The following is a 54,542-nucleotide window of genomic DNA, read 5'->3' as shown; positions in this document are numbered from 1 at the left end:
CGCCCGTGTCGGGGTTGGGGATGCCGACGGCGGTCACCGCGGCGGCCGGGTGCCGCAGGGCGGTGACCGGGACGGCGCCGGGCTCAGTGCTGGGCGCCCAGACCATGCGCCAGGTGTCGTCCCACTCGCAGCCACAGGCGTGGTCCGGGTGGGGGTGCCGTAAGAACACGCCCCACGTCAGGACGGCGCGCGGGATGCGGGGGATGAGAACCGAAGGGTCGTCGCCCGGGTACAGGTGGAGGTTCCGCCAGCCGTGGACCCGCGCCATGTACGCGGCGCCGGCCTCGATGACGTCGGCCCACTTCTGGTGTCCGAGCACGAGGAACGCGACCGGATACAGGTGGTCGTCGGAGGGGTCGTCGAGTCCGGTGACGTGCATCTCGCCGTGGGCGAGGAAGCCGTTCTCCACCGCGTCCTCGCCCGGAGTCCAGAGCTGTTCGGCGGGGTGCATGGTGCCGTCGTCGCCCTCGCTGGTCTCGATCTCGTACAGGGCCGGGGCGGTCATGCGCTCACCCCCGCGACGGCGGCGTCCAGGAGCGCGACGGCGTCGGCCTCGTACGGGTCAGCGAACAGCGGGTGGTCGCTGACGTCGAACGGCCCGACCCGTACGGAGACGCGATGGCCGGGCACGAGGGTGGTCCCCCGTCCCTCCAGCGCGGCGGTGAGCCGGTCGTAGTCCTGCTGGGCGTGCCGGGTCTGGGTGTACGAGCCGAGGCGCAGCAGGGTGTAGCCGTCGAGGCTGTCGTCGCGCCGGCGGGCCTCGATGTAGAGGGCGTAGTGCGCGGGCTTCATGCCAACGTCGTCGGGCAGGGGCAGGCCTGCGGCGGCGTGGGTGAGCATCGCGTAGCCGGGCTGCCAGAAGCCGAGGATCGCGGTCGTCTTGCAGCACAGCCAGCCGCGGTCGGTGTAGCCGAGCTGGCGGCCGTGGAGGTAGGCGCCGGCGTGCGGGGTGCGGGGGTGGACCAGGGCGACGGCGATCAGGTCGGGGCCGTGGTCGTCGCCGGGCCGGGTGTGCGCCCGCTCTACGAACGGCCCGACCCGTACGGCGATGTCCTGGGCACCGCCGGGCGTCCAGGGGTGCGGGTTGCGCAGGGCGGTGAGCATCGCGTGGAACTGGTCGACGACGGCCTGGTCCTCGGGGGAGAGGGCGCCGGGGACGGGGCCACAACGGCGGAAGCGACGGATCATCGGGCAGCCTCCCGCTCGAGGTTGGCGGTGCTGGGGCCGGCGGGCGTCTTGAGGACGCGCGGCAGATGGACGTGCAAGTGCTCGACTACGACCTCGCGGCCGCGGTCCCGGAGTTCTCGGGCCAGGAGTTCGGTAAGACCGCTGGCCCGGTGCCTGCCGCCCGCACAGCCGATGGCGATGCGGCTGGGGCCGGCGGGCAGGTCGGCGTAGTCGGCGAGGTTGGCGAGCAGCTCCCGGGCACCTGGGGTGTGCAGGACGACGTCCTGGACGCGGGGGTTGAGGCCGTCGAGGTCGAGGATGTCGCGGGCGGCGGCCGGATCGCGGAGCCGGTCACGGACGTCTTCGATCCGGTCGGCGGCGGGCGGGACGGGGGAGCCGTCCGGGCCGGTGGGCAGGTGCAGGTAGCCGAACGAGGTCAGACGGATCGGGCGCAAGGAAGAGTCTCCTGCTCGGTGGTAAGGGGGCAGAAACACGGAGCGCCGCGCCCGGCCGGGTAGGACGGGCGCGGCGCTCCGGGGGTGCTACTGGGTCCTGGTGTCGGCGACCACGAGGAACTGGTCGCTGCCGAGGTCCATCACGACGCGGGCGTCGGTTCCCTGCGCGCGCCGGGCGGCGGCGTATTCGTCTGCGGGCCAGGAGCCGCGGGGGCCGCCGGCGGGGAAGCGCTCCAGGACGGTGCGCGTGGACTGGTCGGGCATCAGGGTGCCTCCTGGTCGGTGAAGGAGAGCTGGAGTGCGGGGCGTGCTGTGCGGGGCGCGGACGGCCGGGGCGGTGTCGGCGGCTCGGTGCGCTCGAGGTCGGCGTCGGCGAGGAAGCCGAGCTGTCCGGCGGCGGCCGCGCGGGCAGCGAGGGTGATCGAGCGGGTGATCCGGTGGTGCCCGTGGTCGATGCGCAGGTGGCACAGCTGGCAGGCGGCGAGCAGGTTCTCGTCTCGCACGTCTTCGGGGGTGTGGTTGAGGTGGGCGGTGGTGAGGCCGACCACGGAGCCGGTGTCGGGGTGGATCCGCTCGTGGACGGCCGGGCAGCGGCCGCCCGGGTGCGTCAGGCCACAGTGGCCCGTGCACTCGCAGCGGCCGCCGGCCCGCTCGAACCGGATGCGCGCGCTGATCTCGTTCCAGTCGCGCGGGTACCGGTGCAGGTTCTCGGGACGGATGGGCACGGCGGCTCCGCTACTCGCCGCCGGCGGCCTGGCGGTGCTCGAAGGCTTCGAGCAGTTCGCCCAGGTCGTTCGGCTCGGGTGCGGTGCCGACCCATGTGCCGCCCTCGGTGAACACCTTCACGTCGGTGGTGTCGGCGTCGAACCAGCAGACGTACGGCCCGTACCGCTCGATGACCGCCGTGGCGACGGTGGCCGGGTCGGTCATCAGCGGCGCGGTCTCCAGCACGGTGAGCGCGGTGACGACCAGCCATATCGGCTCGTCCGGCGTGCGGGGGAGCCGGAGGTGGCCGGTGACGCGGAGCTTGTCGCCGGGGACCAGGTCGTGGATGACCGCGTGCGCCAGCTCCGCGTCGGCGACGCTGCACGGCAGGATCATCTCGTCCGTGCGCTCGTCCGTCGGGGAGACGGTAAGGCGGAACCGGGCCGTGCTGCCGTGCAGATCGCCGGGCACGGTCTCTTCGTCCAGGAAGCCGTCCAGGGCTATGGCGTCGTCGGCCATGGGTCAGCCGGCCTTCCGGACCGGCGCCTGATGGGCGGCGTCGTACGCCTCCAGGACCGCCTTGCGGACCATGCCCGCGTCGGCGACCTGGTGGCCGTTGGCGCGCGCCCACGTCCTGATGGCGGCGAGCTCCTCCCGGGTGCGGCCGCTGCCCAGGCCCGAGCGGATCGGGGTGGGCGCGGTGGCGGCCGACGTGGTGGTGCGGGTGCCGGCCTTCGCGGCGCGCAGTTCCTCCTGCGCCTTCTCCAGTTCGGCGCGGGCCTTGGCGACCTTCGCTTCAGCCTCGCGCTGCGCGGCCTCGCTGTCGCGGCGGTCGGTCAGCTCGGAGAGGTCGGCGGTGATGCGGGCGGCGCGGCTGCGGACTGAGGCGGCCGGGTGCGCGGCCGCCCAGTCGAGCAGTTCCTGGATCTCGTTGGAGACGGCGAGCGGGACGACCGGGACGTCGATGGCCGGAGCGTCGGCGGCCGGACGGGGCAGTCCGAGGACCTGGTTGGCGATGAGGTCGCTGAGCTCGGTCTCGCTCAGGCCGGTGGCCTCGCGGATCGCCTGCTCGGAGTCGCCGTTGTTGTGCATGGAGATCGCCATGGCCTCGTGCGCGGAGAGGGCCGGGGCGGCGGGGGTGTTCGTCATGGTGGGTGCGTCTCCGGTTTCCGGGATGAGGGGGAGCAGGGCGGTGAGGGTGTCGGTGTCGGTGGGCAGCCCGAGGACGTCCAGGAGCAGCGCCATGTCGTCCTTGTCGCGGGAGCTGCGGGCGGTGACCCGGGCCGCGGCGGCGAGCTGCTGCGCCGGGTTCGGGTCCAGGGGCAGCGCTTCGGCCTCGAGGGCTTCGGTCCAGTCGGTGAACACGGCTAGGCCGCCTTGCCGCTGGCGACCAGCTCCAGCACGCGCCGGTTGGACGCGGCCTGTGCAGGGGTGATCGGTTCCTTCCAGCGGTTGTACGGCGCGGGCCGGGTGGGGATGGACTCCAGCTCCAGGCGGGCGAGGGCCAGTTCACGGACGGACGGCGGCGCGACGCGCGACGCGCGCTGCCGCTCACGGCGGCGGCGGTCCTGTTCGGCGACCACGCCGACCCAGTCCTCACCGAGCCGCGCCACGAGCTTCTTACGCAGCTGCTTGCGGTCGCGGGCGGTGGTCGCCGCCCACACCCCGGCCTTCGTCAGGTCGGCGTTGGCGAGCGCCCACTTCAGGCAGCCGTTGACGATCGGGCAGCCGGAGCAGGCGTGCTTGGCCTTGCCGAGCGCCTTCTCCCGAGCGCGGGGGTCTTCGTCGGTGTTGTGGATGTCCTCGATGACGAACAGGCCGGGCTCCGTGCGGCAGCGCAGCGCCTGGTCGGTGTGAGGGAAGGGGATCCGGTCGTCGGCAGGGACGATGTCCGGCAGTTTGGCAACGCCGGTGCGATTGCCGCTCATGAGGTGCCCTCCGGAGCGAGGTGGGGGAGTTGAAGGAGAACCTGGTCCACGAGGTCCTGCGTCGGGCGCCACGGCCCGAGCTGGCCGTTCAGCCACGGGATGGGGAGCGCGAGCTCCTGGACGTCGGAGAGGACCAGGTGGAACGCGTCGGCCTGCGCCCACTTCGAGCACGGGGCGGTGCCGGCGGCGTCCTGGTGGCAGTCGGTGAGGCGGGCGACGCCGATGACGGCCCGGGTGTGCAGGGCGCGGCCGCGGATCGCGGTGGCGACCAGCGGGTCGCGCAGCGGGGCCCGCTCGGTGGCCTGCCCGGCGTGCAGCAGCAGCCAGCCGCGCCAGGACCAGGGGGCCGGCCTGTTCTCCACGTCCTTCCCGGCGAGGATGCAGGTCGTCCAGGGCTGGCGGATCGTGATGCCCCGGATCCAGGTGCCTGGGTCGACGGTGGTGGTCTCGCTCATGCCGCCCGTCCCAAAGTGCTGGTGCCCGGCCGTCCGGCGCGGCGGCCGTTGATGGAGGGCACCGTGATGTGCTGCGGTCCGGCGAGGACCGCGCGGCCGGTGTGCTTGCCCGCGTACATCGCGGCGTCGGCGGCCCGCTGGAGCACGGACAGGTCCGTCGTGCCGAGGACGTCGGGGGAAGCGGCGCCGACCGACGCGGCGACGTCGACCAGGGCGCCGCCGTCGACCTCCACGGGCTGCGCGAGCAGGGTGACCAGCTGGGCGAGCCGGAGTTCGCGGCGGGCCGGTGCGATCCGGGCCGTGACGGCGAACTCGTCCCCTCCGAGCCGGCCGACCACGCCGCGGCTTCCCGCCCAGGCGGTGAGGCGCTGCGCGGTGGCGGCCAGGACGCGGTCGCCGGCGGCGTGCCCGCCGCGCCCGTCGTTGATCTCCTTGAAGCGGTCCAGGTCCACGAAGACCACCAGGGAGCTGTCGCCGTACCGGTCGGTGATCTGGCGGGCCCGGGTGGTGTAGCCGTCGCGTCCGAGCAGTCCGGTGAGCGGGTCACGGCGGTCGGAGAGCTCGCGGCGGGCGACGGTGAGCTTGCGGTGGAGGCTGACGGCGTGGACGGTCCAGCCGGTCAGCGGCACGGCGAGCGTGGTGATGAACAGGGCGCGTTGCCCGATCGGGGCCTGTACGCGCACGGTGGAGGCCATACTGGTCTCTCCCTCTCGTCATGTACGGGATGGGTGGCCCGGGGCGGTCGACTGGTTTTCCGGCCTTTGGCGGCCGTCCCGGGGCGGACCTACAGCTCGAAAGGCTCGTGGCTGAGCCAGCTGTAGGGGTCGTGCCAGGGGCCGGCCTTCGCGGCCTGCCAGTCGAGCGCCCAGTCGGGCCGAAGCCCTCGCGCTCCCCAGCCCCCGGCCTGCTTGCCGGGAACCTCGAGGCCGGCCTGCTGCGCGGCGAGCGCCGCGTCGTACACCTGGTGTGCGATGCGCAGGGCCTCGCTCTTGGACGACGCCTCGCCGGTGAAGACGTGTACGCCCTTCAGCTGGCGGTTGGTGTTGTGGTGTATCGGGACGTCAACCTCGAAGTAGCGAAGCGGCATGACGGCCCCTCTCCCTCCATCGCTGGTCGTGACCCGGTGCTCAGTGGCCGGGCGGCGTGTGGGCGGCGGTGATGCGGACGGTGTCCGCGAGCAGCACGGTCAGCTCGTGGCCGTGGCCGACGGCGTCCTCCAGGCGCTCGATGAGCTCCGGGGGCAGGCCGCGGTTGCGGGCGCCGGTCAGGACGCCCTCCAGGTAGAGGACGTCGGCCAGGACGCGGCCGCGGACGTCCAGGACGCAGGGCTGCACGGTGAGAACGTCGGTGTTCTTGGCGGTCGCCAGGGCCGCGTGGTCGGCGGCTGCGGTGTAGGCGGTCTCGGTCTGCTCGGTGAGCAGCGCGTCGACCTGTGTGGTGTCGCCGTAGGCGCGGCGCCAGCCGAAGCGGGCGGCGGCGGCGTCCATGAGGGAGCGGCGGGCGAGGGGCACGGTGACCTCCGGGGAGGGCCGGTCGTCCGGTCTCGGCTGACCGGACGGACACCGCACGGCCCCGCCGTCACCCGCCCGAGGGCGGTGCGGCGGGGCCGTACGGAGAGCGTCCGGTCAGCGCTGGGGACGGCCCAGGATTGTGAACTGGGTGCCGGTGCCGTCGGTGCGGTTAGCGATCACAGGCCCTCGCGGGGTCCCCCGGGACCAGCGGGTGTAGTCGATCGCGCTGGACACGTAACTCGTGTTCATCATGCTTCCGGCGTTGTCGACGCGGTCTCGCAGCTCCTCCAGGTGCCAGTCCGCCCACGCGAGCCGGTCAAGAAGCCATCGCGCGTCTTCCGGCGTGAGCCGATCCGGGCGGGCTTGAAGCTCGGCAATCCGGGCTCGCTGCTCGGAGACGTAGTTGTCACCCTCCGGCGTCATCGCGACTGCGTCGGCGGTGTAGCGGATGCTCTCGGGCTTGGGTTCGGTCATGCGGATTCTCCTTGGGGGTGAAGGGCGCGGGCAGCCCAGATCAGGCGCTGCCCGGCGTTGTCGGTGATCAGGGCAGCGGCTTCGTGCAGGGGGCAGGAGGCGTCGCCGTCGCGGTCGGGCTCGATCTGCTCGGCTCGCTTCGCGGCGGTGGTGAGCAGCTGCGCCACGGCCGCGAGGAAGCCGCCGGGCGGGTCGGTGTCCTCGATGAGCTCGCGCAGGATCGCGGCGAGCTCCTCCTGGTCGACGTCTTCGGCGCTGAGGTCGTCCTCGATCTGCTGGAGGGCCAGCGAGGCGATGCCGACCGAGGCGCGGACGCGTTCGATGCGCGTACGGCGCGGGCCGGTCACCGGGCGGTGGCCTTGGCCGTGGCGATGAGCGCGGCGACGGTCTCCCAGCCGTGGTGCCAGGAGTTGTCGAGGTGGAAGGCGCCGTTCATGCCGTGCGAGGCCAGCTTGTAGAAGTTGGTCTTACCGGTCTTGTCGGCGAGCTTCTCCAGGACGCCGTAGCCGGGCACGCGGCGGTCCGCAATGTAGTGCGTGCCGAAGGACAGGGCGAGCGCGGCCGCGGCCGCGCCGGGGTGGACCCGGATGCCCAGCGCGCGGGCCCCGATCCCGGCGACGACCGCCTGGGTGGCGGTATAGGTGAGGCAGTGGTGCAGGCACGCCTTGCGGCCGTCGGCGGTGCCGTGGGTGGTCTTCTCCTTGGTGGCCGGGTCCTCGTAGGTGACCGGGGAGTCGTCGGAAGCGCCCTTCACGCGGGCGCAGAAGTCGTTCTGGACCCAGAAGTCGCCGACCGCGCTGGCGGCGCGGGTCAGTCCGAGCAAGGCGGCGAAGACGGCGGGACGATGCATGCTGGAGGTCTCCTGATCTCGAAGAGGGTGAGGGAGCGGGGTGGCCGGCCCTTTGCCGATGCGCGGCCACCCGGCGGTCCGACCCCGGCCGATACGGCCGGGGTCGGGTCGTTCAGAACGGCGGCTCGTCCGGCCAGGCCGGGAGGGGCCAGAGACGGATGCGCAGCTCGCGCCGGTCCGACCAGCAGCCGCACGCCTCCATCTCCGGGTTCGCGCCGCCGACCCACCATCCGCCCGCGCCCCGGCAGTCGGGGCAGGAGCGGCGGGGCCGGGGCGTCAGCTCGATGCGGTGCCGGTCGGCGTACAGCCGCCAGTGGCCGGTCTTGAGCGCGGCGGCGGTCGTCGCCGCGGCGAGCGGGACGGCGGCGAGCAGCAGGGCGGCGCGCAGGTGGCGGATGGTCACGTCAGCGGGATCGCTCGGCATGCGGCGGCGTGGTCGTTGGCCTTCTCGCGGATGCTGAACAGGTAGTCCTCCTCCGGGAACTGCGAGGTGGCCTTGCAGCCGTGGCACATCCACCGGTTCTTGAAGTGCTCACCGAGGCCAGTGACGTCGACGAAGGATCCGCCGATCGTGACGAACCGGATTTGGAGGTTCTTGGGCCGCTCGGGCTCGTTGAAGGCGGAGGCGCGTGCAGCGGTGCTCATGGGCTGGTGTCCCTCTCGGATCAGGCGGCAAGCAGGTGCTTGGCCGGGGGAGCGATGTAGGAGGCGGGGTCGGCGGGCGTGCCGTCGAAGCACTCCAGGCAGGACCCCAAGGTCTTCAGTGGGAGGCAGTGGAAGTAGCGCCGGCGGCAGGTGCCGCATGTCTGGCGGGCCGCCATCGCCTTGTCGAGCGCGGCTTCCTTCGCGAGCGTCATCGGGAGCTTCGGCTTCGCCAGGTCGATCCGGTACAGCCACGCCCACCGCTTCCCGCCGCGGCATTCGATCCGGGCGACGGGCTCGTGGCCGCCGGGGCGCAGTCCCATCTCCCGCAGCTGGCGGCGGGTCGCGAGGTTCTCGCGCCCGGCCTGCCTCCACCGGAAGACCGGTAAGGCGCCGTCGCCGGGGTCGTACGGGTCGACGTCGACCAGGTCCTCGTCCTGGTCGGCCATCACCTGCTCCAGGAGCCGGGGAGTCGACGCTGGGGGAGCGGGTAGCGGGGGCCGGGACGCTGCGGGCGGGGCCGGCCGATCCGGCGGCGCGGGCGGGGGATGAGCACGAGTGATCTCCTCCAGCGGTTGGGTGGGTGTCACCGCGCCCCGCTGACGTCGGTGCGTCGGCGGGGCGCGGGAGTTGGTGGCCGGGCGGCCTGTCCAGCCCTCGCCAGCCCGTGGTACGGGCGGGCGAGGGCCAGGCAGGGCGTCAGGTCTCAGCGGGCGCTGCGGGTGCGGAGCAGTGCCGTGTCAGCGCTGGAGGGGGTGGACGTTGTCGGGTTCGTCGTCCAGGTCGTCGTGGACGGGGACGGGCTGCGGCGGGACGTGGACCTCGGGGCGGATGTCGATGTGAGGCTGGAAGGCTGTGTGGATGACCGGTCGCAGGCTCAGGCCGCGCAGGGCGAAGACGGAGGCGATGGTCCAGGCGAGGACGGTGATCCCGGTGGCGACGGTGCGGCCGTCGGCGGGAGAGGCGGACCACACCATGCCGACGCTCGCCGCACCCCAGAGGGTGTAGGTGATGCGGGCGCCGGTGCTGTGGAAGAAGCCGCCGACCAGGCCGAACAGGCCGACCGCCTGCCAGAAGGCGTAGACGGCGGATCCGCTGACGGCGAGGCCGGCGGTGTGCTGGGCGATGTACGTGCGGATCGGGGTATCGATCACTGCCCAGAAGCTGTTGGAGGTCTCGGACGCCAGCTGGGTCTCCGGGGCCGCGGTGGCGATCCGGTGGGCCACGGCGGAGACGATGTCGCCGGCGGCGTCCAGCACGATGATGAACGCGCACACGCTGGCCAGGCTGAGCACCGCCTTGATCCAGTTGGCCATCCCGTGCCAGCCCGCGAACCGCGCGTGCCGGACGTCCTCCCACCGCTCGTACAGGAAGCCGCCCTGCTTCCAGGACGCGTCCCATGCCTCGCGCAGCCCGGCGAAGCGCTTCGGGCGGGGCCAGTCCTTCGCGTCGGGCGGCTCGGGCGTCTGGTTGAACAGGTCGAGGAAGTTCGGGTTGTGCTGACCGTTGATGGGCTGGCCGTTGACGGGCTTGTCGTCGGACTGCATGGCGGGGCGTCTCCCTCGCTCGGGCGGGTGTGGTGGGCGGTGGTGCGCAGGCCGGACGGCCTGGCCCGCACCCGACCGCGAAGGGTTCGGGTACGAGGCAGGTGGTCCGGAGCGGTTCAGAGGCCGCGGGCGTCGGCGAGGCCGGCGGCCTGGTCGACCATGCGGAGCGGGGTGCGGGCCGATCCGTGCGCGTCGTTGAAGGACGGCACGGAGTCGACGTCGTCGCCGAACTTGCGGCGGATCGCGTCCAGCAGCACGGAGGCCGCGTCGGCTTCCAGGCCTCTGTCGCCGCCGGCCTCGATCCGGATGGCCCCGAGCATGCAGCGGGCGCCGTCCTCGTCGACCAGGGCGCCGGAGCACCAGCCGCCGGTAAGCAGCCGGTGGTGTGCGCGCTGCAGAAGGGCCGCGACCGGGGTCGGGTAGGACTGCGGCGGCGGCTGGAGCGTCGGGGTCAGCGGCATGGTGACGACGTCGGCCAGGTCCACGGGCTCGGTCTCGATGTGCGCCGTGTTGACCTCGTAGGCGACCTTCGCTTCGTCCAGCCTCACGCTCATCGCCGCCTTGATGAACGTCAGGCGTTCCTCGAGGGACAAGGCCGTCGGCGGCGCGGGCGGTGCGGCGGTCGGGGTGGCCTGGTCTATGGCGGGGTGGGTCTGAGGCATCGGGGCTCCCTGGAGGTGTCGAAGGCGCGGGGGTGGGTGGCGCCTTCGACGCCGGCGGCCGGGGCGGTTTCAGATGCTGGAGATCCAGCCGGTGACGGTGCCGATCGCGTCGCTGATGAACGGTGCGGCGCCGGTGGAGGCGAGGAAGAAGCCGAACAGGCCGCAGGCCAGGGCCGGTCCGAGGCGTACGGAGCCGCCCCGGATGAGGACGAAGACGACGATGCCGAGCAGGACGACGGCGGAGATCGAAACGGCCACGGACAATGTGTCCTTCCAGGTGTGAGCAGGGCCCGGCCGGTGCGGCCGGGCCCTGCGGGGGTTGGGGTGCGGGGGTGGGTCAGACGCCCGAGAGGTTCTTGATGGCCTCCAGCGCCTGGCGGGGCGAGGTGACCGCGTCGCGGCGCGCGGCGGGCTTCCCACCGCCACGGCGCGGGCCGCCGCCGCCCCTCTTCGGGGCGTCGTCGCCGTCCTCGCCGTCCTCGCCGTCGCCCGGCTCGGGGCCGAACTCGCCGGGCCGGGGCGGCTCGGTCCAGTCGAACCACAGGTCCCGCGCCTCGAGCTCGCGGATCTCGTAGTCGGTCAGGGTGGCGATGACGTCGGGGAAGTAGTCGTCGAGGCCGTTCTTGAAGTCCATGTACAAGGTGCGCAGGACCTCGGGCTGCTTGGCTTCGACGATCCAGCCGGCGCCGCCGGTGTTGGAGTTGGCGGGCGGCTCGGGCTCGCCGCGCATCACCCGCTCGATCCGGCCCGCCTCCTCCGGGGAGAAGGAGCGGGGGAGGGGGTCGGGGGTGTTCTCGGACGGGATGCCCAGCGCCTTGAACATCGCGCCGACCTTGCCGGGGGCGACCTTCAGCACGACCGGGATGCAGTTCTCGCGCAGGTTCTCGCACAGCAGCTGCGTGAACCCGTCCTGCACGTAGATGGACTGGCCGGCCACCTTGATGCCGATGCCGTACTTGCGGCCCTTGACCGACACCTTCTCGGCAAGGTCCATGATCTCCGCGCCGTAGTCGCCGTGGCGGGCGGCGGAGAGGAACTCATCGAGGTAGGCGGACAGCATCCGGTAGGGGCAGCCCGGCATGTTCGGGTCCCAGTCGTAGACCCTGCCGTCCTCCCACACCATCTCGCCGCGGATCTCCATCAGCGCGTCCAGCGCCCGCAGGAGCCGGATCATGTAGAGCGCGCCGACGCCGTAGCGGTCGGTGTACTCGCCCAGTTTGGCCGCCTTCTCATCCGGTGCTTCCGCCGCCAGCCACACCACCGCGCCGAACAGGGCGTCGGCGGCGACGTGCAGGCCCATCAGCTGGGTCTTGCCGCCGCCGGATGGGGCGACGAACAGGCCGTGAGCCGCGCCCCGGTCGGTGTAGACGCGGTTGCGGGCGGGCTGACCGTTGCCGAGGTAGCCGGTCACCCACCGGCCGTCCTTGTCCGGGGTCAGCAGCTCCTTCGTTGCGGGGAAGACCCGCGCGAGCGGCGAGCTGTCCCACAGGGAGACCAGGACCTGGCTGCCGTCGACGGTGACGAACAGCCGGCCTTCGTCGTACTTGGTCTTCAGGGCGGCCGCCAGGGCGTGCTGGTTGACGCGCGGCTCGCCCGCCTCGTCGGGGACCTGGGCGATGTAGTGGGTGACCTTGCGATCGTTGTCGCGGACTTCCTTGACGAACTCCGAGCCGGGCACGGCCCCGCCGGTGGCGCCGATCCGGTCGGCCCACCACTCGCGGGCGGTGGGGGCCTTGCGGCGCCGGTCGTTCGCGTTGGGGGTGACGTCGACCTCCCGCCAGGCGGGGCCGCCCTCGCGCCCTTGCTGCCGGACGACCTCCCTGATGGTGACGTCGGTGACGTCGACGCTGAACGCGGCGGCGATGTCGTCCTCCTTGAGGCCGGAGATGGCCCGGCCTGCCTCGGAGGCGCGCAGCAGCAGTGACAGGTCGTTGGGCATGCCGGGGTGCGGGGTGGCCTTGATGACGATGGTGCGGCCGGGCATGCCGCGGTTCTCCCACAGCCAGCGGACCTGCCGGGTGAAGGCGTCGGCGCCGTCGTCCGGCTGCGCCGGGGACGGCTCGGGGGCGGCGGGCTGGAGCTGCGGGGCGGGGGCCGGGGCGGCGAGCGCGGGACGGTGTCCGCGGCGGGTGTGCCGGGAGAACGGCATCACGAGCAGGCCGGCCGCCGCCCACCCGGCGGCGAGCAGGGCGTCCATGCACCACGGTCCCCAGCCGATCGTGTGCCGGGCGGCGACGTCGATGGCGGCGGCGGCCACGAGCGGGGACCACCGAAGGATCTTGCGGCCCGCGCCGGACTCGTCGCTCTTGTAGGCGAGGAACCAGCCGCCGACGCCGGCCGCGCCCGCCAGCTGTACGACCGTGTTGACGGGGCTGTCGGGGTAGAGGTTCGGGGCCGCGGCGAGGACCGGGGCGGCCAGGGTGTAGAGGGTGCGCTCCAGGGCGACGCTGCGCGGCACGGACACGGGACGTTCTCCTTCGGGAGTGACGATGGGCGGCCCGCCGTCGGTGGCGGGCCGCCCATCGGGGACTTCGGCGGGGTCGGGGGTCAGTGGGCGAAGAAGCCTGGCTTGGGGGTGCGCTCCCTGCGACCGGAGCGAACGGTGTCCAGGCCCTCGTACAGCCGCGCGTGCGTACGCCGCGCGGCCGTGGCCAGGCCGGATACCTCCTGGGCCGTCTCGTGGAGCTTCTGGACCTCGGTGGCGGCGCCGCCCAGGGCGACGGCCACCTGGTTGGTCATCTCGATGAACTTGCGGTCCAGTTCGGCGTTGGCGATGTCGACGGCCAGGCCCTCCGTGCGCTGGGCGTTCAGGCGCATGCGGCGCAGCAACTGCTCCAACTCGTCGCCTGCCAGGTCCATCGCGGTGCCCAGCGTCTTGAGCTTCTGCTGGACGGCCTTGTAGCGGTTGTCGCCGTCGGTCGTGGCGGCAGCGCCGCCGCCGGTGGTGGGCGCGAGGTCGCTCACGGCGAACCTCCTTCCTAGTCGTGGTGGGCGGCGGCGGAGGCGTGGGCCAGGCCCGCGTCGTCCATGGCCGCGATGTCCTCGCCGTAGACGCGGCCGACCGACATGGCGGCGATCCGGGCGGCCTCGGAGGCGACCTCGCACTCGGTGGCGCACCGTTCGGCCAGCTGCTTCATGCGGTCCGCGGCGTCGGCCAGGTCCGTGACCTGGTCGACGACCTCGGTGGCGATGTTGTGGTCGCCGACCAGGTCGGCCGCCATGTCCCGCAGGGCGTCGGCGACCTTGCCGAGCGCGATGGCCAGCTCCTGGGCGCGGTCCTTGTCGAGCGCGGCGGCGATCGCGATGTTCACGATCTCCATCAGGTACTCGCTGAAAGTGATGTCAGTGCGGTGCTTGGCCGCCATGCCGGCCTGGCCCGACGTGGGCCTGCTGACCTCCGATGCCACGGGGTCCTCCTGTGCGGTGGGTCGGGTGGTGCCGGGACGCTGGGTGTGGGGCTCGGGGGCCCGCGGGAGACTCGCCGTGTTCGTGACGGTGGCGCCGAAGGGGTCGGCCGCGTCTTCGACGATGACCGCGTCCGGGATGACTTCCTCAGCCTCTTCGGACTTCGGGGAGCGGGTCGGGCCGCCGGGGCGGTCCACCGTGACCTTCAGGTCTTCGGGCCGAAGCCTTGACGGCTCCTCCGCCTCGGGCGGGGTGGCGTCCTCTTCGGGCCTGGTGAAGAAGTCCTTGATCTTCTCCCTGAACGAGCGGTCGTCACCGCTGCCGTCCGTGCCCGGCGGGTCCTTGACGTCGTCGGGCGTGGGGCCGTCCTTCGCGTCCTTGTCGCCGGGGCTGTCAGACGGCTTCTCGCCGCCCTTCTTGCCGTCGTCCGGCTCCTTGGTCGCGGAGTCGTCCTTCGGGCCGCCAGACGACGACTCAGGGCCGTCCTTGGGCATCTTCTTGGTCGTGGCCTCGGAGTCCTTGGCGTCCTTGTCCCCAGTGGAGTCCTTGGCCTTGTCGTCCTTCGCGGACTTGCCCTTCTCGGCTCCACGGCGCTTGTCCCAGCGGCGCTGCGCTTCCTCCGCCACGGCCGCACCGAGGGTGGTGCGGTCGTCGGCGGCCTTGGCGGCCTCCCGCTTCGCCTTCCTCGCGGCCTTCCGCTCGGCTTTCGCCCTGCGGCGCTCCTCCCGCGCCGCCTGGTTGGCGGCGCGGTCCTGGTCGCGGTCCTTGCTGCGATCGGCGAGGTTGGCCGCCTGGTTCGCGCTGCGCCGCTGCTGCCGGGCGGCCTGGCGGGCGGCGGCGCGCTCCTGGCGGCCGCGGGCCCGTTCGGCCCGGGGGCTGACGGCTGGCGAGTCCTTCGACCTGCCGCCGTCGCCCTTCGAGCCGCCCTTGCCGGAGCCCGAACTACCCGAGCCGCTCTTGCCCGAGCCACCTGAACTTCCCTTGCCCGTACCGGGCTTGCCCGCACCGGAGCCTCCAGAGCCGTTCTGGCGGCCTTTCGGGCCGCCGGACGACTCATTGCCCTTCGAGCCGCCCCCACGGCCGCCAGCGGAGCGATCAGAGCCCTTCCCGGCGCCCTTGGGGGAGTTGCCGCTCCCGGAACCCCGACCGGTGCCGCCGGACCCGTTCGTTCCCGAGCCCCGGCCGCCGCCGGTGCTGCCCCGGCCTGAGCCGCCGGAGTTGCCGCCGCCGCGTGAGCCGCCCCCGCCGCCGGCCTTCGAGCGGCCGCCCTTGTCGGCGCCCATCCCGGAGCTGGAGGACCGCGCCGCGTCGGCCTTGCCGCGCGCCGCCGCCTTGTCGGCCTTCGATTTCATCTGCGCGGCGTGGAGCTTGGCGTTCTGCTCCATCATCGCGGTTTCCTGAGCGGTGCGAGCCTCCAAAAGCGCAGCCTTACGCGCTATTTCAGCCTCACGGAAGGGCGCCTCTCCGGCGTGCCGGTCCCGCGCCACTTCCAGCCGGTATTCCAGCCAGTCACCGAGGCGATCGGCGAGAGAACGAGGCTGCTCGTATTCACCTTCCTCATATTCCCCGTCGCCGGAATCCGGGGCGTCCGGAATTCCCGTTTCCCGCAAAGCGGTTTCCGGGGAAATGGGCCCGCGAATAGCCGGAAGCTCCATTGTCGTCTCCGCAGGGGACTCCGGAGGGACGACACCGCCCGAGCCGCTGTCGGGCGGTTCGGAATAGAAGAGTTCCCCGCCGTCGGGAGCGTCCGGCATTTCGTCGGAATCGCTGTCCCGGGTGGGGAGGTTGATCACGTTGCTGTCGGTGTCGTCGGACACGCGACCCCTCCTCCTGGGCTTGACAGTCGGCACCGGCCTCGCGTACACGCGTACGCGTCACGCGCGGCACGCGTCACGCGCGGCACGCGTTGGGATCGCCGAAGGGCCGTCCCCGAGATCGGAGACGGCCCTTCGTGACGGGACGCGAGGTAGCTAGCCGACGTGGCGGTTGTGGACGTTCTGCAGGGCCCGCACGACCTCACGGATGAACGCCGTGTCTCCGCCGCGGTAAGCCTGTGTGCCCCTGATAGTCACAACCCGGAGCCAGGCGTAGAAATTGCCGAGGTCGTTACCGTGCTGAGCGATCATTTCTTGCTTGATCTTCTGCTCGTGTTTCGCACGGTTGAACGCCTTGCGCTCCGCTTTCGTGAGCGGGCGGCCTGCACTCACGCCGACTCCCTGCGGTCCAGGTTGTAAATCGACGTGGGACCACCATAGCCCATATTCGGGCTCTGCGCACCCTGCTGCCCCGAACTCTCCGGGGCGGCCTGGAGCGGCGGGTTGTTCTTACGCGCCTTGAGCTGCGCCTTTTCTTTTCGGTTTTTCCTGACCTCCTGCACCTTTTCGTCGTGGGCGTGGCGCCTATGGGCGCTCTTTTCCAGCCCGGAACTAATGCTCTTGAGGTCGTTGAGAACGTCGTTCAGGGACTTTTCCACCGGGAAGGAGCGCAGGAAAGCCTGACCCCACTTGTCTCCCTCCACGCGGGTCTTGCGGCAGTGCAGGCGGGTCTCGCGCTGGAGGATCTCCAGCTTGGCCTGCATGTCCAGCACGACCCTGTTGAAGTCCGCGAGGTAGTGCGCGTAGGCGGCGGGGTTCTGCGCGATCTCGCGCAGCGCCGCGTTCGGGTCGTCGAAGAAGGGCTTGTCTTCGGTGCTCACGGGGTCCTCCGTGGGGGTCGGATCTGCTGTACTCGGGGGGCTGTTGGCTGCTTCCGGCAGTCGCAGCGAGGGCCAGCCCGATTCCCGCGGGCTGGCCCTCACTGGTGTGTGCCGGACGTTGATCAGGTCAGGTACTTGTCCGCGTCCTCGGGACGCAGCAGGCCCGCCTCCTTCAGCAGCCGGATCGCGCGGGGCTGGTTGACGTTGAGCTGGGTGCGGACGCGGCTGATGTTGACGAAGCCGTCCGTCTCGCGCGGCAGAGCCTGTACGAGCGGGAGCAGTTCGGCGTCCGTACGAGCGGGCGTCGCTGTACCGGTACGCGCGGCGGTGGCCGTTCCGCTTGTACGCGGGCGGGCTTCCGTCGTACTGGTACGCGCCGACGGAACGCCGTCGGCCGGGGCCGTACGTGCGGTGACCGTCCCTGTACGCGTCCCGCCCTCGTACGCGGCGGCGCTGGTACGGCCGGTGTGCTCCGTACTAGTACGCGCTGCCCCGTTCGGGGCGGCCTGTACGCCGCTTGTACGGTCGCTGTACGCGCTGGTCAGGCCCGCATTCACTCCCGCCGGGGCGGGGTGGTGCGGGGCGGCGTGTACAGGCTCCGTACGAGCAGTGCCGTGGGCCGTACGAGCGGAGGCTGTACCGGCTGACGGGCCGTACGAGTCCGTACCGGACGGGCTTGTACGGGCGTGCTGTGTACCAGCCGCGCCGTCCGTACGAGCGGCTGTACCGGTACGTCCGTCCGTTCCGGTTGCCGTGTCCGTACCACCGTGTCCGTCCGTACTGGCGTCGTCGTGCATGAGTGCGTGGACGCGCCAGATGACGGCCACGAAGATCAGCACGACGAACGTCGTCAGCGGCCAGGGAGCCGACTGGCCTTCCTTCACGAGGTGGGCCTGCTCCGCCAGGTGGTAGGTGACGTTCGCCGACGCCATCAGGGCGAGTGCCGCCGGGATGTCCCGCTTGGCGCGGAACGCGGTGACGCAGTAGACGTCGATGCTGACGGGCAGCAGCGGGGCGACGTACTCGTTGATGCCGACCATGCGGGCCAGTTCGTACTCGCCGGAGGCGGCGAGGCCGACGCCGGCGGCGAGTGCGATCCACGGTGCGGTCTTCCACGCCTTGCGGCTGAGGTTCTGGTGCCAGCCCCGGAAGCGGGAGTTCGCCCGCTTGGCCTCGCGGGCCTCCTCGAGCATCCGGCGGGCGCGGGCCTCGTCGGCCTGTGCCCGGTCGGTGACGCCCTTGGCCTTTCGCTGCGCCTCTTCGGTGATGCGGTCGGCCTCCTTCTGGGCGGCCTCCCGCAGCTGCTGCGCGACGGTCTTGGCTTCCTCCCGCAGCCGCTCGCGCTGCTTGTCGCACGCCGTCTTGAGCCCGGCGAGTTCGTCGGCGAGGGCCTTGCGCTTGGTGGCGGCCTCCGCGTCGAACTCGTCGGTGAGCTTGCGCAGCTGCTCGCGCAGCTCGGTGCGGGCCTGCTCCGCCTCGGCATGCGCGGCGGCGACCTGCTGGTCCGCCTCGCGGCGCCGGTCGTCGGCGGCCTTGACCGCGTCCGCGTACAGCGCTTCCGCCTCCGCGCGGCGGGCGTCGTACTGGCCGGCGGCCGTCTCAGCGAGCTTCGCGAACCGCTCACGGGTCTGCTCGACCTCCCGCTGCGCCGTGGCCACCAGTTCGTCGGCCTGCTCCTGAGCGCGGGCGAGAATCGTGCCGGCCTCGGTGCGGCGCTGGTCGACCAGGGAGCTGATCTCGGTGAGGTCGGCTTCCGCCAGGCGCCGCAGCTCGGCAACCGCCGTGGCCGTGGCCGCCCGGTCGGTCGCCGCCAGCTCGGTCAGCTCGGTGACCTGCGCGCGGGCCTCCTTCACCAGGGTCTCGGCCCTGTCGCGGGCCTCCGCCAGGAGCCGGTCGGCCTCGCCGCGCGCTGCCTCGAGGTCGTTCGCCGCCGCCGCGCGCTGGGCGGTGACGGCCTGGTCGGCGTCGGCGGTGATGCCCGCGGCGCGGTTGTGCGCCTCGGTCAGCAGCCCGGTGACCTGCTCGTGGGTGTCGGCGACGGTGCGCGCCGCCTGGTCCTCGGCTTCCGCCTGGAGGGTGGAGGCTGCCTCGCGGGCGGTGTCGATGATGTCGGCGGCCCGGTCCCGCGCGTCCGCGACGCGGGCCAGTGCCTCCAGGTCCAGGCCCGTGTTCGTCGCTTCGGCCGGGGCCGGGGACGCGGCGGGGGTGGTGGAGGCGGTGGGCTGCCCAGCCGGACGGGCCGCCGGCTTCTTGCGGGCGGTGGGCCTCTTGTTGCGGGTTCGAGTGGCGGCCACGCCGCCTCCTTCCAGGTCGATGCCGCCTTCGCGGGGCGGCGGTTCATGGGTGGTCGGGTCAGTCGCGCTGGGCGGGCAACTCCGGCCGCTGGTTGGCGGTCGCGTGCTGCTGGGTGAGCCAGGCGATGGCGGCCGCGGTCATGTCGTCGGCCGCGCCGTCGGTGTTCAGCGGGGCGGTGTCGATGTCACGCATCGCGTCGACGGGCGGCAGCAGCCGCATGTAGTCGCCGCTGGCGTCGTGGACGAAGCGGCCGGTGGCCACGGCGACCAGGTCGTACGTGCCCTCCAGCCAGGTCCGCTGGACCCGGCACACGAAGGTGTGGCCGGCCTGCCCGCTCCAGAACATCTCCGGGTCGCGGTACAGGACGAACTGTCCCCGCTTGAACTTGATTGCGGGGGTGGTCCTCTGGGCGTTGTCGCGCACGGCAACTCCTTGACGCGTCAGGGTGGTCCGGACTGTCCGGCTCCCCGTCACCGCCCGATCCGGCCGCCACGGTGGTGGGCGGGCGGTGCGGGCGGATCAGGCAGCCGTCAGGCCGCGGCCGCGAGGGGCCGGTGCGGGGCGACGACCTGGCCGTCGGGGAGCAGCTCGCCGGTGTCCTCGAAGAGGAAGATCCCGTTGCACAGCAGGCTCCAGCCCTGCTCCGGGTGGCTCGCGGTGGTGCGTGCGGCCTCGCGGTCCGGGCTGTCAGCGGCCGGGCAGTTCGGGGTGTGCCTGCACAGCGAGTCCGGCAACCGGGTGGAACCGGTGGTGGTCGTCGCGGTGTCGAGTTGGGTGCTGCTGCGCATGGGCTCTCCTGCGGGGATGCGGGCCCGAGACTCTCTCGGGCTGGAGGCGTGCGAAAGGCCGGCCGCCCGTGGTGCGGGCGGCCGGCCTGGTGGAACAGCGCGGTGCGGGACGGAAGTTGCGTTCCGGTCCTGCGCGGCGGGGCGGTCAGCCGTGGACGCGGCGGCCGAAGTCGTGGTTGTCGTTGGTCCGGCGGAGCTCGTCCTCCAGGCGCTTCTTGTCGGCGTCCGTCATGCCGTCGCCGCCTTCCTGGACTGGAGCCGGTTCCGGGCGGCACGGCGCTTCATCGCGCGCCGTTCGTCCTCGGACAGTCCGCCCCAGACGCCGTCGTCCTGTCCGGCCTCCAGCGCCCACTGCAGGCACTGCTCCATGACGGGGCAGCGGCGGCAGACGGCCTTGGCCTCCTCGATCTGGAGGAGTGCCGGTCCGGTGGTGCCGATGGGGAAGAACAGCTCCGGGTCCTCTTCGCGGCAGACCGCGCGGTGTCGCCAGTCCATGCCGTTCACTTCCCCTGCCGGACACGGCGCAGGGCCTCGTCCATGTCCGGGTCGGAGTCGGTGTTCCCGAGCGGGCGTGCGATGCTGGGCTGCATCAGGTCCTCCAGTCAGGTCCTGGACAGCCCCGGAGGGTTCCAAGTCGCCGGGGCTGTCGTGCTGTTAGAGCGGGATCGTCCTCCGCGCTCTCCACCGCTCACCGACCGCCGAAGCGGGCGGTGAGCGACTGGGCAGCGCGGGGCTGCTGGATCAAGGGGCGCGGTAGCGCGCCGGTCGCCTTCTGCAGGCGGTGCCGGGTCGGTTCCCGGTGCGTCATGTCGAGCTGTGACGCGCGCCGTGGTTTGTACGGCGCCTCAGCTGCGGCTTCACGCCACCGGATTGGTGGGTGCGACTGGCAAGGTCGGGCCGCGAGGACAAGCTTCACCCGGCTTGTCTCGGGGGCGATCTGTCTCATCTCGCCACATGCTTCGGGGCCACGCTGGTCGATCCGCTTGCCATCCAGCCGGTGGTGCATCGTGCTGGTCAGCTCCCGGTCCTTCCCCACGTTCCCGGTCGCCCGGAAACGGCTTTGCCTCGCGTAGGGGGAGAGCAGGCGTGCCTCTCGCGCCAGCCCCGCATGATCACTATTCAGTTCTCAAGAGAACGGCCGCTGCCTTTCACACCCCGACCGAGATCGGGGCCCCGAGATCGGGGGGTCCGGGCGGTACATCGGGGACCGAGGGTCCGGCTCCCTCATCCGGCGCCGCCTTGGGGGCGGTTCCGGGTGGGGGAGCCGGGTCCGTGAGGACCCGGCGGTGGATCAGGCCGCGAGCGGCAGAGGCTCAGCTGTGGTGGCCGGCGGCGCGGTGCGCAGCTGCGCGGCGTAGGGGAGGAGCACGTCGACCAGGCGCTCGCGCACCAGCTCGGTGGCGGTCGGGTCGGTGGCGACGATGTCGCGGGCGGCGAGCAGTCGGTTCTCGCGGGCCTCGATTGCGGCGATGGCGGCGGTGATGTCCAAGCCGTCCAGCCGCTCGTGGGGGAGGGGACCGGCCTCGTACATCTCCAGCGGCGTGCCGAAGGCGACGTCCAAGTCCAGGCTGGCGAAGTCGGGGAGCGGCACCTCCACCGCCTCCAGGAGCGCGAGCGTCTCAGCGTCGAAGTTCTCGGTGGCGAGGCCGGCGGTGGGGCGGCTGGTGGTGTTCATGGGGTGGAGCTCCCTTCGGTAGGAGCCCGCGCAGAGGCGGGTCAGGTGCGTTCGAGCAGGCCAAATAAGCGCCTTCTGGCGGTCCATCCCTTGCGGGGCGGAACACTTTGGACAGTAGTAGCACTGTGAGTGCGAGTCAACACTTTGACTGCGACCTAGCACCACAGCTTTAGGTGTGAGAATGTGTGCATGCTTACGCGACGTGGAGAGGGAGACTTCGTGGCCAGCGGATACGCACTCGTGGTGCGCTTCACCCTGCGAGACACCTCGGCAGCCCTGCAGTTCGACGACCTGGTCGCCCAGACCATCGAGGGCATCCGCACCGAGGTCGGCACGCTCGTCTACGCCGTGCACACCCCGGTGGACGAGCCCCTGGTCCGGGTCTTCTACGAGCTGTACGCCGACCGTGACGCGTTCCTGGCTCACGAGGATCAGGCCCACACGCAGCGCTTCCTCGCGGCCCGCGAGGTGCTCCTGAGCGACGTCGAGGTGACGTTCCTCAACGAGCTGGAGGACCTGAGCAAGCGCCCTGGAACGGAGCAGTCGTGAAGCCGACCGGTAAGGACGTCGATCCGCAGGATCGTGCCTTCGGGCAGCGCGTCCAGAAATTCCGGAAGGAAAGAGGGCGCACGCAAGCTGAGTTCGCGGCAGCGCTCGGGAAGACCAGTAGCTGGCTTTCCCAAGTCGAACGGGGTGTTCAGCCCGTCCAGCGCATGGACCTGCTCCAGCAGATCGCGGACGAGCTGGGCGTGTCCGTCCAGCAGTTGCGTCCCAGCGCTCCGGCAGACGGGCCATCACAGGCACCCACCGCTCAGTCGCTCTCCAACGATCTGGACGAGACCCGCCGGCTGTTGTCTGGCCACCCGGCGCTTCAGACTCTGCTGGCCGCCGGGCGTGACGACTCCGGAGCGACGCGCACCGTCGAATCCCTGCGCAGCGACGTCGATGACCTCTGGGACTTGACCCATGGAGGTCAGCTCGCACAGGTCAGCACCCTCGCTGTACAGCTGCTTCCCGAGCTGGAGCGGACGGTCCGGACGGCTCCCAGCGAGCACCAGGCGGAGCTGTACCTGCTGCTGTCCCGGGCCTACCAGGCCCTGTCCGCAGCGTTCGTACGACAGGATGAGGCGGATGCCGCCTGGGTAGCCGCCGACCGCGCGATTTTCGCAGCCGAGCGATCCGGCGACCCTCTGCACGTCTGCGCCAGCGTGTTCCGCATGGTGCAGGCGTTCGTACGACTTCGCAGCCTCGGACAGGCCGAACATGCTGCGCAGACCGCCATCAGCGCGCTGAGTGAACAGACCAGCCAATCGCCGGAGTCCCTGTCCGTCCTCGGCTCCCTGCATCTGGCCCTGGCTCTCGTTCGAGCGCGTGCCAGCGCGCGAACGGAGGCCAAGGAGGAGATCGCCAAGGCTCGCGCCATCGCCGCGCAGCTTGGGGAGAACCGCAACGACTTCAATCTGGAGTTCGGCCCGGTCAACGTCGAGATTCAGGCGGTCAGCACCGCCGTGGACTTGGGAGACGCTGGCGAGGCGCTGGACATCGGCCTCACCATCGACGCCGCTGAACTCTCGCCCGAGCGACAGGGCCGGCTCCTGATGGACCTGGGTCGTGCCCACGCGCAGAGGCGCCACGGCGGCGAGGCTCTCGACTGCCTGCTGCGCGCTGAGGTCATCGCCCCCGAGATCATCCAGACCCATCAGGCCGCCCGTGCGGCCATCCGCGAGCTCGTCCTGGTAGCGGGGCCAAACGCGTCGCGCGATCTGCTGGAACTCGCCGAAAGAGCTGATGCCCTGGACTAGTTCCGATCTGTTCCGGCCGTCGCCGTGGTGGTCGATAACCATTGGTCTGCACCCCCTGCCAACCGCGTCGTTGTGTGGGGGCAATCACACCGGCGGCGGCGGAGATGGAACATCACAGAGGCTTGTCGAAGCCCGTGCACAGCTTCATTCACGGGTTTTCAACATCCGCGTACACATGGGATTTGGAGCCCGAGCCCTAGGCTCGCGGCCATGACGTTGACGAAGGGGCACGGGGTGGGGAAGCAGCGAGCGGGGTGGCGGCCAGACCGGCTGCGCGAGCAGCGGGAGGCTCACGGCCTGACTCTGGAGAAGGCCGGCGAGCGGCTGCGGGAGGTCGCTGAGCAGGCCAAGCTGAAGGGGATCCCGGCCGCGAATCCTCAGACTCTGTGGCAGCACGAGCAGGGCGAGGTCTACCCGGGCCCGCACTACCGTCGTGCCTACTGTCTTCTCTACCGGGCTACCGAGCCGGACCTGGGGTTTCGAACCGCTCTGCCCGGCGAAGAGACGTCGTTCAAGCTCACGCCGATGGAAGACCACCTCAACGGCGCGCACGTCCTGGCCGTCGAACGGGCCATCCACCGCATCTCGCCCGGCAGCGAAGACGCCGGGCACTTCGCTCTCCAGCAGCGCATCATCGACGCCTGGAAGCGGAGGCACACCGGAGGCGACCCGCATCGCCCTGTCCTGATCCTGGTCGGGGGATACGCCGGGAGCGGCAAAACAGAGCTGGCGAGGTTCTTCGTCCAGCTCACCGGCTGGCCGCTGCTCGACAAGGACCCGCTCACACGACCGCTGGTGGAACGGCTCCTGGTCGCGCTGGGCGGCGACCCGAACGACCGGCACACCGAGCTCTACCGGGAGCGTGTCCGGTCGGTGGAGTACGACTGCCTCATGCAGTCAGCCATGGCGAACATCAAGTGCGGGATCAGTACCGTGCTCTCCGCTCCGTTCATCGCGGAGTTGACCGACGCAGCCTGGATGCAGCGCCTGACCAACAAGGCCGCGGCCATGGGCGTGGACGTCTTCCCGGTGTGGGTCCGCTGCGATGAGGAGTCGATGCGGGAGTACATCACCTTCCGCTCCGCTGCCCGGGACGCGTGGAAACTCCAGCGGTGGGACGAGTACATGGCGACCATCGACCTCGAGCTGCGCCCGGCGGTGCCGCACCTGGTGGTGGACAACCGACTGGGCACCGCCGTGAGCCTCGCGGACCAGGCCCGGCAGGCAATGGGGGCGATGTACACGTGAATCCGAAGCAGGGCGTGGTCCTGTACGGCCCGCCGGCGTCGGGCAAGGACACCGTCACCACCGCGCTCACCGAGCTGCACTCGAAGTACGCGCAGTTCGCCCGGCTCAAGGTCGGGACCGGCAAGTCGGCCGGTTACCGGATGGGCACTGCTGAGCAGCTGCGCGAGCTGGAGGCCGCGGGCGACGTCGTCTACGCGAACGCGCGGTACGGCAACACGTACGTGATCGACCGGCCCGGCGTCGACGCCGCGTTCGCGGCCGGGGTGCCTGTGGTGCACCTCGGGCAGGTCGACGGCATCCGGGCGCTGGTCGACGGCTATCCAGCCGACTGGTCGGTGGTGCTGCTGTGGTGCCCGCGCGAGGTGACCGAGCAGCGGTCGGCTGGGCGCGGCGACAGCGACACTGCGGCGCGCCTGGCAGCTTGGGAGGCGACTCGCGAGGACCTGGACGCGCACCCGGGCATGGTCTGGGACCTGACCGTGGACACCACGGCGTCGGCGCCACAGGACGCAGCGCGGCTCATCGACCAGCTGCTGGCGCAGCGGGCGGGAGCGGCGACGGCATGAGCGCGGGCTACGGCTGGGCGAGTCGGTCCAAGGCGTCGGTGAGCGTGAGCTCGCCGTCCTTGGCGTCGTTCCACCGTGCCAGTGTGGACGCGGCCGCGCGCAGCATCTCCGGCGGAAGGCCGGCGGCCGCGAGAGTGTCGGCAGCTTCCTCCAGTTCCGGGCCCCAGCGCCAGGCGCGGGCTGCGGTTTTGGCGACGTACTGCGGCTCGGAGAGGTACGAGTCGGTGCGCCGGGAGGCGACCTCGATGAGCTCCTGGTCGACGCCGTGCTCGCGTGCCATGCCGACCGCGAGCGCCACTAGCACTCGGCTGGTCTTCTGGAACGACGCGTACGCCAGTTTCAGCGCGGACGCCTTCCCGATCTCCGTGCCCAGCACCGCCGTCCGGACGGCGGTGCCTGTGAAGAGCGCCTCGATGTGCTTGGTCGCGGAGGCCGCGCCCGACAGGTACAGGGTTGGCGCCTTGCCGCCGACCGGCGGGGAACCGACGACACCGCCGTCCACGACGGTCGCGCCGCCGTCGAGCAACGCGGCGATCCGCTGTGTTCGCTCGGGGTTGATGGCGTTCGCTTCTACGTACACCCCGGCGAAGCGGTGCCCGGCGACGTCACGGGCGAGGTCCTCGGCCGCGGCCGGCGGGCAGAGGCTGATGACGATGTCGCTGCGGTCAAGCAGTTCGGCCAGCGTGGCCACGGGGGTCAGTCCGAAACGGGCGGCTCGCTCCACGGATGCGGTGCTGCGCCCGGTCTCGCACCACAGGGCCGCGGCCGCGTTGGTCGCGGCGCAGGCGGCGACTGCGGCGCCCATGCTGCCGGGGTGGAGGATGCCGACGGTCGGCTGGTCCACGGTGCTACTCCGTCTCGTTGAGCAGGATGGTGATGGCGTCGGTGACGTCGTCGACGACGTGGTTCGCGGCGGGGAGTCCGTTGGGCCAGGGGCGGCCGCGCAGCCAGATGGTGTGCAGGCCGGCCTGGTGGCCACCGCCGACGTCGCCGGTCGGGTTGTCGCCGACCATCCAGCCGCCATCCGCGAGGCTGACGCCGCACCGGCTGGCTCCGAGTTCGAAAAGGCGTCGGTCCGGCTTGCGGATCTCGAGATCGCCCGAGGCGGCGACTCCGTGCACCAGGTCGGCGAGTCCGGTGCCGGCGAGCTTGGCGCGCTGGATGTCGCCAGCCCCGTTGGTGATGACGCCGATCGTCCATCCACCTGCGCGCAGGCGGGCCAGGCCCTCAAGGACTTCGGAGCGGCAGGTGACGGCGGCCGCCATGAGGTCGATGTACTCCCGCCACAGTTGGTCGGCGGACACAACCAGGCCGAAGACTTCGCGCAGCCTGACGAAGTTGCCGGGGTTCGCCCGGTCGACCAGTTCAGTGCGCAGCCACTGCTCGGTGGCGGTGTCGAAATTGTGTGCGCGACACAGCGCGGTAAGGACGTCGTGAACGGCGGTCTGCCGGTCGACGAGCGTGCCGTCCAAATCGAAGAGCGCGAGCCGATGCACGGTCCCGGACCCTACCCGGCTGCGAACGCAACGCCGTTCGCAGTGACAGCAGCCCCCCACCGGAGATCAAATGGTGTATGTTTCAGAGATCGATCGATCTTGAGAGGCTGCGCTATGTCCGACCCGGACCGATTGAAGCAGGTCGATGCCCTGCTGGACGGCCTGGACGATGTCCTCCCGCCGCCGCGCGTGCGTGCGCAGCTGCGTCTCGCTGCGAACCTCACGCAGCAGGACGTCGCGGACGCGGTGGGCGTGAAGCGCCTCGCCGTCGTGCGGTGGGAGTTGGGGAAGAGCAACCCCCGGCGCCCGCAGCGCGATGCCTACATCCATCTGCTCAAGCGACTCGCGGAGCGTTTCCCCGAGGCCGCGGAAGTGGATGAGGGCATGCCGACGCCAGCCTCGGAATCAAGGGGGTCGGGGTGACGTAGCCGCCACCGGCCGCGCGCGCCTGAAGAGGGTTGCCACCCTACGTCTCGGCCTCGCGCGGCCCGTCTACCGTCTGGATCCCTCCAGCGCGGGTGTTCAGACCCCGGTGCCAGCCGGTTCTGAACTGCAGCTCATTTGAACTGCTCATTAACCAATCGGCCCTCATGGGCCATCACTGCGGGACCCCTGCCAGGGGGTTCCGTACCGCAGGGCCCCTGCCAGGGGGCTCTGCACCTGTTCCTCAGCCCCGCCAAGGGCTCTGGAGCATCCGTTCGAATCACGCAAAGGAGAGAGGACTCGCCTCTGGTTCTTCGTCCGGCCGCCCGCTCCTCCCGGAGGGGGCTTAACCAACCCATCCGCACATCTGGCCAGGTCCAGCCCGGAGGGGCTCGGGTCCGTCCAGCTATATGGAGAGCAGGTGTTTCTCATAGTGCCCGAAGTGGTGTCCCTCTGTCAGCTCGACCCTGTCCGTTTCACCCCAGTTCAGGCGCGGCGGCCGTCCCGTGTGACGGGATCGGCGTACAGTTCGCCCACCTTTACGCGGTTCGTACCGGAAGTTGGATTTCCGGTAGGAAGCTACAAGAGCAGCGGTTTCGCAGCAGCCTCGAAGGTCTCGGTCGCGGCATCGGCTGCTCCGCTCATGCACCCCCTGGCGGAGGTCTTCAACAACTCCGTCGACGGCGGCGCCCGTAGGGGCGGCTTCCCGTGTGGCGGGACGGTTTCCAAGATTGTTGCCCGCCGGGCGGGAGCGCTGAGGGCGATCGGGGCTCTGCGCCCTCTGTCCACAGGCCGCCCGGTGCAGGGTCTGCGGGTGGATGACGAATCGCGTGTTCCGGCTGCTCAGGGGGGTGTCCGCTTTGGCGTGTACACCGGCCCGATGACGAAGATGACCTCGGTCCTCGCGGTGCCCGCCGCTGTGGTCACGGCGGTGGGCCGATGAGCACGGTCGCGGCGTCGGCCGCTGTGCTGGACCACCCCCTTTGGGCAGGCTTCGACGACTCCGTCGACGAGTTCCGGCTTCCCGCGCAGCGGAGCGCGCTGCGCTCGGTGCCGGCCTCCGGGCAGATGGGCGACGGCGGCCTGGACGACCCGCTGCGCCTCGGTCGCGCGATGCGGCTGCGGCTGCGTGACGCGGTCCAGGCGCTGCTGGCGGATCCGTCGATCGCCGGGCTGAAGGACGCGCCGAAGCTGGCCGCGGTGGTGCTGTACGCGAAGTCGCGGGCGCCCAAGGGCGAGAAGGACGACAACCAGACCTCGATCTGGGGTTCGGAGCTGGGCCGCTGGCTGGGTATGAAGGAGTCCACGGTCCACCACAAGGTGCTGCCCGTGCTGCGTGGCGCGGACGCGCTGCACACGCAGGTGGTGAGGAACGCGAAGGGGCACCCGACCGGGCTGGACTGCCTGGTCATGCCGCTGTGGAACGCCCGCAAGAGCGGGGGAGCGGGACACCCGCTGGCGCTGACGAAGTCCGAGCTGGCGACGCTGCTGCGCCTGTGTGAGGCGCTGTTCGGGCCGGGCTGGACGCCGGAGGACAAGGAGCCGACGCCGCCGGGGCTGCTGGCCGGCCGTACGGGAAAGGGTGCGGCGACCGACCGGCTCGGGCTGCTGCTGATGGTGCTGAACACGCGGGCGTCGGGCTGGCTGCAGCTGTGCGGCGGCTCGGTGAAGAAGCGCGAGGGGCGCGGAGCGGCGACGCTGGCCCGGCTGCTGGGCTGCTCGCCCTCGGGGGCGCGGAAGGTGCTGGCCAGGCTGACGGAGGCCGGTGTCGTGGCGCGGCAGCGGAAGTCGACGTCGACGCGGATGAACGGCCGGGGCAAGGTCATGCTGCTTCCGGTCGCCCGCGCGTACGGCCGCACCCTGGCCCCTGTGGAGGCTGTTTCGGGGGCCGGGTCGGTGTTTTCGGCGCGTCCCGATGGTGCGTGCGGAGATCATGGTCCGGCCAGTGCGGCCGGTGCCCTTGGTACGTCTGGGATCGGTGGTGCTGAGGGGTCCTGGGATGCTGCGGATCAGGAGCGTCCCGATGGTGCAGAGTTCCACGCAGACCACGCTTCTGTGGTTACTCCCGTAGTTCCTCCGCAGCTTGATTGTGGTTTTTCCGGCGAAGGCCGTGGGGGTGAAGGCCGTCGGCCGGAGCGCGCGTGCGCGGGCGAGGATCAGGCCGTCGACAGCAAGACCGGCATCGCCGGGACCGGGTCGTCGGTGGCCGGGGACGGCCCGCTTCGCGGGGAACAGCCGAAGGAGTCCGCGGTCGACGAGCGTGATGGACAGCGTGCTGCCGGGGCTGGTGCCGGTGGCCGGCCGAAGGCCGTGGGGTGGGAAAAAGCGCAGCAGCAGAGGCGGGTGGCCCTTCCGGCTGATCTTCATCTACGGGTGGCGCTGAGGCCGGTCTCGTGGCTGTGGGAGCGGCTGTCCGGCTGGCAGCAGGACCAGGTGGAAGCGGCCGCCAAGGCGGAGCTCGCGCAGTTGGCGGGCCTGGGTGTGGCGCCGGAGGGTGCGCCGCGGCTGCTGGCCGACCGGCTCACCGACCGCCTGGAGGAGACCGGCGGCGAGGCCCGGGTCGACAAGCCGTTCCCGTGGCTGATCCGGCGGGGTCTGCCCCAGCGGCAGGCGTGCTCGCACCGCAAGTGCGACGACGGAGTTCGGCTGGACACCGGGGAGGACTGCGAGAACTGCGGCAACGTCATCCACCTCCGCCGGGCTCGCCGTGCGCGGATCGGCGCGGACATCGACCGGGAGCTGCCCGGCCTGTCCGACAGCGAGCGGCGGCGTGTCCTCGAGGAGCGGCTGCGCGAGCACGCTGCTGCCGAGGCGGAGGACCTCGTGTGGCGGCAGGAGCAGGCCCGCGCGGAGAAGGCCCGGCGCGCTGCGGCCCGTGTGGCAGCGGCGGAGCAGGCGGAGCGCGAGCGCCAGGAGGCGGCGGCCGCCGAAGCGGTGCGTCAGGCCCTGCCGTGCGAGGACTGCGGGCGGGACCAGGCGGCCGGGCTGTGCGAGGCGTGCGACCACCACCGTCAGACCGAGCCCCTGATCGGTGAGGCCGCTCTCCTCGCGGCGGCCGGCTCCGCTGACCTGACCGACCCGGGCGACGTCGCGGCCGCCACTGCCGGGGCCCGGACGGCCATCGGCAGCAGCATCGCCGCCGCATGGCAGGAGTTCTTGCAGATCACCGACGTCGCCATGCTGGAGGCCAACCCGGAGGTAGCGAAGGACGCGTACGCGTTCACCGCGTTCCAGACCGCGCAGCAGGCCGTCCAGGAGTTCCAGGACACCGCGCTGGCGATGCTGGGCCGGACCGAGGAGGCCGAAGCCGAGGCCCGGCGGGCGTACAAGGCGGAGCAGGGCCGCCCCTGGTTCCAGCACAACCCCACCGGCGCGGACGCCGTCGCCGCTGCGACGAAGGCCGCCGACACGGCCCGGGAACGCGCGGCCGAGTACCTGCTGGCGACGCGGCTGGAGCAGCTGCGCGAGCAGGCCGCCGCCCGCACCGAGACGGCCCCGGCCGCGCCGTGGACCGACCGGCTGCCGGAGCTCGCCGCGCGCTCGCTGGACGGCGAGGCCGCCGGGGCGGTGATCGCGTGAGTGCCGAGCCGAGCGGGGTCGACCTCGCCCGCCAGGCCCTGGTCGCGGCCCGGGAAGCGGCGAAGAGGAACGGCGCCGCCCAGACGAAGAAGGCGAAGCGGCGCACCGGCACCGTCGTACGCCGCGACGGGCGCGAGCCGCTCGGGCTCGGTGCGGCGATCGGCATGATGATGACCGAGCGCGGCATGGTCGCCCCGGCCGCCGGCGGCAGCGTCCTCGCCCAGTTCGACGACATCCTCGCCGCGGCCGCGCCCGAACTCGCCGGGCACGTCCAGGCCGTGGGCTTCGACGCGGACACCGGCCGCCTGGACGTCGCCCCCGACGCTCCCGCGTACGGCACGCAGCTGCGCTGGAGCGCACCGAAGCTGATCGCGGCGGCCAACGAGAAGGTGCCCGGCGCGAACGTCCGCACCGTTCACGTCCTGGCGCCCGCGCCCGCGAAGGCCGGCCCCGCCACGGCGGCCGCCGCCCCGGCCCCGCAGCCCACTGCGCCCGCCGTGCCGGTGGAGCGCCGGATGCCGCCGGAGGGCTACCGCCGCGCGATCGAGGCGCACCGTCAGGCTGCCCGGCCGTCCCTGGCGGACCCGGGCATCGCGGAGGCGGTGGAGCGGCAGACCGCCGCGATGCGGGCGCTGTCACGCCGGGCGTTCCCCGAACCCGACGTCGTCGCGGACGATGCGCCGGCACCCATGGAGCAGGCCCGCGCCCAGCGCCGCCGCCAGGCCGCGGCGACCGAGGCCGCCGCGCTGCGCCGGGCTCGGCAAGAGCGTGCGGCGCGGGAAGCCGGGACGCCGACCATCGGCCCGCCGACGGCTCTGCGAACCACGGCCTGAGCCGAAACGCGGTAGATCAGCACTCCCCTGTTCCAGGTGGTTGTCCCGGCGTAGCGTGACGGGTACACGCCTGGTACACCGTGCGTCGCGGTGTGTACCGAGAGGGGGAGTCGTGCGGGCAGGGACCGTGCTGGACGGCCGCTATCAGCTGATCGAGGCGATCGGGGCGGGCGGGTTCGGGCAGGTCTGGAAGGCGCACGACCCCAAGGTCGACCGACAGGTGGCCGTCAAGGTCCTCACCGGCGACGGCAGTGCGGACAGCAGCCAGCAGTCGGCCCGCTTTGCCCGCGAAGCTGCGGTCGCCGGCAGCCTGTCCCATCCGCACATCGTCACCGTCCACGACTTCGGCTCCGCCATGCACGACGGACGGTTGCACGCCTACCTGGTGATGGAACTGCTTCGCGGCAAGCCCCTCAGCGCCGTATTGAAGGAGGGCCGGCTGCCTCTGCCCGATGCCGTTCGCACGGCCGTGTGCATCGCCGACGCCCTGGGCACCGCCCACGGCGCAGGCCTGACCCACCGGGATATCAAGCCGTCCAACATCATCCTCCGCCCCAACGGCCAGGCGACGGTGTTCGACTTCGGCATCACCAAGAGCAGCGACGAACGGCACGACATCACCACCAGCGGCGTCCTGATCGGCACCCCGGCCTACATGGCACCCGAGTGCTTCAACGGCACGTTCGACCACCGCTCCGACCTGTACTCGCTCGGGTGCGTGCTCTACGAGATGCTCACCGGGCACCAGCCCTTCACCGGGAACTCCTGGCACCTGATCAACCAGCACCTCAACGAGCAGCCGCCTCCCCTGATCAAGCGACGGCTCTCTACCCCGCCTCCCCTGGTCAGCCTCGTTGAACGGCTCCTGGCCAAGAATCCTGGCGACCGTCCAGCCGACGCCTTCCAGGTGATGCTGGCCCTCCGTGAAATCGACCGGCGGTACTTCGACGAGGGCCTACCGAACCGTGGGCTGGACAGATACGTCCGCTCCGCCATCAGCCCCCGCATCGCAACCTTCGGCGCGGTCACGCACATTCTTTTGGCAGACCGGGCGCCCTGCCCGGTCTGTGCACCCGAGCCTGGTGCGGGCGGCGCAGAGGGGTGTGACTCCTGCCAGGGAACCGGTGAGGCTTCCGCAGAAACAACCCACAGGATCCGGATCCCTCCTGGGGTAAAAGCGGGGCAGCGACTACGCCTGAAAGGACTGGGCTGGCCGGGAAGGAACGGCGGCGAGGCGGGGGACCTCTTCGTCGTTGTACGGATCGAGGGATGACGCCCAACCGACCGGCCATCGAGCCGCGGGGCGTCGGTCGTACGGGACGGCATGAGGGCCAGCGAGCGGGCGCGTTCGGCTGAATCCCGCCTAGATTATGGGAAGTTCGCGCTCTGCCGCCCGCGCGGACTGGTGGCTACCCTGCCGGGTATGTCGAAGCATCGTCAGTGGCCCGGCCCGAAGGGGCAGTCCTACGTTGCCGCACCGGAGCTCCCCTCGTACGACCGGCCGCCAGCCTCGGACGTGACCATCGTGCGCCGCGACGGCACACAGGAGACCCGGCCGGCCCTGGCCCCGAAGCTGTCCCGGGGCTCGTACGATCCCGCCCGCAAGCCCCAGGAGACGGGGAAGTCGGCGAAGAAGTGCGCCAGCTGCAATGGAGAGTTCAAGGAGGGCCAGCGCAAGCAGCGCCGGTACGACGCATGGCGGCACATGCCCGGCGAGTGCGCCCCGCAGGCGGTGCAGCCGGTCCGACCCCGTCCGACGGGCCGGAAGGTCCCCCTGCACGAGAAGGTCGCCCGCCGGTTCTGGATCCGCCGCCGCTGCCCCGTCTGCGACGCGAAGGCCGGCCAGGATTGCACCGACCCCGGCGAGCCGGGCGGCAAGGCGGTCCGGCGCGAGCACGGCCATGACGAGCGGATCGAACCGATCGTGAAGGAACGCGAGGCGGCGACGAAGGCCAAGAAGGCCCGCGAACCGGAGGACCGGCGCACTCAGCGCGGGAGCGCGAGCATGGTCCCCTACTACCGGCTGATGAAGATCTCCTGCCCGGTGTGCCACGCCAAGCCGGATGCCGAGTGCGCGCTGCCCGCCGGATCCCACCAGGCGAGGTTGGACATCCTCAACCGCTACCGCACCGGCGGCGGCCGCCGCCGACGGTAGACGCTGCTTCGTCAGGCCGCGGGCGGCTGACTGGACGGGGTCGCCTGGTCGGCAGGCTGGTCCAGCTGCTGCTGGCGGCGCCGCTGCTCGTTGCGGTGGTCCTCGACGCGCTGGGTGAACTTCTTCAGCGCCTCGTCCTCCCGTCCGGGCCCGTACTCCTTGTACGGGCCGATGCCGAGCCGGACGGCGTTCACCTCCTCCTCGATGGCGTCGGCGGTCTGCTGGAGGAAGTAGCTGCGCTCGCGGAACTTGTAGTAGCCGGTGAACATCGCGGCAACCGTGATGGCGAAGCTGATCGCGGTCAGGCTGACGCTCTGCCAGGTCAGCTCCTTGCCGGTGTCCAGGGCCGCGATCGTGGTCGTGGACGCGGAACCGATCATGATGAGGGTCTGCAGGCCGTTGTGGATCCGCCGATACTTGCGGCTGTCGGCCTGGTACTGCTCGACCGCAACCGTGACTTCCTCGCGGTAGATTTTGCGCCGGTCGTCCACGTCCGGGTTGTTCCTGACCTTCTGCTTCCACAGCGCCTCCTGCTGCGAGGCGAGATGCACCTCTAGGCGCTGGAGGCTGGGCACGTCCCGCCCGGCGAAGTAGACGCCGACCAGCGTCAGCAAGGACATCAGGAGCAGGCTGCCGCAGATCAGGTCACCCACGACGAACCGCGCGGGGTCGCCCGTGGTGCCCCAGGCGATGCCCGTGCCGATGACGGCGGCGAGTAAGGACAGCCAGCTGAGGGCCGCCCCCGCGCGCCAGATACGGTCCAGCAGCCGGCGCCGGGCGAGCTGCTCCTGGGCGTCGATGACGAGGTTGGTGGTCACCACGTAGATCCGTTCGTCGGCGTCCCGCTGGCGGGCGCGAGTCCGTTCGGCTTCGTCCCGCTTACGAGCGTTGATCAGGTCGTCCGCGTCCTGGATGCGGCGGGGCGCGTCGTCGTCGAAGTCCCGGGCCACGGGATCAGCGGGCGAACGCTTCGGTCAGGCTGATGCGGTAGCCGTCCTCTTCCATCAGCACGACGGTGACGCCGAACGGGTCGGGGTGGTCCAGCTCGATCGGGGTGAAGGAGAAGTTCACCGCGGCCTGGATCGGAGGCACCAGTTCGCCGCCGGGCTGCGGCGCGGAAGCCGGCCTCCAGTCCGGGGCGACCGACGCCCAGCCCTCGGCGCTGCGGGACAGGAGCTGCTCGCTGTAGGGGAACTGGTGCAGGACGTGCCCGTCGCGGGTGGCGACCACCATGTTCAGGCACGGCGCCGGGCCGACGATCGGCAGCTCGCAGGCGGTGGCGACGTCGTGGGTCTCCCACGCGAGGACGACCTCGTCCGCGCCGGCCGCCGCGGCGATGTTCGCGAGTTCCGCGATCCCGGCGAGAGCGTCCTGGCCGACCTTGAGCGGGCGGACCCAGATCAGCCCAACCAGCTCGCCGCGCACCAGCGGCATCATCAGCGGGCGCGGCACGACGCCCTCGCCCAACGAGGCGGTGTACGTCTCCTTCGCGACGCCGACCAGTCCGTTCCACATCCGTGCTTCCACGGGAGCCCCCTCCGTCTGCCGTAACCGATCATCGCTGACCCTGCCACGCAGGGTGATGCCGTGTCAGCGAGATGATCAGCCAGCCCAGCCGAACGGGAGGGGCGAGGGGCAACCCATGCCACCCGGGGTGCAACACGGCACTGCAACGCGAGTGCAACCCGGACCCTATTGCAGCCCTGATCTGCTCAAATGCGTGTTGCGCGCCTCAGCTCGGCTGAGAACGCGACGCTATGCGGCAGAGCCGTCTACGGTTCGCGCCATGACAAAAGTGATCTTGATGTATGGCCCGGAGCACGGGCGGATTCTCACCACCGAGACGACCGACGGGGAGGTGCTGCGTGAGGGCGGGTGGAGCTACCAACTGACCGATGACGTGGACGAGCGAGGGAGGCGCATCGCACGGGCGTACATGGACTGACCGGACGGCGGGGCCGTTAGGAGACGGCCCCCGCCGTTGGTTCAGCGCCTGGTGTCCAGGTACGCCTGCCGTGCGATGACCAGGCCGCGCCAGCGGTTGCGGGTGTGGCGTTCGCCGTCGAGCCACCGGGCTCCGGAAGCATGATCGAGGGGCCTGTCCGCCATGAACTGGGCGATGTCGACGTAGTAGGCGTAGTCGCCGCTGCGCGTGAGGTCGCGCAGCAGGGAGATCGCCGCGCTGATCTTGTGGTGGTCGTCCTGGACGGCGTGATGGAAGCACACGGCCAGTCCCAGCGCGGCTTCCGACGCTGTCAGGCCGGCGTCGCTGATCTCGGTGCGCAGCAGGCGTACGGGCTCGAGGCTGCTGATTGCTCCGGCGTCTCGGACGAGCGCGGCGATTTTCGTGGTGAGGGTGGTGGCCCGTAGGTCGAGCCCCCTCAGCAGCTGGTCGGCGAGGTGGAGTTCGTCGTCGGCGGCGTCAGGGTCGGTGAAGGCGAGGACGAAGGCGCGTTGGGCCTGGCTGGTGGCTCGCTCGCCGGCGATGCCGTGCTGCTCGGCCTGGTCGCGGGCGGTGGCGTAGGCGGTGGCCGCGCGGTCCATGTCGCCGTGGGGCCAGAAGACGTCACCTTCGACACGGTGCTTGCGGCCTTCCCAGCCGAGGGTCTGCGCGACGTCGTAGGCGGTGCGGAAGTCGCCGGTGAGGCGGGCCAGGTGAGCAAGGCCCCGCTGGGCGGCTGGGGCCAGGCGGCCTTGGCCGTCGGCGACGAGCTGCATCCCGTGGCGCGAGCCGGCGGAGTCACCGAGGTCGCGCTGGGCCTTGGCGAGGTAGTAGACGGCCATCTCGTGCAGGTCGGCGGGCAGCAGTTCGGTGCGTACGACGCCGGAGAGGCGGGTGGCGGTGAGCGAGCGGTGCTCGTGCTGGCGGCGGGCGAGGGTGGCCAGGAGTTCGACGAGGGCGTCGGCCGGCGTCGTCATGCCGCCGTCGGCGTCGGTCCGGGAAGGTGGGGCGATCGGTTCCCACACCGAGTCGCCGACGTACGCCCAGGCGGCTTCGGCCAGCCAGCCCAGGTCGAGACCGAAATCGCGCGCCAGGGCGAGGCCCTGGCGCAGGCAGCCGACGAGCAGCATCCGGTCCCGGCCGGTGCGCGCACTGAACTGCTCGCCGAGGGCGGCCAGCGCACGCTGGGCTGCCTGCTCCCAGTCGCGCGCCGACCAGCGGTCGTCGGCCTGGTCGTCGGCGCCGCGGACGGTGGAGCGGATCAGCCCGTGCAAGTAGTACGGCCACAGCCCGAAGACGTTCTCGCGGACGAAGGGCCGTTCGATCAGCCGCAGGGCCGGCGCTTCGTGGCGCAGTCCTGCGGCCGCGGTGGCCAGAGTCAGGTCGAAGGCGTCCAGCAGGGCCACGGAGCGCAGAACGTGGCGTTCGTCGGCGGTGAGGTCGGACAGGGTGCGGGCGATCAGGGCGGGGAAGTCGTGGTCGAAGTCGGAGGGCTGCGGGGTGCGGCCGGTGCGGCGGATCTCCAGGAAGCGCATCACCGACAGATCGAGGTAGAGGGGCAGGCCGTGGGAGCGGTCGGTGATGACCTGTCGGATCTCCTCGCTGATGAGCGGTTCGCCGTCGCGGGTGAGCCGGCGGGCGAGGTGGTCGTCACAGTCCTCGGGGGAGAAGTCGCCGACGAGGACTTGGCGCCCGTGGCCGTGGGGCGGTCGGGCGGCGCGAGCGGCTGGGACGGCGGCGGGGAGGGCCAGGCCGGGCCAGGCGGTCGGGCCGGTGTAGTCGAGCTGTCCTTGGAGGGCTCCGTCGGCCCATTGCAGGCGGGAGCGGCCGGTGATGACGAAGAAGCAGTTCGGCATCAGCCACACCACCCGCTGGATGAGGCGCTCCAGGTCGCGGTGCGTGCGGTCGCCGACGTCCTCGAAGGTGTCCAGCAGGATCACCGGCATGACGCGCTTGTCCGCGGGCAGCTGTGCGAGCTCCCAGGCCAGCAGGTGCGGGTAGAAGGACAGCGACTCCAGGTCGGGTTCGGCCTCCAGCAGGTCCGCCAGCCGCGCGCACCCGGCGAGTGCCCGTACGGTGTGGCGCCGCTCCCGCAAGGCCCCTGTGAGGGAGCCGACCACCGCACCGACTGCCGTGCCGACGGTGCCCGGCAGGAGCAGGGCCTGGGCGACGTCGGCGAGGGCGGACTGCATCTGCTGGGGCATGGCCTTGCCGAACCGGCCCGCAATGCCTCCGCGGCGCAGGTACTCCTCCAGGCTTTCGCCGGGGTGCAAGGTCTCCCAGTAGCGGCGCAGGGCGATGTCGAAGGCAGGCAGTGGACAGCCCAGTTCGGCGAGCGCGGCACGGATCGTGAGAACGACGTCCTCGAAAGAGGTGCCGGCGGAACGGGCCAGGTCGATGCGCACGGGCAGGATCCGCTTCCCGGACCATGCGGGCTCGCCCCACTGGGAAGGCCGCTGGTCGGCGCCGGTGAGCGCGGCCTCCAGCTTGCGGGACAGGGTCGTCTTACCGATCCCGCCGACCCCGTGGAACACCATCACGTTGTGACGCGGTCGCTCCAGATCCTCGACATCGAAGCCGGGCTCATGGATCTGCCGCAGGTGCTCGGCCAGCGCGGCCGCAACCAGCTCCCACTGAAGCTGCCGGTTCGTGAACGCCTCCACGGCCTGAAGGCCCCGGTCGTTCGTGCTGAACAGCGCCCGCAGATCCCGACCTGCCACGTCCCACCCCCGAAACGATGATCACCTGGGCCCAACCTATGCCGGGAAGCGGCCCCTTGGGGAAGCATCCCCCGGACGCCCGAGAGCGCGAAGGCATTCCGTACGCGCACGCGGCGCTGCGCCACCGGAATCGGCCAGGGAGACAATGACCGTTTCCGGCAAGATCAACACGAAGGTGGTAGCCATGTCCGACAGCCCCGACTTCTTCGGTCTGGAAGGCGGCGTCGAAGCGCAGGCCGCGGACGCCGTGCGGGCGGTGGTGAGCTGGTACAACGACCAGCTCCTCGCCCAGCAGCGTTCCCCGGTGCCCGATGAGGAGCGGGTTGAGGAGCTGCGGGCCGGACGTCAGGCCGCGCTCGCCGACCAGCAGCAGCTTGCGACCGCCGACTTGGAGGAAGCGGCCCGGATCAAGGAGGTCTACGCGGCCCGGCTGAAGGACCTCGACGCGTCGTAGGCCGCTCCTCGGAGCGTGACAGGCAGAGGCCACAGGGAGGGGTGCGACCGGTCGATCCAGGCCGGCTGCATCCCGGGCGGCATCAGCGGGCGGGCGAGCGCGACCATCTCCTCCAGTTCGTCACGGTGCTGGGGGAGCGCTCGCCACAGACCGTGATGGAGGCGGAAGAACGCGGCGGCCTCCTGCTCGGTGTACGGGCGTGCCCGTTCGGCCGCCAGGGCCCATGACGCGCTCCCGGCGCCGCCGGCCTCGTGCCGCAGCAGGGCACGGCCGTCTCGCCGGATCACCGTGATCGCGGCGATCGCCGGATGGCGCTCGGCGGCGGTGACCACATCGGTGAGCGCGTGGAAGCAGGTCCGGTGCCCCGACCACGTGGTGAACCTGGGGGTGAGGCCGATCTGCAGGGACCGGGCGTAGCGCAGCGCGGTGGCCTGACGGCTGTCTGCCTCGCGGACGGCCAGGACCACGAGCTCGACCGGGTAGCCGCCGGCCGCGTACGGCAGTGCGCTGTCGAACAGCTCCTCAACGCTGCCCGGCGCGCCCTCGATCAGGACGTCACCACGCCGCTCCCGCACGTACTGCTCGGCCTGGGTGAACCATGCCCGGTAGTCCGCCCGGATCGCCGCTCCGGCACGGCGGGGGTCCTCGCGCAACAGCCGCAGGTAGTCCGGGTGCTGGGCCTTGAAGTCGTCGCCGATCAGGTGAGTCGTGCCCGGCCGCATCGCGCGCCGCACCATCCTCGCGGCCAGGAGCTTGCCCGCCCCGGGCTGCCCCAGCACGTAGACGGCGCGCGGATCGGGCCGGGTGATGATGCCGCTCAGGTACGACGGGGCGATCAGCTCGTCGAAGACCCATCGGTGCTCGTCAGCGGAGAGGCGGTGGTAGTCCACGCCGGGCGCTCGCCGCAGGGGCTGGGCGATGCGCCGTACGGGCTCGGCAAGCGCGGCCGCGCGCCGGACGTCCCGGTGAACGGCCAGGCGCTCGTCCTCGGGCAGATCACGGTGCACCCGCACCTCGGCCCGCGCGAGCGCGTGGTGGAAGACGGCCGTCTCCTTCGCGCTCCAGGGCCGGCGCTGCTCGAACACCACGGCCCTGTCCGCGGCGGTCCGGCGCCGCCACGTGCCGTCGAGCAGTTCGTTGTCGTACAGCACGGTGCCGTCGCGGCGGACCACGGTGATCCGGTCGGCCAGGTGCTCGGCCTCGATGACCGCGAGAGTCCGCAGCATGCCCTTCGCGCAGGCGTCGTGGTTCTCCCACGACACGTACCGCGGATCGGAGAGAAAGCGGTCCAGGGTACCCAGCTGGCTCAGGGCCTCCGCCGTTGCCACCGCCACTACCTCGATCCGGTGGCTGGCCTGCCGGTAGGCGGCTGAGGATGTCCGGAACTCTTCCGCGTCGGCGAGGGCGGATTCGACCACCGCATCGAACCCGTTTGCCCGGACGTGCTCTTCGACCGCGGCCTGCCAGCGGCTCGTGTCCGGGCGCACCTGGACGCCGGCGGTGCGGACATCGGCGGTCAGCAGCTCTGTGTACCGGCGGTGCGCCGCCTTGTAGAGGTCGCGGCAGATCCGTACGGCGCCGCCCCGGCGGTCCAGAGCCGCCTGAACGAGATTGGCGATAGCGGTCTTCCCCGCGCCCGGCTGCCCAGCGACCACCACAGCAACCGGACGGGACTGGCGCACGACTCCCGTCGTGGCCTCCGGAATGATCACCCGTTCCAGCACCTGGCGGCGCTCCGACTCGGACAACGCCTCCAGAAGGCCGCCTTCCCCCACCAGTCCTCCATGCCGTTCGAGCCCACACGGTCAGGGCCGAGCAGAGCTGTTCGCATTTCAAGGTCAACATAGCAGGCGTACGCGTAAAGAACGAATCTCGTACGCGATGCGTACGCGAACTGCACGGTTAATGGGGTAGAGTGTTGGTCAGGAGGTGTTCCATGTCCGAGTTGTTCGACGCGGTCGACGCGCTGGTCGCGTCCCGCTCTCCGCTGCCACCGGCGGAGGAGCGCAAGCGGCTGCGGGTCGCGCACGGTCTGACGCTGGACGATGTCGCCGGCGCACTGAAGGTGCGGCGGGCCACGGTGTCCGGATGGGAGTCGGTGAAGAAGCCGACCGAGCCGCGCGGCCCGGAGCGTGAGGCGTACGCCCGGCTGCTGAGGCAGCTCGCGGAGCTCTACCCCGCCTCGGAGGAGCCGACCGCCCCGGTGCCGGCCACGTTCACCAGTGCGACCGCCGCGGAGGAACCGCGGACTCTGTCCACAGGCCAGGCGTCCGAGGCTGCGGTCATGACTGCGACCGAGAACACCCAGACCCCTGCCCCTGCCCCTGTCACTGCTGCTCCGGCGGCCGCGTCCCGTCCGGCGCGCACCACCAGGCCGTCGGCGACGTCGCGCCGTCCGGGTGCGAAGAAGGCGGCCCCGGCCGGGACGCCGGCGGGCGGCACCGACTCGCGGTTCGAGAACGGGCCGCTGGCGGTCGTCGACGTCGAGGACGGGCAGGTGCTGGCGTACTGCACCGGCGGCCTGGTCCTGGACGTGCCCGCCAAGAGCATCCCAGCCCTGGTCGACTGGACGCTGCGCGAGGCCAAGCTCGGCCAGCCGAAGCTGTCCGGGCCCGGCAAGGACGCCGACCCGCTCATCGTCCTCACCGAGGCCGCGCTGGAGCGCTACGGCCTGCCCGTCACGCTCACGGAGGAGGAGAAGCACGCCGGGCGGATCCCGGAGGGCCACAAGGTCATCAAGCAGCTGGTGCGCGCGGAGTGGAAGCTGACGAAGAGGGGCTTCGGGCCGTGGGCCCGGATCTACCGCCCCGCCACCGGGTCGGAGCGGGCGTGCGTGCAGCTGTGCATCCCGTCGTGGAACGCGCTGGACACCCGGCACTGGGGCGAGGCCGGGCAGCTCCCGTCGGCGGAGCTCGCCCGGGTCCTGGGCGTGTACGCCTCGCGGGTGATGACGCCGCGCGGCTCCACCGCCGTGACCGGCCTCGAGCTGATGACCGCGCTGCACCCGCCGACCCGGGCCTCCGAGCCGGACGCCGACGGCAAGCGGCACTCCGAGCACAACCCCGGCTCGCTCGGCAAGGACGCCATCGACCCGATGAACTTCCCGCCCTGCGAGGTCCCCGACGGCCACCCCGTCCTCAAGGACCTGCCCCGCTTCCACGTGCGCGGCCCGGCGGAGAAGCTGTTCGAGGAGGCGTACGACTGGGCGCGGCCGATGACCGACGCGGAGTGCACCCTGCGGCATCTGGTCGGCATCGACGTCAACATGGCCTTCGCCGCCGGCGCCAACGGCCTCAACGTCGGCCTCGGGGAGGCGACGCACGTCAAGGCCCCCGCGTTCGACCCGAAGCTGCCCGGCTCGTGGCTGGTCGACCTGTCCCACGTCGACCTGTCCCACGTGAAGGTCGGCAAGGACAAGTGGGTGGAACTGGACGGCGCCCTGCTGCCGTCCCCGTTCACACAGAAAGGCGAGCGCCCGACCGGCCCGGCCTGGTACGCGACGCCCACCGTCGCCTACGCAGTGGAGCTCGGCTACGAGGTGCGCCCGCTGGAGGCGTGGGTCCGCTACGACAACGGCCGCTACCTGGACGGCTGGTACCAGCGGCTCCGTGACGCCTACCTCGCCACGATGGCCGACCTCGGCGTCGACGCCGACCTCGCCCCGGCCGAATTCCTCGCCGCGATGGACGGCTACAAGGAACGCAACCCCGAGCTGGCCATCGTCGTCTCCGCGGTCAAGGCCACGGCGAAAGACGGTATCGGCAAGTTGCGTGAGCGGCCCCGGGGCGAGAACTGGCGGCCCGGCGAGCCGTGGCGCGCCCTGTCCCGGCCGACGTGGCGGCCCGATATCCGGGCGGCGGTCATCTCCCGCACTCGCATCAACCTGCACCGCAAGATCGTGCGGCACGCGGCGTTCACCGGGCAGTACCCGATCGCGATCCTGTCGGACTGCGTCGTCTACGCCGCCGGCGGACCGAGCCCGCTGGACTTCCTGCCTTACCGGGAGGGCAAGCCGCTGCCCGGCGGCTTCAAGCTCGGCATCAACCCCGGCCTGGTCAAGTGGGAGGGCACGCAGGACGTCCTGTGGGGCGAGGAAGTCCGGGAGCGGTTCAACGCCCCGCAGCTCAACCTCGCCCGGTACATCAAGGACGGCACCGTCACCGACGTCGACAACGGAGAGTAGGAGTAGGCCACGATGAGCCTGTTCGGGGACGGCCTGGACGCCGCCGTGCAGAAGGCGTTCACGCGCCCGGCGCCCAAGAACGCGGGCCCGCAGATGCGGTACCTGGTCAAGCAGCTCGGCGGCACCAAGGCGGTCGCGCAGATGCTGCGGGTCTCCCAGCGCACCGTCGAACGGTACGTGAAGAACCAGATCAAAAAGCCCCGCCCGGACCTCGCCGCGCGCCTGGAGAGCGAGGTGAAGAAGCGCTGGCAGCCGCAGATCAGGGCCAAGGCCAGGGCGAAGGCGGCGAGCACGGGCGGCATCGTCATCGACGCCCGCGCCCGCATGGGCTACACCGCGCCGATCGGGTCGACGGACCAGGACCGCATCCGGCACTTGACCGTCGCCCTGCCGCCCGTCTATGCCGCCCGCCTCTTCGACGCCCAGGAGCAGGGCGCCGGTGATGACGAGCTGCAGAAGATCGCGGCCGAAGCGCTCAAAGAGGTCTACTTCCAGGACGGCGGGCGCCGCGCCGGCTCCCTGGAGGAGGTCCGGTTCACGGACATCGAGCACCTCGAGTTCGACCTCTAGCAGCCCGCGAGCCCGGACCGACACGGTCCGGGCTCGCTCGCGTATCCGCGGGGGGGTCGGATATTCATGCACGCGATGCCGTGTTCAACGACGCCGCCTGGTGCCGGTCACCCCGCGACTCTGGCCGGACCGGGAACGCCGGCCTTCCCGTGCGGCGAGGGCCGCGTCGACGAAGGCCCGCACCCAGCACGTCGTCGCCGGTCAATGCTGAAGAAGCGAGTTCGGCGGCTGCGTCGACGCGCCTACGATGCGGTGGTGCGGAACACGAAGGCGTTCAAGGAAGCCGTTGCCCAGACGCTCGCGGAGCTGGCCCGCCAGGGGGTGACCCTCGCGCCGGCGACCGTGGAGGACACGATCGAACGGCAAATCACCACCGTGGCGGAGCGGCTCGGGATCCAGGTACGTTCCGCCTGGCGGTACTTCGACGCCTCCGTCACGGCCGACCGGCTCGCGCAGAGCGTGGCGTCGTACGAGGACAGCAGCAGCGAGAAGGGCGTCGGGCAGGCTCCGATGCCGCCGATCGACAACCCGGAGCTCGCCCTGGTCCTCGCCGGGGTGCCGGACTCCCTCGCGCAGACCGGCGGCGACCTGTACGCGGTCATCATCAACGTGGCCGTCAACGCCTGGATGGCCGGCCACATCCACGGCGAGGACGGCTGCACCGGCTGCGACGGCAGCCGCGGCCCGGCCGGACACGACTGGGAAGCCCGGATGCGCACCATCACCGAGCTCCAGCCGAACATCACCAAGTGGTTCGACCGCGACGTGTGGACCCGCGCCGTCAACGACGCGGGCTACGCCGTCACCCGCCGCTGACGTCAGCGAACCTGGACGGATACGGTCCTGGCTCGCTCGCGTACCGGAACAACGTCACGCCTGGAGCGTGGTGTCCGACGCCGGGCTGCGTGGGGCCGGTACGACAGTGCTGGCCTGCTCGACGAACTCCCTCACGAGCGTCACCGTCTCAGCGACCGTGACGTCCTTCGCCCACGTCGCCTTGTGCCACCAGCAGGACAGCTCGAACCGGTACGCGCCATGGGCCAGCTCCACGCGCTCAATCCACGGCACGTGCCTGCATCGGCGGGAGCGGATGATGTGGCGTTCCGTCGCCTCCACATGCATCCGGGCGAGGGCGGCGTGGTACCGGGCGGGCAGGGTGCGCCGCTCCAGGCAGACGCGACACTCCAACAGGTGCAGGGCGGCGCCCTCCTTGTTCTGCAGGAAGGAGTGCGCGGTGCTCTTTCCCTCATAGGTGTTGCAACTGCCGCACAGTGGGCCGCGGACCAGGCCGTGATCGTGACAGTGATCCCAGACCGCCGCCCGACCCTCCGAGCACAGGCGGCACAGGTAGCCGTCGGCGCGGGTGCTGCGCGTGCGGGCCGACTCGTACAGCACGCCGCGCAGGTGGCCGGTGTACCGCTGGAAGGTGGCTCCCGAGCACGGCGGACACAGGGTGACGTAGCCGAGGGGGCTCGGTGTGCGCCAGGCATCCCCACGCGGGCCCTGGGCGCGGCAGCGGCCGCAAGTTCGGGCCTGGGCGACCAGGCCCTCCGTCACCTGCTCCCACCGGTCGAGGAGTTCGGCGTAGGCCCTCGGCAGCAGCAGGCTGTCTCCAGAGCGCGTCATCAGCTCCAACGGCCGGGTGTTGGCGATGTTCTGCCGGCGCCCGTTGTGGGCCGCGATGAACTCTTCCCAGGTCAGGTCACCGGGCAGCCCGTCGGCGCCGATACGTTGCCAGCTGTCGTTCCAGTCTTCGTAGTGCCGCTGCTCCTGGTGCCTGTGGCGGGCGTGCCAGTACATCCAGGAGGCGATCTTCTCCCGCCAGTCGGCCCGCCCCCGCTCCTCCGGGTCCTGATCGTCACGCTCGCGGTAGGGCGGCACCTGGAACTCGACGACGTCGCCAGGGTCCAGGCGGAAGTCAGCGAACGCCTGGGCAGCGCGTCGGATGTCCCGTTCGTCGTACGTCCACTTCGACCTGTTCTTGTAGCAGCGGATCGCGATGTCGCCGATGACGACGTGGCCGTGCTGGCGCCGCCGCACCATGTGTACGAGGTCGTCCGGGTCGAGCGGGAGGGCGGATGCGGCGGAGATCTCCGCGAAGTATGTGCGGGCGAGCCGGGGGCTGATCTGGGCCATGCCCGGATGGTGGCAGCGGGGTCTGACAGCATCCCCTGCGCACTCGCACGTGAGATCGGATCTCCGTACAGGCGCGCGAGTGCGGGTCTATTCGCCGTCCTCGAAGCCGCGCTCGAAGCCCTTGAGGACGGGGTCCAGCTCGGCAGCCGCGCCACACAGTGAGCACAGCCGCACCCCCGGCTGCTCGGCTGCGTCCAGCGCCCGGTCCAGCGGCAGCACCGGCGCCCCGGCCGGCGCCTCTTCGCAGTCGACGGCGTGCACGACACCGCCCCGGCCGGGACCGCGGCCGCCGGCCTTCGCCAGCACCCAGCCGGACTGACGCCGCGGCCCCAGCGCCACCTGGACGGGCGAGGGCGGCTTGAGGTAATCGGTGGGTACGGCGTCGTACGAGACGCCGTCCACAGGCCGCACGTGGTCCGGGGCGCGCACCCAGACCCGGTACTCGGCAGGCTCCACCGAGTCCCCAGGGCCGTTGCGGTACGCCGGCAGGCCGACCTCGTACCTCCAGCCGTCGGGTGCCTGGCGCCGGAACCACAGGTGGGCGACGACCTCCTGGTTCCCGGGCAGCAGCACCCGGATGGGCACCGGCACCGGCTCGGGAGCGGAGGACGTCGTCACGCCTCCCACCGTACGGACGGACGCCGACAGAACACTCGCCCGTACTGCCCCTGCGGCACACCAGTGATCAAGGGACAAGTGGCCGGTCGGTGTAGTACAGACTGACGCAGAGGGGGCACAGAGAGGTGTCTTCCACCCGGTCCCAGCCGGGAGGCAGCACTGCCAAGCCGGTGCGCCGGTCCACCATGAATCCGTCGGACGTTGCCACTGTCCTGCACCATGAGCACGCCACGATCAGCTTCCCGGCCGCGTGTCGATACGCGGCCCAGTGCTTGATCCAGCTGATCAGCTTCAGCATGTGCCCACTCTAGAGCTGGTGGCGACCTGGTGTAAGGGCCGTGAGCAGCAGGGCGGTCACGCTGCCGGCCTCCGTGATCTCACCGGCACGCACCGCTTCAACGGCATCGTGCAGCGGACGCCACTGCACAGTCATACCTTCCTCGGTCGCATCCCGGCGCATCCGGCCCGGCCGGAGATCTGTGGCGAGCATCAGGTGGGCCCGCGCCCGTGTGGTGCCAGGCAGCGGATCGATCACACCGAGTGTGTCCAGCCGGCCAGCGGCCAGGCCGGTCTCCTCCTCCAGCTCACGCAGCGCTGCGCGGCGCGGCTCCTGCCCATCCGTCCCGCCGCCTGGCACGTGCAACATGCGCCGGCCCTGGAGGTAGAAGGTGTCCTCCACCAGCAGGGTCCGCCCGGCAGTGTCGAGGGCTACCACACGCACGCCGTCGGAGACTGACACGTGCTCGTACACGCCTTCTGTGCCATCCGGACGTCGGACAGCATCGCGGTGCACTGACAGAAAAGGGCCCTGGTGCACCAGCTCTGTCGACCGTCGCCTCCACGTCATACCGAGTGCTGTCCCCCTGCTGTCCGTTCAGCATGCAGGGATCAGGCTCTCAAGTGCCGAGCACGGTTTCGCACACGGTCCTGCGGGATTCCTCGGCGACTATCCACAGGCGATCCGTGGTCCCTGGAGGCATGAACGATCACGAGCAGCAGCCAGCCCCGCGCCGCGGCAAGGTCCTGGAAGCCCTCGCACAGGCGGAGCGGAAGGTGTTCACCCGGCCCGCGCCGAAATCCGCAAAGGCACAGGTGAAATTCCTTCTCACGCGGGCGAAGGGGTCGACCAAGGATCTGGCGGAGCGCCTGGGCGTCTCGCGCCGCACGGTGGAGCGCTACCGCGCCGGGAAGCTGACGACCCCGCAGAAGCGCCTCCAGGCCGCCCTGGTGGAGGAGACCGAATCCGAGTGGCAACCGCAGGTCAGAGCACAGGCACGCGCGCAGGCGGCCACCTCCAGGGGGATGATGGTGGAGGTGACGGCCTACTTTGGATTCACCTGCACGGGCAGCTCGGACGACGGCCGCGAGCGCCAGATCACCACGGACATCTCGCCCTTCTACGTGAAGCAGATCCTGGAGCTCCAGGAGGCCGGTGCGACGGAGGAAGATCTGCATCCGATCGTCGCGGAGGCCATCACCGAGTCGTATTTCACGGAATGGGGCACACGGGCCGATGGCCTGCGCGCAGATTTCACGTCCGTGTCGAAAATAGACTTCCGGTTCTGACCCGCTCGAATTCACAGCCTGCTATAAAACGTATCGGCGGGCCGCCGCACAGCGCTCTGGCGGCGGCCCGCTCTGATTCCTCACCACGAATGCGAGGCCGAAGATGACCAGGATGTGGCCGCCCGGCGGCGGCACCCGTCGACCGCTCGCCCCGCGCCTCGCTGCGCCCCGTGAGCCGGTCGACCCCGCCCGGATCGGTCGCCGTGTTGTACGGCGCCGGGCGAAGGGCATGGACGCCGGCGCCGTCGCGGCGGCCCTCGAGGACGCCCGGTTCGACGCCCGGCAGAACTCGCGGCTCGAGGACCTGGCCGACGATGTCCGCGGCCGCGCGGAGCTCGCGGAGTGGGAACGCCTGGACCAGCTGCTCGCCGCCGCGCCTACGGGCACGGTCTACGACCCGGACGCCGACGACGTCGTTCAGGCCGAGCTCGCCGCCGACGCCGCGGCCGCCGCCGCCCGGGAAGCCGAACTGCGCGAAGCCGCCCGGATCGCGGCCCGCGCCGACGAGCTCCAGGCGCTGCGCGAGCTCGGCACGCTGGAGCAGACCGAGCCCCGTACGGGAGACGAAGCCGTCCGCGACGAACTCACCCGGCGCGCGGGCGGGTACGTCCAGGCCGACGTCGACGGCTGGCTCGCGCACGCCCTGGCCGCTCACCTCGGGCACTACCGCGATCCGGCCGCCCGCGAGGAAGCAGCCGGCCTTCTCACACCGCCGGTCCTCGCGCACGCCGCGCTGCTCGCCGAACTCGCCCGCCTGGTCCCCGGTGCCAACGTCGACGAACTGGCGTTCGTGGCCCGGCTCACCACCACCGAGCCCGAAGCCGCTGGCGCGCTCGCCGCGTTCCTCACCCGCGCCCGGCCGTAGCACCGCATCCGTGATCACCGAGGGTGACTGTCACGCTGTCACGCCGACCGGTGTCACGCACCCCGATCCGGCTGTCACGCCGGGGTGTCACGCTGACGATCCGGCCCGGAACTACGGGCCCGGCCCCGAATCTCGGCCACCTCGCCGATCAGCGTGACACCCCTCCCGGAGCGACTACGGTCCGCATCCGGCTGCGGTCCCCGCCAAGACACTGGCGGGTGGTTTCACGCCAAGCATCACTGCGCACGCCGGGCATCGACCTACTCTGCGGTGCCATGGATGACGAGCTGACCAACGACGACCATCTCCGGGCTCTGGCCGCGCTGGAGGCCGTCGTCCAGAACAACGACGGCGCCCTGGAGGTCCTGGCGGGTGGCGCGCACGAGCGCCCGCTGGCGGCCCTGCTCGCCGCGTACGGAAAGCACACGCTTCACCGCGTCCTGCTCGCCGCGTTCGGCATCGAGGCCACCATGACCCACGACGAGACCGGCCAGCGCGTCGCGGAGCTCAACGGCGATCCCATGGCGCGCATCGTCTTCCTCCTGACTGACTCCCTGTACCACCAGGCCGTCCTCGCCGGCGACGATCTCGTCACCGCCAAACGGATCGGTGGATCCCTCCTGCTCGCGATCCACGCCTTCACCGACGCGGACAACCAGGACGCGTTGACCCTGCTGCGCGCCCTGCGCAACGAGGCCCTCCGAGCCGGCTGACGGCACCGGTCAAAGTTCAGTGGGACACCTCGCCCACCTGAACAGTGGACCGAGCTGTGTCATCGCCCCCCTGTTTCCCCAGGTGGACACGCTCACCTGTGTCACTGTTCAGCTGATCTGTGTCATCGGACATCGCGCCCCCGCATGAGCCGCCGGGATCGGCCCCGGGCGGGCCGGGGAGTGCGGAAGAATCGCCGGGGTGAGCACCGACAGCGCCACCGCCGCGCTCTACGCCCAGGCCCTGCAAAGCACCGCCACCGACCCGAGCCGGTGCACCGTGCCGTGGGGTGTGTGCCCGGAGCACGGCGGCACTCTCAAGTCCCGCGCGCGAGCCACCGAGGGCTTCGACTCCTGGTGCACGGATTTCACGTGCTTCAACGTCTGGCCGTACGACCGGCTGGACACGGCCTGCACCGAGCCGGCCACCCACACCATCCAGGCCGACAACGGCGACCGCTACGTGGTCTGCGACGGCCACGCCCTGACCGCCCGCACCCAGATCACCGACGGCCAGGTCCTGCCCGGCCTGCCCGCCTGAGCACCCGGGAGGCGCGATGACGCAGCACGAGTACCAGGTCGTGGCACGGTGCACCGACCCGTCCCACCCCGGCGTCACCACCCTGATCTACACCACCCACGCTGTCTCGATCCAAGAGGCCACGGCGAAGGTCCAGAAGCTGCGCATCGACAAGATGACCCCGGGCCTCTACCGCATCACGCAGATCACCGAGCGCGAACCGGAGTGCACCTGCGCCGTGCCCGGCCTCGGAGGCAAGTGCGCCGGCGAACCCTGGTGCGCCAAGGTCGAAGGAGCCGTGGCCGCGAGCCCCGTACCCGACTGAGCAGAGCGGTCCCACGGCCGCCGTGCGGCCGATACCGTGGTGACACACGCCCGTTCGCGCCCTGGAGGCCCTCGATGAGCGAACAGCCGGCCCCCGCCGACACCGCCGCCCGGCAGCTGGAGCCCGCGGCCGCCGACGCGGTCCGCGCGTACGCGGCCAAGACCCGCGCCGACGCCGACCGGTTCGCCGCCGTCCTGGAGGACATCGCCACCAACGGCCTGCCCGACCCCGAGCAGTGCACCCCCTGGGAGGAGCTGCGCGAGGCCCACCTCGCCCGCCTCGCATCCCAGCGCCCGGCCGTCGCCTGATGGCCCCGCAGCACGGCCCCCGCCGCGCCCGGATCGCGTTCTCCGACTCCGCCGCCAAGCAGCTGGAGAACCTGACCAGCGAGGCTCAGATCCACGCCCTGGACCGCGCCCTGGTCGTCGTCTCCGTCGACCCCGAGGTCGGCGAGCCAATCCCCGGCGACACCGCCGGCCCCCAGCTGCGCGAGTACGCCGACGAAGTCGAGCGCGTACGCCTCCTGTACTGGGTCACGGCCTTGAAGACCGTGGTCGTCGTCGCCTACCTCGAGGTCTGACCCGCGACGTCCTGGACCAGGCCGACCGCGTGCTGCTGGCGCGGCCGGCCTCCGCGCGTGTCCGTCGTTTGGTGAGGGATCGGGTCTGTCGGTTGGTGAGGGATCGCTCGCGTATAAGGAAGACGTAGGACTGACTGACCTGATGACGGGCGCGCTCTTCCTCACCCGCCGAAGGCGAAGTACCGGAAGTACGGCCGGGCAGATGCCACCGGCCTTGCACCCTTGCACCCCATTGGTAGGTACTACAGGTAGTACCTATGTGCGGGTTGTAGATCTTTCCCTCTGAGGGCGAAGCTCGCTGCGCGGGCACACATCACCCGCCACCACCTGCACCGAGGCACACCCCACCCGTCCGGCGCACATGATCCTTCCCGGCGCTGTACGGCCGCCTGCGGCGTTCTGACGCCCTCCGGGCTCCCGAGCAACGATCAAGGCCCTCAAAGGCGCTCACAGCGGCGCACAGCGCCTCGGGCGGCGGCGAAGCGCCCTGCCCCTCGGCGACGGCTCCACGACGGGCGCCGCGCCCTCCCCCCTCGGGCACCGCCTCCCGCCGCTCCCGGACCGAGCTCCGCTCTCAGGGGGGAGATCTACAACCCGCACGTAGGTACTACCTGTAGTACCTACCAATGGGGTGCAAGACGCCTCCCCAGCGCAGCGCAGCATTCGCACGCCCCGCCCCGGAGAGCCACGACCCGGATGCCGCTACGCGCATCCCGCAGCGCGCCTTGCACCTCGCGCGACCTGCGCCGTACAGCAGCCGCTGCTGCTCCTGGTGGCGAAGGGTGCAAGGCCGTCTGCTGCGTCCCGCAGCACGGGCCGGCGTGCAGGAGCGTCCCGCCAGGCGGCACACGGCTGCTGCTCGTGTAGCAAGGCCGACCTCACCGCGTACAGCGGAGCACCGCGGCAATCAGCGGCTACGCGGTCGCGGCTGCTCCTGTCGACCTGTTGTCCTGTCGGCTGCTGCTGCGCCCGCACGCCCGCACGGCGCAGTCAAGGAGGACGTCGAAGCCAGCGTCGCGGTCGATTCCTGAACCGTGGCGCGCGACCTCGCGGGCTCCCTTCACGGCCTCCCAGGCGACGGTCTCAGCGAGGGTCGGCCGCTGGCCGTAGAAGTCCAGGGCGTCGGCAAGGTAGGCGGCGAAGCCGAACTGATAGGTCCGGGCCTGGTCCACCTCGTCCACGCGGCGTTCGGCGCGGCGTGCCGCCTCGAACCAGTCCAGGGCCCGGCCCCGACCCACGGCGTTGACGACGATCGTGAAGAACGACGTCACGGGCTCCGTGCTCGCGGGCCAGTCATCGGTGGGGAGGCCGTAGCGGTTCGCCAGCTCCTGGGTGAAGTGGATGCCGAAGTTGTGCGTCACGGCCTACTCGTACCGCGCCAGCCGGCGCTCGCGTGGGCGGCGCGCGGCAAAGCCTTTCGGGAACGCCCGTGCGGGCCGTCCCGCCTGCGGCTTTCCCCTGGAGGGGAACGGTGTACGCGGTGCTCGGAAGGACGGCGCTTGTTCTGGAGAACTAGAACAAGGCGGTATCCCTGGTGCTACCGCCTACTCGCTGCCCGCGCTACGCCAGCAGAGCTGACGGTGGTCGGTTTGGTCCTGCACAGGGAAACCTTTGTCCACCCAGACGGGGACTTCTGGTGTCGGCGCCGACACCGGGAACGCGATCGGCGCCGCGCCCATGGAGGGTGCAGCGCCGATACCCTGCGGGGTGTTGGTCGGGTCAGCCGACGGCGTGTAGCGAACCGCGCCTCTTGGCGGCCGCGGCCTTCTTGGCGGCGGCTGCGGCCGCGCGCTTCTTGCGCTGTTCGGCGAGCTGGTCCTGGTAGGCGGCGACGGCTCGGTGGTAGTCCGCCACGTAGGTCTTGCTGTCCAGCCGGTCCGCCTTGGGCATCGCCTTGACGGCGTCCAGGGCGTCCTCGGGGGAGTTGTAGCCGGCCAGCATCGGGTTGATCTGGTAGACGCCGTTGCGGACCTTCTTGACGAGCTTGGCCAGCTCCAGCTCCCGCAGTGCGGCGTTCACGCTGGGGCGGCTGAGCCCGAGCAGCTCACCGAGGGTTGCCTGGTCCATCGTGATGCGGCCGCCGGCCTCGCTGCGCGCCCGGAGCTTCAGCAGCGCGCGGTAGGCGGCGGGCGGCAGGTCCAGGTCGGCGAGAAGACCGTCGGCATTGGTCGCCGACCACTTCAAGGTGCTCACTGGGCTGATTCCTCCTCCTGGCGCTGCGCACGGGCCAGTCGGCGTGCAGCGCGTTCCTCGGCCCGCTTCTTGCGCAGTTCCTCGATCGCCTCGCGCATGTGCTCCAGCGACGGGAACCGCACCAGATCCGGCAGGCTTTCGTCCCTGCGGATCTTCGCGATCGTCTTGTCCTGGTCGACCTGCACGTACTCGGCTTCGACCAGCTCCGTGCCCGGGATGAACTCCGCTACACGGTACGAGTAGGGCGGGTTGAACTGATAGACACCGCGGCGCACCTTGAAGACGATGCCATGGCTCATGACCTCCTGCAGCGCCTCGTTGGTCTTCGCGCGGGGCACGTCCAGGACCGTCGCCATCTCCTCCTGTGTCAGCCGGATCTGCCCGCCGGCCTTCTGGCAAGCGATCAGCAGCAGGATCAGCCGCAGCGGCAGGGCCTCGCGGAAGTACTGCGCGATCAGGAAGAAGAACTCCAGCGAGTCCATGGAGAACGCCTTGGGACGCTCCGGGTGCTCGTAGAACTCCATCGGCTTGCGCTCGCTGCTGAGCGAGAGCTTCCGGCGCGGGTAGCGGCGAGCGACCGAGTCAAGGTCGTCAACCGGCTGCACCGGCTTGGACCACGCCTGGATCTCCTCACCGAGGGGCAGCTCCGTACGGCGCGGCGCGCGCTTCGGTGCGGGACGACGGCGCTGTGGCTCGGGTGTCACGAGGCTGCTCTCCACTCCGCTGATCTTGGGCGCCAGCAGTATGTCAGCCACGCCGACAGATATGTCGGCCTCACTGACATTCCGGCGTGTTGTGTCCCCCCAGGGGGGACAGATCTCCCCCCTCCAGGCGACGGCAGACCGTTCAACGGGACGCCGTCGTGAACGTCGGCCTGGCTGACGTTTCGAGCCCGAAACGTCGGCCAGGCTGACATTCCGTCTGCGATGTGACTACTCAGGAGGTACACATCGCAGACGTTGTGTACCTCCTGGGGTGACAGATCGCCGAACGTGCAAGCCGCTGACCAGCGGGTTCTTGATCTGCGTAAGTATTAGGTGGCTGAGGTCCACCCGCAGGCGCCGACCGGACCCCTCGTGGCTGAGGCGGCTTCGCGTGCGGGCCCGTGGGCCCGCGCAGACCGTAGACGGCACCAGCGGCTCTGAGTCTCGGGCGGTGCCGACCGTGACGAACAAGCACCAGGAGGCGGGGCCGGCCTCCGTGGCGGGTTCCGCCGCCCGGCCCGAGGGGCCGTTCGGCTCCGGTACCTCCGCACGCCGGAATTCATGCTTTCCGATATCCGAGGTACTGTTCTGTGGCTGAGGCCCGAAGCCGCTCAATTCGTGATTCCTCGCGTGACTGGTTGGCAAAACACGGGCGCTGACGTTTCATCAAAAGGCGCACCCCACCCGGGTGGTTGGGGGGTGTCCCGTGTTTCCGCCAACGGTACATGCTGCATCAACCCGATGCACGCGGTACACTGGAACCCACACGAACGAGCGACCCACCACCCCAGTAGCCAGCCCGGCCCGCGCCAGCGGGCCCCAACGGTTCTGGAGGCGCAGCCGGAAGGACCGTCAGGCGGGGGAGCGCAGCGGACCCGCCGGGAGCGCCCCGCGCTCCCCCAACTCCCGTACTGGAGGCCCCACTAGCCGCACCCCACCCACCCGATCGGCCCGGCCTCGCACCGCGCGGCCAGCCGGGCGCGCAGCGGCCGGCCCCACCGCCTCCTGGAGCGCAGCGGAGGGAGGCGCCCGTGCTCCGCACGGGCCAGCGGGAGCGCAGCGACCGCCCCCCTTGCACATCGCGCAGCGATGTGGTACCC

Annotated in this window: 65 protein-coding genes (1 of these 65 running past the window's edge); 21 read left to right on the top strand and 44 right to left on the bottom strand. The window is 71.2% G+C overall.

What is annotated here, in order from left to right:
• The 31 genes from KUM03_RS07000 to KUM03_RS06850 all read right to left on the bottom strand — a co-directional run.
• Positions 1–505, bottom strand: the 5' portion of a protein-coding gene (locus tag KUM03_RS07000; protein WP_217246137.1) for a hypothetical protein. 23 nt of this gene lie to the left of the window's left edge; the window shows 505 of its 528 coding nt (coding positions 1–505); the start codon lies at positions 503–505; the stop codon falls past the left edge of the window.
• On the bottom strand, positions 502–1,188 hold the full coding sequence (locus tag KUM03_RS06995) for a hypothetical protein (protein WP_217246136.1): 687 nt from the start codon (positions 1,186–1,188) through the stop codon (positions 502–504). The genes KUM03_RS07000 and KUM03_RS06995 overlap by 4 nt, the downstream gene beginning before the upstream one ends.
• Positions 1,185–1,622: an RNase adapter RapZ gene (locus KUM03_RS06990; protein WP_217246135.1), complete on the bottom strand. Its 438-nt coding sequence runs from the start codon at positions 1,620–1,622 to the stop codon at positions 1,185–1,187. Before KUM03_RS06990 ends, KUM03_RS06995 begins: the two co-directional genes overlap by 4 nt.
• Before the next feature lie 87 nt (positions 1,623–1,709).
• Positions 1,710–1,886 carry a hypothetical protein gene (locus tag KUM03_RS06985; protein WP_217246134.1) on the bottom strand — a complete coding sequence of 59 codons (177 nt, stop codon included), beginning with the start codon at positions 1,884–1,886 and terminating at the stop codon, positions 1,710–1,712.
• On the bottom strand, positions 1,886–2,347 hold the full coding sequence (locus tag KUM03_RS06980) for a hypothetical protein (RefSeq protein WP_217246133.1): 462 nt from the start codon (positions 2,345–2,347) through the stop codon (positions 1,886–1,888). Before KUM03_RS06980 ends, KUM03_RS06985 begins: the two co-directional genes overlap by 1 nt.
• A 10-nt stretch (positions 2,348–2,357) precedes the next feature.
• Positions 2,358–2,846, bottom strand: coding sequence for a hypothetical protein (locus tag KUM03_RS06975; protein ID WP_217246132.1), 489 nt, complete (start codon positions 2,844–2,846; stop codon positions 2,358–2,360).
• 3 nt (positions 2,847–2,849) lie between these two features.
• The gene (locus tag KUM03_RS06970; RefSeq protein WP_217246131.1) at positions 2,850–3,692 is read right to left on the bottom strand and encodes a histone-like nucleoid-structuring protein Lsr2; all 843 of its coding nucleotides are present in this window, start codon (positions 3,690–3,692) and stop codon (positions 2,850–2,852) included.
• Between the two features lie 2 nt (positions 3,693–3,694).
• Positions 3,695–4,255 (bottom strand): WhiB family transcriptional regulator, encoded by a 561-nt coding sequence (locus KUM03_RS06965; RefSeq protein ID WP_217246130.1) that lies wholly within the window; start codon positions 4,253–4,255, stop codon positions 3,695–3,697.
• Positions 4,252–4,710 carry a hypothetical protein gene (locus KUM03_RS06960; RefSeq protein WP_217246129.1) on the bottom strand — a complete coding sequence of 153 codons (459 nt, stop codon included), beginning with the start codon at positions 4,708–4,710 and terminating at the stop codon, positions 4,252–4,254. The genes KUM03_RS06965 and KUM03_RS06960 overlap by 4 nt, the downstream gene beginning before the upstream one ends.
• Complete coding sequence (locus tag KUM03_RS06955; protein WP_217246128.1) at positions 4,707–5,405, bottom strand: GGDEF domain-containing protein; 699 nt, start codon at positions 5,403–5,405, stop codon at positions 4,707–4,709. Before KUM03_RS06955 ends, KUM03_RS06960 begins: the two co-directional genes overlap by 4 nt.
• A gap of 89 nt (positions 5,406–5,494) precedes the next feature.
• A complete protein-coding gene (locus tag KUM03_RS06950; RefSeq protein ID WP_217246127.1) occupies positions 5,495–5,797 on the bottom strand; it encodes a hypothetical protein in 303 nt (100 codons plus the stop codon).
• Positions 5,798–5,837: 40 nt separating this feature from the next.
• Positions 5,838–6,221, bottom strand: coding sequence for a hypothetical protein (locus tag KUM03_RS06945; protein WP_217246126.1), 384 nt, complete (start codon positions 6,219–6,221; stop codon positions 5,838–5,840).
• A gap of 114 nt (positions 6,222–6,335) precedes the next feature.
• Positions 6,336–6,695, bottom strand: a complete 360-nt coding sequence (locus KUM03_RS06940; protein WP_217246125.1) for a hypothetical protein — start codon at positions 6,693–6,695, stop codon at positions 6,336–6,338.
• Positions 6,692–7,042 carry a hypothetical protein gene (locus tag KUM03_RS06935; RefSeq protein WP_217246124.1) on the bottom strand — a complete coding sequence of 117 codons (351 nt, stop codon included), beginning with the start codon at positions 7,040–7,042 and terminating at the stop codon, positions 6,692–6,694. Before KUM03_RS06935 ends, KUM03_RS06940 begins: the two co-directional genes overlap by 4 nt.
• Positions 7,039–7,545: a hypothetical protein gene (locus tag KUM03_RS06930; protein ID WP_217246123.1), complete on the bottom strand. Its 507-nt coding sequence runs from the start codon at positions 7,543–7,545 to the stop codon at positions 7,039–7,041. Before KUM03_RS06930 ends, KUM03_RS06935 begins: the two co-directional genes overlap by 4 nt.
• Positions 7,546–7,657: 112 nt before the next feature.
• Positions 7,658–7,948, bottom strand: a complete 291-nt coding sequence (locus tag KUM03_RS06925; protein WP_217246122.1) for a hypothetical protein — start codon at positions 7,946–7,948, stop codon at positions 7,658–7,660.
• Positions 7,945–8,190 (bottom strand): hypothetical protein, encoded by a 246-nt coding sequence (locus KUM03_RS06920; RefSeq protein ID WP_217246121.1) that lies wholly within the window; start codon positions 8,188–8,190, stop codon positions 7,945–7,947. The genes KUM03_RS06925 and KUM03_RS06920 overlap by 4 nt, the downstream gene beginning before the upstream one ends.
• Before the next feature lie 20 nt (positions 8,191–8,210).
• A complete protein-coding gene (locus tag KUM03_RS06915; RefSeq protein ID WP_217246120.1) occupies positions 8,211–8,636 on the bottom strand; it encodes an RRQRL motif-containing zinc-binding protein in 426 nt (141 codons plus the stop codon).
• A gap of 291 nt (positions 8,637–8,927) precedes the next feature.
• Positions 8,928–9,734, bottom strand: a complete 807-nt coding sequence (locus KUM03_RS06910) for a hypothetical protein (protein ID WP_217246119.1) — start codon at positions 9,732–9,734, stop codon at positions 8,928–8,930.
• 116 nt (positions 9,735–9,850) lie between these two features.
• Positions 9,851–10,396: a hypothetical protein gene (locus KUM03_RS06905; protein WP_217246118.1), complete on the bottom strand. Its 546-nt coding sequence runs from the start codon at positions 10,394–10,396 to the stop codon at positions 9,851–9,853.
• A 69-nt stretch (positions 10,397–10,465) separates the two neighbouring features.
• Complete coding sequence (locus tag KUM03_RS06900; protein ID WP_217246117.1) at positions 10,466–10,654, bottom strand: hypothetical protein; 189 nt, start codon at positions 10,652–10,654, stop codon at positions 10,466–10,468.
• Between the two features lie 79 nt (positions 10,655–10,733).
• Entirely contained in the window at positions 10,734–12,860 is a 2,127-nt protein-coding gene (locus KUM03_RS06895) for a chromosome segregation protein ParM (RefSeq protein WP_217246116.1), read from the bottom strand.
• Positions 12,861–12,943: 83 nt separating this feature from the next.
• On the bottom strand, positions 12,944–13,360 hold the full coding sequence (locus tag KUM03_RS06890) for a conjugal transfer protein TraB (protein WP_217246115.1): 417 nt from the start codon (positions 13,358–13,360) through the stop codon (positions 12,944–12,946).
• Positions 13,361–13,374: 14 nt separating this feature from the next.
• Complete coding sequence (locus KUM03_RS06885; RefSeq protein WP_254398951.1) at positions 13,375–15,189, bottom strand: ATP/GTP-binding protein; 1,815 nt, start codon at positions 15,187–15,189, stop codon at positions 13,375–13,377.
• A 582-nt stretch (positions 15,190–15,771) separates the two neighbouring features.
• Positions 15,772–16,008 carry a hypothetical protein gene (locus tag KUM03_RS06880; protein WP_217246114.1) on the bottom strand — a complete coding sequence of 79 codons (237 nt, stop codon included), beginning with the start codon at positions 16,006–16,008 and terminating at the stop codon, positions 15,772–15,774.
• Positions 16,005–16,496 (bottom strand): hypothetical protein, encoded by a 492-nt coding sequence (locus KUM03_RS06875; protein ID WP_217246113.1) that lies wholly within the window; start codon positions 16,494–16,496, stop codon positions 16,005–16,007. The genes KUM03_RS06880 and KUM03_RS06875 overlap by 4 nt, the downstream gene beginning before the upstream one ends.
• A gap of 122 nt (positions 16,497–16,618) precedes the next feature.
• Positions 16,619–18,790, bottom strand: coding sequence for a hypothetical protein (locus tag KUM03_RS06870; RefSeq protein WP_217246112.1), 2,172 nt, complete (start codon positions 18,788–18,790; stop codon positions 16,619–16,621).
• A 58-nt stretch (positions 18,791–18,848) separates the two neighbouring features.
• A complete protein-coding gene (locus KUM03_RS06865; protein WP_308406273.1) occupies positions 18,849–19,214 on the bottom strand; it encodes a hypothetical protein in 366 nt (121 codons plus the stop codon).
• Between the two features lie 107 nt (positions 19,215–19,321).
• On the bottom strand, positions 19,322–19,513 hold the full coding sequence (locus KUM03_RS06860; protein ID WP_302185840.1) for a DUF5999 family protein: 192 nt from the start codon (positions 19,511–19,513) through the stop codon (positions 19,322–19,324).
• 294 nt (positions 19,514–19,807) lie between these two features.
• The gene (locus KUM03_RS06855; protein ID WP_217246109.1) at positions 19,808–20,074 is read right to left on the bottom strand and encodes a WhiB family transcriptional regulator; all 267 of its coding nucleotides are present in this window, start codon (positions 20,072–20,074) and stop codon (positions 19,808–19,810) included.
• Positions 20,075–20,870: 796 nt separating this feature from the next.
• A complete protein-coding gene (locus tag KUM03_RS06850; protein ID WP_217246108.1) occupies positions 20,871–21,254 on the bottom strand; it encodes a hypothetical protein in 384 nt (127 codons plus the stop codon).
• Between the two features lie 219 nt (positions 21,255–21,473).
• Here KUM03_RS06850 and KUM03_RS06845 point away from each other — a divergent pair, with 219 nt between their 5' ends.
• The 4 genes from KUM03_RS06845 to KUM03_RS06830 all read left to right on the top strand — a co-directional run bounded on the left by KUM03_RS06845 (position 21,474) and on the right by KUM03_RS06830 (position 24,870).
• Positions 21,474–21,803, top strand: coding sequence for a putative quinol monooxygenase (locus tag KUM03_RS06845; protein WP_217246107.1), 330 nt, complete (start codon positions 21,474–21,476; stop codon positions 21,801–21,803).
• Positions 21,800–23,056: a helix-turn-helix transcriptional regulator gene (locus KUM03_RS06840; RefSeq protein ID WP_217246106.1), complete on the top strand. Its 1,257-nt coding sequence runs from the start codon at positions 21,800–21,802 to the stop codon at positions 23,054–23,056. The genes KUM03_RS06845 and KUM03_RS06840 overlap by 4 nt, the downstream gene beginning before the upstream one ends.
• A gap of 210 nt (positions 23,057–23,266) precedes the next feature.
• On the top strand, positions 23,267–24,304 hold the full coding sequence (locus KUM03_RS06835) for an AAA family ATPase (protein ID WP_217246105.1): 1,038 nt from the start codon (positions 23,267–23,269) through the stop codon (positions 24,302–24,304).
• Positions 24,301–24,870 (top strand): guanylate kinase, encoded by a 570-nt coding sequence (locus KUM03_RS06830; protein WP_217246104.1) that lies wholly within the window; start codon positions 24,301–24,303, stop codon positions 24,868–24,870. The genes KUM03_RS06835 and KUM03_RS06830 overlap by 4 nt, the downstream gene beginning before the upstream one ends.
• Before the next feature lie 7 nt (positions 24,871–24,877).
• On the opposite strand, the gene KUM03_RS06825 is transcribed toward KUM03_RS06830, so the two are convergent.
• Together KUM03_RS06825 and KUM03_RS06820 are read right to left on the bottom strand one after the other, a co-directional pair.
• Positions 24,878–25,714 (bottom strand): NAD(P)-dependent oxidoreductase, encoded by an 837-nt coding sequence (locus KUM03_RS06825; RefSeq protein WP_217246103.1) that lies wholly within the window; start codon positions 25,712–25,714, stop codon positions 24,878–24,880.
• Between the two features lie 4 nt (positions 25,715–25,718).
• On the bottom strand, positions 25,719–26,366 hold the full coding sequence (locus KUM03_RS06820; protein WP_217246102.1) for an HAD family hydrolase: 648 nt from the start codon (positions 26,364–26,366) through the stop codon (positions 25,719–25,721).
• Positions 26,367–26,480: 114 nt separating this feature from the next.
• Here KUM03_RS06820 and KUM03_RS06815 point away from each other — a divergent pair, with 114 nt between their 5' ends.
• The 5 genes from KUM03_RS06815 to KUM03_RS06795 all read left to right on the top strand — a co-directional run bounded on the left by KUM03_RS06815 (position 26,481) and on the right by KUM03_RS06795 (position 33,356).
• The gene (locus KUM03_RS06815) at positions 26,481–26,789 is read left to right on the top strand and encodes a helix-turn-helix transcriptional regulator (RefSeq protein ID WP_217246101.1); all 309 of its coding nucleotides are present in this window, start codon (positions 26,481–26,483) and stop codon (positions 26,787–26,789) included.
• 939 nt (positions 26,790–27,728) lie between these two features.
• On the top strand, positions 27,729–30,368 hold the full coding sequence (locus tag KUM03_RS06810) for a hypothetical protein (RefSeq protein ID WP_217246100.1): 2,640 nt from the start codon (positions 27,729–27,731) through the stop codon (positions 30,366–30,368).
• Positions 30,365–31,201: a DciA family protein gene (locus KUM03_RS06805; RefSeq protein ID WP_217246099.1), complete on the top strand. Its 837-nt coding sequence runs from the start codon at positions 30,365–30,367 to the stop codon at positions 31,199–31,201. The genes KUM03_RS06810 and KUM03_RS06805 overlap by 4 nt, the downstream gene beginning before the upstream one ends.
• Before the next feature lie 112 nt (positions 31,202–31,313).
• A complete protein-coding gene (locus KUM03_RS06800) occupies positions 31,314–32,474 on the top strand; it encodes a protein kinase (RefSeq protein WP_217246098.1) in 1,161 nt (386 codons plus the stop codon).
• Between the two features lie 150 nt (positions 32,475–32,624).
• The gene (locus tag KUM03_RS06795; protein WP_217246097.1) at positions 32,625–33,356 is read left to right on the top strand and encodes a hypothetical protein; all 732 of its coding nucleotides are present in this window, start codon (positions 32,625–32,627) and stop codon (positions 33,354–33,356) included.
• An 11-nt stretch (positions 33,357–33,367) separates the two neighbouring features.
• On the opposite strand, the gene KUM03_RS38995 is transcribed toward KUM03_RS06795, so the two are convergent.
• Both KUM03_RS38995 and KUM03_RS06785 read right to left on the bottom strand, forming a co-directional pair.
• A complete protein-coding gene (locus tag KUM03_RS38995) occupies positions 33,368–34,306 on the bottom strand; it encodes a DUF4231 domain-containing protein (protein WP_308406272.1) in 939 nt (312 codons plus the stop codon).
• 4 nt (positions 34,307–34,310) lie between these two features.
• Positions 34,311–34,871 carry a hypothetical protein gene (locus KUM03_RS06785; protein WP_217246162.1) on the bottom strand — a complete coding sequence of 187 codons (561 nt, stop codon included), beginning with the start codon at positions 34,869–34,871 and terminating at the stop codon, positions 34,311–34,313.
• A 271-nt stretch (positions 34,872–35,142) separates the two neighbouring features.
• Here KUM03_RS06785 and KUM03_RS06780 point away from each other — a divergent pair, with 271 nt between their 5' ends.
• Positions 35,143–35,301, top strand: a complete 159-nt coding sequence (locus tag KUM03_RS06780; protein ID WP_217246096.1) for a hypothetical protein — start codon at positions 35,143–35,145, stop codon at positions 35,299–35,301.
• A 41-nt stretch (positions 35,302–35,342) separates the two neighbouring features.
• Here the strand turns inward: KUM03_RS06780 and KUM03_RS06775 are convergent, their stop codons facing one another.
• Positions 35,343–38,018 carry an ATP/GTP-binding protein gene (locus KUM03_RS06775; RefSeq protein WP_217246095.1) on the bottom strand — a complete coding sequence of 892 codons (2,676 nt, stop codon included), beginning with the start codon at positions 38,016–38,018 and terminating at the stop codon, positions 35,343–35,345.
• 184 nt (positions 38,019–38,202) lie between these two features.
• Here KUM03_RS06775 and KUM03_RS06770 point away from each other — a divergent pair, with 184 nt between their 5' ends.
• Positions 38,203–38,472, top strand: a complete 270-nt coding sequence (locus KUM03_RS06770) for a hypothetical protein (RefSeq protein ID WP_217246094.1) — start codon at positions 38,203–38,205, stop codon at positions 38,470–38,472.
• Here the strand turns inward: KUM03_RS06770 and KUM03_RS06765 are convergent.
• On the bottom strand, positions 38,436–40,247 hold the full coding sequence (locus KUM03_RS06765) for a zeta toxin family protein (protein WP_308406271.1): 1,812 nt from the start codon (positions 40,245–40,247) through the stop codon (positions 38,436–38,438). The genes KUM03_RS06770 and KUM03_RS06765 overlap by 37 nt on opposite strands.
• Before the next feature lie 161 nt (positions 40,248–40,408).
• Between KUM03_RS06765 and KUM03_RS06760 the strand changes: the two genes are divergently transcribed.
• From KUM03_RS06760 to KUM03_RS06750, 3 genes are all read left to right on the top strand, one after another.
• Positions 40,409–42,655: a helix-turn-helix transcriptional regulator gene (locus KUM03_RS06760; protein WP_217246093.1), complete on the top strand. Its 2,247-nt coding sequence runs from the start codon at positions 40,409–40,411 to the stop codon at positions 42,653–42,655.
• A 12-nt stretch (positions 42,656–42,667) separates the two neighbouring features.
• Positions 42,668–43,225: an XRE family transcriptional regulator gene (locus KUM03_RS06755; RefSeq protein WP_217246092.1), complete on the top strand. Its 558-nt coding sequence runs from the start codon at positions 42,668–42,670 to the stop codon at positions 43,223–43,225.
• Positions 43,226–43,480: 255 nt separating this feature from the next.
• Complete coding sequence (locus tag KUM03_RS06750) at positions 43,481–44,041, top strand: hypothetical protein (protein ID WP_308406270.1); 561 nt, start codon at positions 43,481–43,483, stop codon at positions 44,039–44,041.
• A 54-nt stretch (positions 44,042–44,095) separates the two neighbouring features.
• On the opposite strand, the gene KUM03_RS06745 is transcribed toward KUM03_RS06750, so the two are convergent.
• The 4 genes from KUM03_RS06745 to KUM03_RS06730 form a co-directional block, all read right to left on the bottom strand.
• The gene (locus KUM03_RS06745; protein WP_217246090.1) at positions 44,096–45,361 is read right to left on the bottom strand and encodes an endonuclease domain-containing protein; all 1,266 of its coding nucleotides are present in this window, start codon (positions 45,359–45,361) and stop codon (positions 44,096–44,098) included.
• An 87-nt stretch (positions 45,362–45,448) separates the two neighbouring features.
• Positions 45,449–45,979 (bottom strand): DUF6233 domain-containing protein, encoded by a 531-nt coding sequence (locus KUM03_RS06740; protein WP_217246089.1) that lies wholly within the window; start codon positions 45,977–45,979, stop codon positions 45,449–45,451.
• A gap of 67 nt (positions 45,980–46,046) precedes the next feature.
• Entirely contained in the window at positions 46,047–46,277 is a 231-nt protein-coding gene (locus KUM03_RS06735) for a hypothetical protein (RefSeq protein ID WP_217246088.1), read from the bottom strand.
• Between the two features lie 9 nt (positions 46,278–46,286).
• A complete protein-coding gene (locus tag KUM03_RS06730) occupies positions 46,287–46,730 on the bottom strand; it encodes an NUDIX domain-containing protein (protein WP_217246087.1) in 444 nt (147 codons plus the stop codon).
• A gap of 227 nt (positions 46,731–46,957) precedes the next feature.
• Here KUM03_RS06730 and KUM03_RS06725 point away from each other — a divergent pair, with 227 nt between their 5' ends.
• From KUM03_RS06725 to KUM03_RS06695, 7 genes are all read left to right on the top strand, one after another.
• On the top strand, positions 46,958–47,545 hold the full coding sequence (locus KUM03_RS06725) for an HTH domain-containing protein (protein WP_217246086.1): 588 nt from the start codon (positions 46,958–46,960) through the stop codon (positions 47,543–47,545).
• Between the two features lie 103 nt (positions 47,546–47,648).
• The gene (locus KUM03_RS06720) at positions 47,649–48,410 is read left to right on the top strand and encodes a hypothetical protein (protein WP_254398949.1); all 762 of its coding nucleotides are present in this window, start codon (positions 47,649–47,651) and stop codon (positions 48,408–48,410) included.
• Between the two features lie 275 nt (positions 48,411–48,685).
• Complete coding sequence (locus KUM03_RS06715) at positions 48,686–49,123, top strand: hypothetical protein (protein WP_217246085.1); 438 nt, start codon at positions 48,686–48,688, stop codon at positions 49,121–49,123.
• 199 nt (positions 49,124–49,322) lie between these two features.
• A complete protein-coding gene (locus tag KUM03_RS06710; RefSeq protein WP_217246084.1) occupies positions 49,323–49,661 on the top strand; it encodes a hypothetical protein in 339 nt (112 codons plus the stop codon).
• A gap of 16 nt (positions 49,662–49,677) precedes the next feature.
• Entirely contained in the window at positions 49,678–49,965 is a 288-nt protein-coding gene (locus KUM03_RS06705; RefSeq protein WP_217246083.1) for a hypothetical protein, read from the top strand.
• Positions 49,966–50,039: 74 nt separating this feature from the next.
• Positions 50,040–50,273 (top strand): hypothetical protein, encoded by a 234-nt coding sequence (locus KUM03_RS06700; protein WP_012477033.1) that lies wholly within the window; start codon positions 50,040–50,042, stop codon positions 50,271–50,273.
• Positions 50,273–50,545 carry a hypothetical protein gene (locus KUM03_RS06695; protein ID WP_217246082.1) on the top strand — a complete coding sequence of 91 codons (273 nt, stop codon included), beginning with the start codon at positions 50,273–50,275 and terminating at the stop codon, positions 50,543–50,545. Before KUM03_RS06700 ends, KUM03_RS06695 begins: the two co-directional genes overlap by 1 nt.
• Positions 50,546–51,459: 914 nt before the next feature.
• Here KUM03_RS06695 and KUM03_RS06690 read toward each other — a convergent pair.
• The 3 genes from KUM03_RS06690 to KUM03_RS06680 all read right to left on the bottom strand — a co-directional run bounded on the left by KUM03_RS06690 (position 51,460) and on the right by KUM03_RS06680 (position 53,493).
• Positions 51,460–51,906, bottom strand: a complete 447-nt coding sequence (locus KUM03_RS06690; protein WP_217246081.1) for a hypothetical protein — start codon at positions 51,904–51,906, stop codon at positions 51,460–51,462.
• A 358-nt stretch (positions 51,907–52,264) separates the two neighbouring features.
• Positions 52,265–52,738, bottom strand: a complete 474-nt coding sequence (locus KUM03_RS06685) for a helix-turn-helix domain-containing protein (protein ID WP_217246080.1) — start codon at positions 52,736–52,738, stop codon at positions 52,265–52,267.
• The gene (locus KUM03_RS06680; protein WP_308406269.1) at positions 52,735–53,493 is read right to left on the bottom strand and encodes a hypothetical protein; all 759 of its coding nucleotides are present in this window, start codon (positions 53,491–53,493) and stop codon (positions 52,735–52,737) included. The genes KUM03_RS06685 and KUM03_RS06680 overlap by 4 nt, the downstream gene beginning before the upstream one ends.
• Positions 53,494–54,542 lie beyond the last annotated feature (1,049 nt).

Source organism: Streptomyces sp. AC602_WCS936 (assembly GCF_019049125.1).
Classification (GTDB): Bacteria; Actinomycetota; Actinomycetes; order Streptomycetales; family Streptomycetaceae; genus Streptomyces.
Note: the sequence above shows the minus strand (reverse complement) of the source record. Positions and strands in the feature narration are given on the sequence as shown.

Bases quoted from the DNA above. Each gene is read 5' to 3' on its own strand.
- KUM03_RS06745 (WP_217246090.1), bottom strand. From the start codon at position 45,361: ATGGCCCAGATCAGCCCCCGGCTCGCCCGCACATACTTCGCGGAGATC.
- KUM03_RS06835 (WP_217246105.1), top strand. From the start codon at position 23,267: ATGACGTTGACGAAGGGGCACGGGGTGGGGAAGCAGCGAGCGGGGTGG.
- KUM03_RS06950 (WP_217246127.1), bottom strand. From the start codon at position 5,797: ATGCCGCTTCGCTACTTCGAGGTTGACGTCCCGATACACCACAACACC.
- KUM03_RS06850 (WP_217246108.1), bottom strand. From the start codon at position 21,254: ATGAACACCACCAGCCGCCCCACCGCCGGCCTCGCCACCGAGAACTTC.
- KUM03_RS06910 (WP_217246119.1), bottom strand. From the start codon at position 9,734: ATGCAGTCCGACGACAAGCCCGTCAACGGCCAGCCCATCAACGGTCAG.
- KUM03_RS06960 (WP_217246129.1), bottom strand. From the start codon at position 4,710: ATGAGCGAGACCACCACCGTCGACCCAGGCACCTGGATCCGGGGCATC.
- KUM03_RS06905 (WP_217246118.1), bottom strand. From the start codon at position 10,396: ATGCCTCAGACCCACCCCGCCATAGACCAGGCCACCCCGACCGCCGCA.
- KUM03_RS06855 (WP_217246109.1), bottom strand. From the start codon at position 20,074: ATGGACTGGCGACACCGCGCGGTCTGCCGCGAAGAGGACCCGGAGCTG.
- KUM03_RS06975 (WP_217246132.1), bottom strand. From the start codon at position 2,846: ATGGCCGACGACGCCATAGCCCTGGACGGCTTCCTGGACGAAGAGACC.
- KUM03_RS06770 (WP_217246094.1), top strand. From the start codon at position 38,203: ATGTCCGACAGCCCCGACTTCTTCGGTCTGGAAGGCGGCGTCGAAGCG.
- KUM03_RS06965 (WP_217246130.1), bottom strand. From the start codon at position 4,255: ATGAGCGGCAATCGCACCGGCGTTGCCAAACTGCCGGACATCGTCCCT.
- KUM03_RS06930 (WP_217246123.1), bottom strand. From the start codon at position 7,545: ATGCATCGTCCCGCCGTCTTCGCCGCCTTGCTCGGACTGACCCGCGCC.
- KUM03_RS06715 (WP_217246085.1), top strand. From the start codon at position 48,686: ATGGATGACGAGCTGACCAACGACGACCATCTCCGGGCTCTGGCCGCG.
- KUM03_RS06760 (WP_217246093.1), top strand. From the start codon at position 40,409: ATGTCCGAGTTGTTCGACGCGGTCGACGCGCTGGTCGCGTCCCGCTCT.
- KUM03_RS06985 (WP_217246134.1), bottom strand. From the start codon at position 1,886: ATGCCCGACCAGTCCACGCGCACCGTCCTGGAGCGCTTCCCCGCCGGC.
- KUM03_RS06700 (WP_012477033.1), top strand. From the start codon at position 50,040: ATGAGCGAACAGCCGGCCCCCGCCGACACCGCCGCCCGGCAGCTGGAG.
- KUM03_RS06995 (WP_217246136.1), bottom strand. From the start codon at position 1,188: ATGATCCGTCGCTTCCGCCGTTGTGGCCCCGTCCCCGGCGCCCTCTCC.
- KUM03_RS06795 (WP_217246097.1), top strand. From the start codon at position 32,625: ATGTCGAAGCATCGTCAGTGGCCCGGCCCGAAGGGGCAGTCCTACGTT.
- KUM03_RS06810 (WP_217246100.1), top strand. From the start codon at position 27,729: ATGAGCACGGTCGCGGCGTCGGCCGCTGTGCTGGACCACCCCCTTTGG.
- KUM03_RS06920 (WP_217246121.1), bottom strand. From the start codon at position 8,190: ATGAGCACCGCTGCACGCGCCTCCGCCTTCAACGAGCCCGAGCGGCCC.
- KUM03_RS06725 (WP_217246086.1), top strand. From the start codon at position 46,958: ATGAACGATCACGAGCAGCAGCCAGCCCCGCGCCGCGGCAAGGTCCTG.
- KUM03_RS06815 (WP_217246101.1), top strand. From the start codon at position 26,481: ATGTCCGACCCGGACCGATTGAAGCAGGTCGATGCCCTGCTGGACGGC.
- KUM03_RS06735 (WP_217246088.1), bottom strand. From the start codon at position 46,277: ATGCTGAAGCTGATCAGCTGGATCAAGCACTGGGCCGCGTATCGACAC.
- KUM03_RS06885 (WP_254398951.1), bottom strand. From the start codon at position 15,189: ATGATGGAGCAGAACGCCAAGCTCCACGCCGCGCAGATGAAATCGAAG.
- KUM03_RS06780 (WP_217246096.1), top strand. From the start codon at position 35,143: ATGACAAAAGTGATCTTGATGTATGGCCCGGAGCACGGGCGGATTCTC.
- KUM03_RS06705 (WP_217246083.1), top strand. From the start codon at position 49,678: ATGACGCAGCACGAGTACCAGGTCGTGGCACGGTGCACCGACCCGTCC.
- KUM03_RS06720 (WP_254398949.1), top strand. From the start codon at position 47,649: ATGACCAGGATGTGGCCGCCCGGCGGCGGCACCCGTCGACCGCTCGCC.
- KUM03_RS06695 (WP_217246082.1), top strand. From the start codon at position 50,273: ATGGCCCCGCAGCACGGCCCCCGCCGCGCCCGGATCGCGTTCTCCGAC.
- KUM03_RS06955 (WP_217246128.1), bottom strand. From the start codon at position 5,405: ATGGCCTCCACCGTGCGCGTACAGGCCCCGATCGGGCAACGCGCCCTG.
- KUM03_RS06940 (WP_217246125.1), bottom strand. From the start codon at position 6,695: ATGACCGAACCCAAGCCCGAGAGCATCCGCTACACCGCCGACGCAGTC.
- KUM03_RS06785 (WP_217246162.1), bottom strand. From the start codon at position 34,871: ATGTGGAACGGACTGGTCGGCGTCGCGAAGGAGACGTACACCGCCTCG.
- KUM03_RS06755 (WP_217246092.1), top strand. From the start codon at position 42,668: ATGAGCCTGTTCGGGGACGGCCTGGACGCCGCCGTGCAGAAGGCGTTC.
- KUM03_RS06915 (WP_217246120.1), bottom strand. From the start codon at position 8,636: ATGGCCGACCAGGACGAGGACCTGGTCGACGTCGACCCGTACGACCCC.